The organism is Duganella kummerowiae (assembly GCF_053572355.1).
In genome coordinates this window covers 225,581-283,251 of the sequence record NZ_JBKFEH010000009.1, presented here as the reverse complement: position 1 = coordinate 283,251, position 57,671 = coordinate 225,581, and the positions used below count along the sequence as shown (strand labels likewise).

General features: G+C 67.0%; 44 protein-coding genes (2 of these 44 running past the window's edge). 17 read left to right on the top strand and 27 right to left on the bottom strand.

From position 1 onward, the window contains the following. On the bottom strand, positions 1 to 1,322 hold the beginning of the coding sequence (locus ACLB1G_RS12385) for a beta strand repeat-containing protein (protein ID WP_491627511.1). Its footprint begins 4,522 nt before the window's first position; the window shows 1,322 of its 5,844 coding nt (coding positions 1-1,322); the start codon lies at positions 1,320 to 1,322; its stop codon lies off the left edge, out of view. Between the two features lie 461 nt (positions 1,323 to 1,783). Continuing rightward, a complete protein-coding gene (locus ACLB1G_RS12380; RefSeq protein ID WP_491627510.1) occupies positions 1,784 to 3,409 on the bottom strand; it encodes a FecR family protein in 1,626 nt (541 codons plus the stop codon). A gap of 199 nt (positions 3,410 to 3,608) precedes the next feature. Here ACLB1G_RS12380 and ACLB1G_RS12375 point away from each other — a divergent pair, with 199 nt between their 5' ends. From ACLB1G_RS12375 to ACLB1G_RS12325, 11 genes are all read left to right on the top strand, one after another. Next, the gene (locus tag ACLB1G_RS12375; protein ID WP_491627509.1) at positions 3,609 to 5,468 is read left to right on the top strand and encodes a CHASE2 domain-containing protein; all 1,860 of its coding nucleotides are present in this window, start codon (positions 3,609 to 3,611) and stop codon (positions 5,466 to 5,468) included. After that, positions 5,465 to 6,928 (top strand): tetratricopeptide repeat protein, encoded by a 1,464-nt coding sequence (locus ACLB1G_RS12370; protein ID WP_491627508.1) that lies wholly within the window; start codon positions 5,465 to 5,467, stop codon positions 6,926 to 6,928. Before ACLB1G_RS12375 ends, ACLB1G_RS12370 begins: the two co-directional genes overlap by 4 nt. Positions 6,929 to 6,971: 43 nt before the next feature. Further along, a complete protein-coding gene (locus ACLB1G_RS12365; protein ID WP_491627507.1) occupies positions 6,972 to 7,298 on the top strand; it encodes a VanZ family protein in 327 nt (108 codons plus the stop codon). 34 nt (positions 7,299 to 7,332) lie between these two features. Next, complete coding sequence (locus tag ACLB1G_RS12360) at positions 7,333 to 8,076, top strand: Crp/Fnr family transcriptional regulator (RefSeq protein ID WP_491627506.1); 744 nt, start codon at positions 7,333 to 7,335, stop codon at positions 8,074 to 8,076. A gap of 156 nt (positions 8,077 to 8,232) precedes the next feature. Further along, on the top strand, positions 8,233 to 9,033 hold the full coding sequence (locus ACLB1G_RS12355) for an ABC transporter permease (protein WP_491627505.1): 801 nt from the start codon (positions 8,233 to 8,235) through the stop codon (positions 9,031 to 9,033). Further along, positions 9,033 to 10,313, top strand: a complete 1,281-nt coding sequence (locus ACLB1G_RS12350) for an ABC transporter ATP-binding protein (protein ID WP_491627504.1) — start codon at positions 9,033 to 9,035, stop codon at positions 10,311 to 10,313. Before ACLB1G_RS12355 ends, ACLB1G_RS12350 begins: the two co-directional genes overlap by 1 nt. Before the next feature lie 24 nt (positions 10,314 to 10,337). Further along, positions 10,338 to 11,366, top strand: coding sequence for an FkbM family methyltransferase (locus ACLB1G_RS12345; RefSeq protein ID WP_491627503.1), 1,029 nt, complete (start codon positions 10,338 to 10,340; stop codon positions 11,364 to 11,366). Continuing rightward, the gene (locus ACLB1G_RS12340) at positions 11,363 to 13,051 is read left to right on the top strand and encodes an FkbM family methyltransferase (protein WP_491627502.1); all 1,689 of its coding nucleotides are present in this window, start codon (positions 11,363 to 11,365) and stop codon (positions 13,049 to 13,051) included. The genes ACLB1G_RS12345 and ACLB1G_RS12340 overlap by 4 nt, the downstream gene beginning before the upstream one ends. Positions 13,052 to 13,053: 2 nt before the next feature. Beyond that, entirely contained in the window at positions 13,054 to 17,316 is a 4,263-nt protein-coding gene (locus ACLB1G_RS12335) for a glycosyltransferase (RefSeq protein ID WP_491627501.1), read from the top strand. Then, the gene (locus ACLB1G_RS12330; RefSeq protein WP_491627500.1) at positions 17,313 to 17,651 is read left to right on the top strand and encodes a DMT family transporter; all 339 of its coding nucleotides are present in this window, start codon (positions 17,313 to 17,315) and stop codon (positions 17,649 to 17,651) included. Before ACLB1G_RS12335 ends, ACLB1G_RS12330 begins: the two co-directional genes overlap by 4 nt. 64 nt (positions 17,652 to 17,715) lie before the next feature. Continuing rightward, a complete protein-coding gene (locus ACLB1G_RS12325; RefSeq protein ID WP_491627499.1) occupies positions 17,716 to 19,647 on the top strand; it encodes a hypothetical protein in 1,932 nt (643 codons plus the stop codon). 62 nt (positions 19,648 to 19,709) lie between these two features. Here ACLB1G_RS12325 and ACLB1G_RS12320 read toward each other — a convergent pair whose 3' ends face one another. Beyond that, positions 19,710 to 21,143, bottom strand: coding sequence for a UbiA family prenyltransferase (locus tag ACLB1G_RS12320; protein WP_491627498.1), 1,434 nt, complete (start codon positions 21,141 to 21,143; stop codon positions 19,710 to 19,712). Between the two features lie 221 nt (positions 21,144 to 21,364). Further along, entirely contained in the window at positions 21,365 to 22,810 is a 1,446-nt protein-coding gene (locus ACLB1G_RS12315; protein ID WP_491627497.1) for a DEAD/DEAH box helicase, read from the bottom strand. Positions 22,811 to 22,978: 168 nt separating this feature from the next. Between ACLB1G_RS12315 and ACLB1G_RS12310 the strand changes: the two genes are divergently transcribed. Continuing rightward, entirely contained in the window at positions 22,979 to 26,110 is a 3,132-nt protein-coding gene (locus ACLB1G_RS12310) for a diguanylate cyclase (protein WP_491627496.1), read from the top strand. A gap of 110 nt (positions 26,111 to 26,220) precedes the next feature. On the opposite strand, the gene ACLB1G_RS12305 is transcribed toward ACLB1G_RS12310, so the two are convergent. Continuing rightward, on the bottom strand, positions 26,221 to 27,057 hold the full coding sequence (locus tag ACLB1G_RS12305; RefSeq protein WP_491627495.1) for a transposase: 837 nt from the start codon (positions 27,055 to 27,057) through the stop codon (positions 26,221 to 26,223). 210 nt (positions 27,058 to 27,267) lie between these two features. Next, positions 27,268 to 30,066 carry a preprotein translocase subunit SecA gene (secA, locus tag ACLB1G_RS12300; RefSeq protein WP_491627494.1) on the bottom strand — a complete coding sequence of 933 codons (2,799 nt, stop codon included), beginning with the start codon at positions 30,064 to 30,066 and terminating at the stop codon, positions 27,268 to 27,270. 236 nt (positions 30,067 to 30,302) lie between these two features. On the opposite strand from secA, the gene ACLB1G_RS12295 reads away from it, so the two are divergent. Continuing rightward, a complete protein-coding gene (locus tag ACLB1G_RS12295) occupies positions 30,303 to 30,788 on the top strand; it encodes a DciA family protein (RefSeq protein ID WP_491627493.1) in 486 nt (161 codons plus the stop codon). Between the two features lie 14 nt (positions 30,789 to 30,802). Here ACLB1G_RS12295 and lpxC read toward each other — a convergent pair whose 3' ends face one another. The 3 genes from lpxC to ACLB1G_RS12280 form a co-directional block, all read right to left on the bottom strand. Continuing rightward, on the bottom strand, positions 30,803 to 31,738 hold the full coding sequence (gene lpxC, locus ACLB1G_RS12290) for a UDP-3-O-acyl-N-acetylglucosamine deacetylase (protein WP_491627492.1): 936 nt from the start codon (positions 31,736 to 31,738) through the stop codon (positions 30,803 to 30,805). A gap of 248 nt (positions 31,739 to 31,986) precedes the next feature. After that, positions 31,987 to 32,829: a DMT family transporter gene (locus ACLB1G_RS12285; protein ID WP_491627761.1), complete on the bottom strand. Its 843-nt coding sequence runs from the start codon at positions 32,827 to 32,829 to the stop codon at positions 31,987 to 31,989. 145 nt (positions 32,830 to 32,974) lie between these two features. Beyond that, positions 32,975 to 33,739 (bottom strand): helix-turn-helix transcriptional regulator, encoded by a 765-nt coding sequence (locus ACLB1G_RS12280; RefSeq protein ID WP_491627491.1) that lies wholly within the window; start codon positions 33,737 to 33,739, stop codon positions 32,975 to 32,977. Between the two features lie 90 nt (positions 33,740 to 33,829). Between ACLB1G_RS12280 and ACLB1G_RS12275 the strand changes: the two genes are divergently transcribed. Together ACLB1G_RS12275 and hisC are read left to right on the top strand one after the other, a co-directional pair. Continuing rightward, positions 33,830 to 34,603, top strand: coding sequence for a class I SAM-dependent methyltransferase (locus ACLB1G_RS12275; RefSeq protein ID WP_491627490.1), 774 nt, complete (start codon positions 33,830 to 33,832; stop codon positions 34,601 to 34,603). A gap of 89 nt (positions 34,604 to 34,692) precedes the next feature. Then, positions 34,693 to 35,751, top strand: coding sequence for a histidinol-phosphate transaminase (gene hisC, locus ACLB1G_RS12270; RefSeq protein WP_491627489.1), 1,059 nt, complete (start codon positions 34,693 to 34,695; stop codon positions 35,749 to 35,751). Here hisC and ACLB1G_RS12265 read toward each other — a convergent pair whose 3' ends face one another. The 18 genes from ACLB1G_RS12265 to mraZ form a co-directional block, all read right to left on the bottom strand. Beyond that, on the bottom strand, positions 35,752 to 36,027 hold the full coding sequence (locus ACLB1G_RS12265) for a type II toxin-antitoxin system RelE/ParE family toxin (RefSeq protein ID WP_491627488.1): 276 nt from the start codon (positions 36,025 to 36,027) through the stop codon (positions 35,752 to 35,754). It abuts the gene before it with no gap. Then, positions 36,024 to 36,380 (bottom strand): hypothetical protein, encoded by a 357-nt coding sequence (locus ACLB1G_RS12260; protein WP_491627487.1) that lies wholly within the window; start codon positions 36,378 to 36,380, stop codon positions 36,024 to 36,026. The genes ACLB1G_RS12265 and ACLB1G_RS12260 overlap by 4 nt, the downstream gene beginning before the upstream one ends. A 51-nt stretch (positions 36,381 to 36,431) precedes the next feature. After that, on the bottom strand, positions 36,432 to 36,935 hold the full coding sequence (locus tag ACLB1G_RS12255; protein WP_491627760.1) for a peroxiredoxin: 504 nt from the start codon (positions 36,933 to 36,935) through the stop codon (positions 36,432 to 36,434). 215 nt (positions 36,936 to 37,150) lie between these two features. Continuing rightward, positions 37,151 to 38,371 carry a cell division protein FtsZ gene (ftsZ, locus tag ACLB1G_RS12250; protein ID WP_491627486.1) on the bottom strand — a complete coding sequence of 407 codons (1,221 nt, stop codon included), beginning with the start codon at positions 38,369 to 38,371 and terminating at the stop codon, positions 37,151 to 37,153. Between the two features lie 117 nt (positions 38,372 to 38,488). Beyond that, positions 38,489 to 39,721, bottom strand: a complete 1,233-nt coding sequence (gene ftsA / locus ACLB1G_RS12245; RefSeq protein WP_491627485.1) for a cell division protein FtsA — start codon at positions 39,719 to 39,721, stop codon at positions 38,489 to 38,491. Positions 39,722 to 39,735: 14 nt separating this feature from the next. Then, a complete protein-coding gene (locus ACLB1G_RS12240) occupies positions 39,736 to 40,551 on the bottom strand; it encodes a cell division protein FtsQ/DivIB (protein WP_491627484.1) in 816 nt (271 codons plus the stop codon). Between the two features lie 7 nt (positions 40,552 to 40,558). After that, positions 40,559 to 41,524 (bottom strand): D-alanine--D-alanine ligase, encoded by a 966-nt coding sequence (locus tag ACLB1G_RS12235; protein ID WP_491627483.1) that lies wholly within the window; start codon positions 41,522 to 41,524, stop codon positions 40,559 to 40,561. Between the two features lies 1 nt (position 41,525). After that, entirely contained in the window at positions 41,526 to 42,917 is a 1,392-nt protein-coding gene (murC, locus tag ACLB1G_RS12230; protein ID WP_491627482.1) for a UDP-N-acetylmuramate--L-alanine ligase, read from the bottom strand. Then, positions 42,914 to 43,981, bottom strand: coding sequence for an undecaprenyldiphospho-muramoylpentapeptide beta-N-acetylglucosaminyltransferase (gene murG / locus ACLB1G_RS12225; protein WP_491627481.1), 1,068 nt, complete (start codon positions 43,979 to 43,981; stop codon positions 42,914 to 42,916). Before murG ends, murC begins: the two co-directional genes overlap by 4 nt. After that, positions 43,978 to 45,198 (bottom strand): putative lipid II flippase FtsW, encoded by a 1,221-nt coding sequence (gene ftsW, locus ACLB1G_RS12220; RefSeq protein ID WP_491627480.1) that lies wholly within the window; start codon positions 45,196 to 45,198, stop codon positions 43,978 to 43,980. The genes murG and ftsW overlap by 4 nt, the downstream gene beginning before the upstream one ends. Further along, positions 45,198 to 46,715 carry a UDP-N-acetylmuramoyl-L-alanine--D-glutamate ligase gene (murD, locus tag ACLB1G_RS12215; protein ID WP_491627479.1) on the bottom strand — a complete coding sequence of 506 codons (1,518 nt, stop codon included), beginning with the start codon at positions 46,713 to 46,715 and terminating at the stop codon, positions 45,198 to 45,200. Before murD ends, ftsW begins: the two co-directional genes overlap by 1 nt. Continuing rightward, positions 46,715 to 47,884, bottom strand: coding sequence for a phospho-N-acetylmuramoyl-pentapeptide-transferase (gene mraY / locus ACLB1G_RS12210; protein ID WP_491627478.1), 1,170 nt, complete (start codon positions 47,882 to 47,884; stop codon positions 46,715 to 46,717). The genes murD and mraY overlap by 1 nt, the downstream gene beginning before the upstream one ends. A gap of 2 nt (positions 47,885 to 47,886) precedes the next feature. Then, positions 47,887 to 49,293 (bottom strand): UDP-N-acetylmuramoyl-tripeptide--D-alanyl-D-alanine ligase, encoded by a 1,407-nt coding sequence (locus ACLB1G_RS12205; RefSeq protein WP_491627477.1) that lies wholly within the window; start codon positions 49,291 to 49,293, stop codon positions 47,887 to 47,889. Then, positions 49,293 to 50,864: a UDP-N-acetylmuramoyl-L-alanyl-D-glutamate--2,6-diaminopimelate ligase gene (locus tag ACLB1G_RS12200; protein ID WP_491627476.1), complete on the bottom strand. Its 1,572-nt coding sequence runs from the start codon at positions 50,862 to 50,864 to the stop codon at positions 49,293 to 49,295. Before ACLB1G_RS12200 ends, ACLB1G_RS12205 begins: the two co-directional genes overlap by 1 nt. Beyond that, positions 50,861 to 52,633 carry a peptidoglycan D,D-transpeptidase FtsI family protein gene (locus tag ACLB1G_RS12195; RefSeq protein WP_491627475.1) on the bottom strand — a complete coding sequence of 591 codons (1,773 nt, stop codon included), beginning with the start codon at positions 52,631 to 52,633 and terminating at the stop codon, positions 50,861 to 50,863. The genes ACLB1G_RS12200 and ACLB1G_RS12195 overlap by 4 nt, the downstream gene beginning before the upstream one ends. Further along, on the bottom strand, positions 52,633 to 52,908 hold the full coding sequence (ftsL, locus tag ACLB1G_RS12190) for a cell division protein FtsL (protein ID WP_491627474.1): 276 nt from the start codon (positions 52,906 to 52,908) through the stop codon (positions 52,633 to 52,635). Before ftsL ends, ACLB1G_RS12195 begins: the two co-directional genes overlap by 1 nt. Then, positions 52,905 to 53,858 (bottom strand): 16S rRNA (cytosine(1402)-N(4))-methyltransferase RsmH, encoded by a 954-nt coding sequence (gene rsmH / locus ACLB1G_RS12185; RefSeq protein WP_491627473.1) that lies wholly within the window; start codon positions 53,856 to 53,858, stop codon positions 52,905 to 52,907. The genes ftsL and rsmH overlap by 4 nt, the downstream gene beginning before the upstream one ends. 27 nt (positions 53,859 to 53,885) lie before the next feature. Next, entirely contained in the window at positions 53,886 to 54,314 is a 429-nt protein-coding gene (mraZ, locus tag ACLB1G_RS12180) for a division/cell wall cluster transcriptional repressor MraZ (protein ID WP_491627759.1), read from the bottom strand. Positions 54,315 to 54,985: 671 nt separating this feature from the next. On the opposite strand from mraZ, the gene ACLB1G_RS12175 reads away from it, so the two are divergent. Further along, positions 54,986 to 57,073, top strand: coding sequence for a TonB-dependent siderophore receptor (locus ACLB1G_RS12175; RefSeq protein ID WP_491627472.1), 2,088 nt, complete (start codon positions 54,986 to 54,988; stop codon positions 57,071 to 57,073). A gap of 4 nt (positions 57,074 to 57,077) precedes the next feature. Further along, positions 57,078 to 57,671: the 5' portion of an acetyltransferase domain-containing protein gene (locus ACLB1G_RS12170; protein WP_491627471.1), read on the top strand. 561 nt of this gene lie beyond the right edge of the window; only the first 594 of its 1,155 coding nucleotides appear in the window; its start codon is at positions 57,078 to 57,080; the stop codon falls past the right edge of the window.

Genomic DNA, 57,671 nt, shown 5'->3' with positions numbered 1-57,671 from the left:
GTGGTGGCGCTGCTCACGGCGGCCAGGGCGTTGGCGTAGTCGCTGGAAGCGCTGGTCACGGCGGAGGCGTCGATAGTCGCGGTGTTGAGGGCGGCGCTGGCGGTCACCGAGGTCTTGGCTACGGCCAGGGTGCCGGCGGCGTCAGCAGCGGCTTTGACGTTGGCGGCCGAGGTGCTGGCAGCGGCGGCAGCAGCGCTGTCGTCGGTGGCGGTGGCGGTTTTGGCAGCGGCGGCGGTGAAGGCGTCGGTGGCGTTCTTCGCGGTGTTGGCAGCCGAGATGGCGGCGGCGGCGGCGCTGTCGGCGTCGGCGGCGGCCTTGGTCAGGGTGGTGCCAGCAGTGGTTGCGGCGGTAACCAGGTCCTGGGCGGCTTTCAGGTCACCGGCGGCCTTGGTGACGGCAGCGGCGGTCGAGGTGACCACGGCGGCAGCGGCGCTTTGCTTGGCCAGGGCAACTTCGATCTGGGCGTTGGCCAGGGACACGCCGTTGACATCGCCAGCGGCCAGGGCGGCAGCCTTGGCTTGCTGGGCGGCCAGCAGGTCGCCATCGGCGGCGGTCTTGGCGGTAACAGCGTCGGCAGCGGTCGCGGTGGCGGTGTTCAGGGCGGCTTGCTTGCCAGCCACGTCGGCGGTGGCGGCGGCGGCGTCAGCCTTGGTTTTGGCGGTTTGCGCATCGGCCAGTGCCGTGTTGGCGTTGGTGGCGGCGATAACTTTGGCGGTCGCGTCGGTGTTAGCGGCGATGGCGGCCAGTTTGGCCTGGTTCGAAGCGTAGGCCAGCGGATCGCTCTGGGCGGACAGGCTGTCGATGGTGTTGGACAGGTTGGCCGGGTCGATCGCGGCTTTCAGGGTGGTGTCGTCGATCACGCTGCTGATGTAGGCCTTGGCAACGGCCAGGGCGGCGGCGCCCGAGTAAGCGGCCACGCCGCCTTCGGTGCTGTTCAGCTTGGTGGTGAAGGCGTCGGCGGCCAGCACTTTATCGGCGTACGCGGTCTTGTCGGTGCCTTGCGCGCCGCCGGCGATGGCGGTCACGGCAGCGCTCAGGGACAGTTTGCCGGTGTTGATCAGGTTGGCCCAGTACAGCGCGCCGGTGTTGTCGGCAGCGTGGCCGAACAGGTTTTGGTAGATCTTGTTGATGACACCGATGGTGTCCAGGCCGGTGAAGATCGAGGTGTACTCTGCCGAGGTAGCGAACTGGGCGCCGACTTGCGCCAGGGTCAGTTGATTGCTGTTCACAACCTGCAGGTAGTAGGCCAGACCTGCCGGGTCAGCAGGGCGGTTGAAGTAGGCGACATACAAATTCTGCAAGTCAATGGAGGTAATGGCCATTGTAAAGCTCCTAAGAGGATGTGAAAGTTAAAGTTATTTGAGTGGCTCACGCCAGCTTCAACCTAACGTACCGAATAATGTCAGAAGGTATTGACCGCTTAATGTGATGGGCATCACAAAAATGAACAATATCCTCCGAATATTAATAGTTTATTCACCAACATTAATACGGAGGCTCATTATTATTGAGAATCGTTGCCAGTGCAAGTTTCGCCCATCCGTGCAACTTACCCCTCTGCCACAGCGGAGAAGCACCGTTTTGGCGCTGCGGCTGCTGCTCCAGGCCGGTTTACAATTAATAAAATATTAAGTGAAACCTTATCGCAAACATGCGGGAAAATTTAGTAAAGAAATGTAAGGACTGCGGCGTGGCCGCAACAGGTGCGGCGGCGGCGCCGCCATAAAACAACAGCCCCGGGGACGCGGCGGCGGCCCGGGGCTGCAGGAGGGGTGCGCTGCGGCTACTTGGTGGGGGTGGTGCTGACCGGCTTGCCCCACAGGGTGGCGCCGTACACCGTGCGGTCCTTGCTCAGGCGCGCATCGAACAGGTAAGCGGCAGTGCCGCCGTTATCCGAGCTCAGCACACCGCCCACCACCATGGTGTTGCCCGGAATGCCTATGCTGCCGCCCTCGAAACGGCCGTTGGCCGCCACCACCCCGGTGGAAGCCAGGCCGATGCGCTCGGTGCTGCTGACCACCAGGTCCAGGCTGGTCGCGAAGGTGCTCTTGTCAAAATTGAAGCTCAGCAGCCCGTTTTCCACTTTGGCGGCCGTGGTGGCGATAGCCGTATTATCATAATGAACATAGGCCTCGCTCTGTTGCAGGGTGAACGCCACCGAACCGCGCTCCGGCGCCACATAATCCTTGCCGGCGGTGCGGAACAGGGCGAAGTCGGCATTCGTGCGGATCAGCTCGGAACCACTGCGCAACTGGGTGATCAGGTCCACATTGACCGGCAGGTCCGCCACTTTTTGCCAGCGGCCCCAGACGATCTGGCGCTCCGGCTCGGCGGGCGTGGTCACCACCGGATCAACCGGGGTCACCGGCGTGGTGGGCGTGGTCGGCGTGGTCGGCGTTTCCGGGGTCGTCGGCGTGGTCGGCGTGCTTGGCTTGGTCGACGTGTCCGGGGTCGTCGGCGTGGTCGGCGTCGTTGGCGTTTCCGGGGTCGTCGGCGTGGTCGGCGTGGTCGGTGTGCTTGGCTTGGTCGACGTGTCCGGGGTCGTCGGCGTGGTCGGCGTGCTTGGCGTCGTCGGCGTGGTCGGGGTCTCCGTAACCGGCGGCACGGTCACGATGGGCGCGGGCGGCTCAGTGGTCGTGGTCTTGCCGCCATTGGTCAGCCCGGCGGAAGCCACCTGCTGCTGCAAGGTAACAGTCTTCTGCGCATCCAGGATGGGTTGCACGGCGGTGGTCGTGGTCGTGGTGGTGGCGGTCTTGATAGGTTCATCGGAGCGCGGCGGCGCCACCACGTCCGGGGCCAGGGTGATAGTGCTTGGCAACAACTGGGGCGTGGCCTGGCCGCGCTGCACCTGCAGCAGCTGGCCTTTCTGGGCGGCGCTCAGGTCGCGTGCGGCGGTGCCGTCGCAGGGACCTATGCCCTGCGGCTGGCAGGCGCCGCCGAAGCCGCTGATGGTAATGCCACCCGACAGCACGGTGACGCGCGAGGTGTCCTGATCGGTAAACACGGTGAAGTCCGTGCCGCGCACGCCGATGGCGGCCACCGGGGTATTGAAACGGAAATTCTGGCGCGCCAGCTTGACGGCGTCGCCCGACTGGCTGCGCGCCACGCCGCTCAGCAATTCCAGCTTGATGCGGGTGTTGGCGGGATTCTTGGCATCAATGTGGTAGGTGGCGATGCGCGCCCTGGTGTTGGGGCGCAGGATGAACAGGCCCTTGTCGACCGTGCGTATATATATATAGCCATCAGCGCCGGTGGTGAGCAGTTCGCCTTCCTGAACCGCGTCGTCCAGCGCGGCGGCGCGCTCGGCCACCTGGGCCTTGCCGGTGGCGAAGATGATTTTGCCCGCCTCGGCGGCGTGCACCAGCGGCATGGCCAGGACGGCCACGGCGGCGAATAGTTGACGCAACATGGTATTTCCCCTTTTTTGGCCATTATCCCGGGTCCAGGATAAGTTTCCGTGATAGCTATCACATGCATTCTACGCAGCGCTGTCTATCCTGCAGTCAACTTTACACTTTGTAGCAAAAGACCGGCCCCGGTGTCGCGCCCGCCCTACAACCGCTATACTGTCAGATTCTTGCCAACAACAACATCACTAGAGCGACGCGATGAGATTACCCGTCTGGCGCCCACCGGCCCTGCCCGCCGGACTGGTGCGCGCAACCATCGCGCTGGTGGGGCTGGCCCTGGCCCTATGGATGCAGTGGTGGGCGCCTCCCGGCGAGTCGCATTTCGCCAACGAATGGCTGCGCGACCGGTTTATCCGCCTGCAGCGCAGCAGCGCCGAGGAACCACGCGTGCTGGTGGTGGATGTGGACGAGGCCAGTATGAGCGAGCTGGGCGGCTGGCCCTGGCCGCGCGCGCGCCTGGCTGACCTGGTGGAAATCCTGCTGACCACCTACGCTGCGCGCGGGGTGGCGCTGGATATCGTCCTGCCGGCCGCAGCCGATCCCGAGGGCGACATGCGCCTGGGCTTGCTTGCCCGCAATGGGCCGCTGGTGCTGGCCCAGGCGCTCGATTACAACGTCGGCCGCGAGCGGCCGCTACGCGAAGGCGTGCTGGTGGGCGGCCGTCCCGGCCAGCTGGCCGGGGCCCCCGAGGCGGCAGGCTACATCGGCAGCCAGCCGGCCTGGGCCGACGTTCCGCACGCAGGCAACATCGGCTTCATCCCCGACAGCGACGGCACCCTGCGCCGCCTGCCCTTGTACAGCGCTTACCAGGGCCGGCTGTATCCCGCCCTCAGCCTGGCCCTGCTGCAATGCTGCGGCGGCGGCTTGGCCGATCCCGGGCCGCCTGTGCAGCGGGTGTGGCAGCGGCGCGACTGGGAAGCCTATACCGTGGTGTCGGCCGCCGACATCCTGGCCCAGCGCATCGCGCCGGCCAGCGCCGCCGGGCGGCTGGTGGTGGTTGGATCCTCATCGATGACCCTGGCAGACCGCGTCAACACCCCGCTGGGCACCAGCCGGCCCGGCCTGGGCGTGCAGGCGGCCATGCTGTCGACCCTGCTTGACCGCCAGCAGGGCAAGGAAGCCAGCCGCTGGCCGGGCGGCCTGATCGTGAGCGGCTACGCCCTGGCCTGCGTGCTGCTGGCCAGCTACGCCATGCCGCGCCTGTCGGCTGTGCTCAGCACCTCGCTGCTGGGCGGGTTGGCGCTGGTCTGGCTGGGTCTGGCTTACCTGACCAGCCTGCACGACCCCGGCTTTTCCACCACCGGGCCGCTGGCCACCCTGGCTTTCCTGCTGGCCGTGGCCGTGCCCTACCACTGGCAGCTAAGCCAGCGCAACTCACGCCAGCTGCTCGACACCCTGCGCCAGTATGTGGCTCCGGCCGTGGTCGACGAATTGCTGAACAGCGGCCTGGACGACCCGCTGGCGCCGCGCCAGCTGGAGGTCACCACCCTGATCGCCGACATGGAGGGCTACACCACCCAGGTCGAGGCGCTGCCGGTGGCCGAGGCGGCGGAACTCACACGCGGCTTCCTGGAATGCCTGACCGGACCGGTGATCGCGGCCGGCGGCACACTCGACAAATACACGGGCGACGGTCTGGTGGCGTTCTGGGGCGCGCCCCTGCCCAACCCCGACCATGCCGACCTGGCGCTGGAGGCAGCCGCCGCCATCGTCGAGCGGGTGCGCCTATACAGCGCGGCGCGCGAGGAGTCCGGCAAGGCGCGCTTGCGGGTGCGCATAGGCATAGACAGCGGGCCGGCATTCGCGGGCGATTTTGGCACCGCCTTCCGCAGCATTTATACTGCGGTCGGCGACAGCGTCAACACCGCCTCCCGGCTGGAGCAGGCGGCGCGCGACCTGCCGCATGACATCATCATAGGCGCAGGCACGGTGGCGCGCGCCCGCCGCCACCACTTCCTGCTGCTGGGCGAGCGCCAACTGCGCGGAAAGGAAAAACGCACCACCTTGTATACCCTGCAACCCAGCCCCGCCCCATCGCTGCGCGAGGCGGCCGCGTGAGGCCGCCTCGTAGCGCCATTGCCCTCGCGGCCCTGCTGGCCGCCGGGATATTGCACGCCCAGAACCTGCCGACCGGCGAACCGGCGGCCGGCGAACCGGCGGTAGGCGCTCCCACGGCCGGCGCTTCGGTGGCAGGCGCTGCTGGCGCTCCTGCTGCCTGCGGCCCGGCGGCTGGCGCCGCTGCAAAAGCCCCAACGGCCGGCGAACCGGCGGCCGGCGCTCCGGCGGCCGGCGCTCCGGCGGCCAAGGCTGCGGCCGCCCCCGCACCGGAATGCGGCCCCGAGGCAGGCGCCCCGGCGGAGCCGCCGCGCTCGGTGGCCCAGGACATGTACCAGGATGCCCTGCAATCGATCGCCGAAGGCCGCAAGAACGACGCCAGCGAAACCCTGCAGCGGGTGATCGAACGTGAGCCGCTGCATGCGGGCGCCTGGCTGGACCTGGGCCTGATGCAGTGCGCCCTGGGCCACCAGGCCGAGGCCGAGCGCTTGTTCGTGGTGATCGAGCAGCGTTTCAAGCCCTCGCCGGGCATCCTGCAGCTGATTGCGGAAGCGCGCCGCGACGGCTGTGACAATTGGACCCCGCTCAGCCAGTACAGCCTAGGCATAGGGCGCGGCATAGACCAGAACGTCAATCAGGGCAGCCGCGGCAACTACACGGTCGACGCCTTGGGCGTGCAGACCGAGTACGAGCTGTCGCCCGACTTCCGCCCGCGCCATGACCAGTACACCATGGTCTCCGGCGAATACCTGCGCGACCTCAGCCCCAACGGCACGCTGGGCTTCGCCCAGTACCAGGGCCGGCGCAACGACCATTACAGCCAGTACGACAGCCAGTCGCTGTTTGCCGGGGTCGAAACACCGTGGCGCTTCGGCAAATGGGCCGTGCGCGGCACCGGCATGGCCGGCTTCATCACCCTGGGCGGCCGCTACTACCAGCGCCAGCTGCAGGGCCAGTTGCGGATCGGCCCGCCGCTGCAGCTGCCCTCCGCGATACAGCTCAATGTGCTCGCCAGCCTGACCAAGGTGCAATACGTCACGCTGGAGAACTTCGACTCCACCACCGGCGAGCTGCGCGCCCAGTTCAGCCGCCGCAGCGGCGAGGCCGTGGTGAACGCCAACCTGGGCGCGCTGGATGACCGCGCCGTAGGCAGCCGCCCGGGCGGCAACCGGCATGGGCTGCAGGCCAGCCTGCAGTGGCGGCGCCGCTACGACAGCGGTTTCACGGCCGACCTAGGCTACAGCTGGCAAACCTGGCACAGCGCCCTGCCCTATTCGCCAGGCGTGATCGAGCAGGTGCGCGAGCAGGCCACCCATGTGCTGCGGGCCACCGTCAGCTATGCGCTGGACCGCAACCAGAGCCTGACGCTGGAGGCGCGCCAGGTCAGAAATCAGGAAAACATTCCCATCTTTCAGTACAATAACCGCCAATTGCAATTGAGCTGGCAGTGGCAGGGTCTGTAAACGGTGAGGCCGTCGGCAGCGCGCGGCGGCGGCGAACAACACCATGTGGAACCTGATCCTCCTTATCCTGGCCGGCCTGTGCCTGCTGCTGGGCTGCCTGCTGCCCAACCGCTGGCTGCCGCCCTCCATGCCGAACGACAAACTGCTGCACTTCCTGGCGTTTGCCGTGCTGACCCTGCTGGCCCTGCCACTGACCCACGGCTGGCGCCAGGCGGTGCTGGCGCTGGCCGGCCTGCTGCTGGCCGGCTGGCTGATCGAATGCCTGCAGCAATTGGTGCCGGACCGGCGCTTCTCCTGGCGCGACCAGGCCGCCAACGCCGCCGGGGTCGCCGCGGCAGCCTTGTGCTGGGCGGTTTTTGCTACCATCTAGGGTAGAATGAATGCTGCTCCCTCAGACGCCACGCATGAAGTCCATAAACAAAATCATCACCGATGCCCCGGCGGCGCCCGGTACGCCAGGCGCACCGGAAGAGCGCAACCTGCAAATCCACCTGCGCAAGATTCCCTTGTTGTCTGAACTCAGCGACGAGGAAGTGCTGAGCATCAAGGGAGAGTTCCGCCTGCGCCAGTACGCCAAGCGCGACGTGGTGCTGCACAAGGGCGGCAGCGGCGACGGCCTGCTGTTCCTGCTGGGCGGCCAGCTGCAGGTGATCGACGTGACCGAGGACGGGCGCGCCATCGGCCTGCGCATGCTGGTGCCGGGCGACTTCTTCGGCGAGATCGCCCTGATCAACAATTCCACCCGCTCGGCCTCGGTGGTGGCCATGACCGACGCCCTGGTGGCCTTCCTGCCGGCCGCCACCGCCATGCACCTGTTTTCGCACTCGCCCTCGGTCGCCAAGCAGATGCTGCAGCACCTGGCGCAGAAGATACAGCGCGATTCCGAATTCCGGGCCCTGCTGTCCATTAATAACACGGTCAAGCGCATCTATTCTTTCCTGATGCTGCACCAGAAGAAGAACCCGGACGGTACCGTGGTGGAAAACCTGCCCACCCACCAGGATATCGCCAACATGATCAACACCAGCCGCGAGACCGTGACCCGCGCGCTGCTCAGCCTGGCCCAGCAAGGCATCGTGCAGAAGGATGCGCACCGCCTGATCATCCTGCGTCCTGACGAATTGCAGAAACTTGTGCAATCGTCGTGATGTGCCTGGAAGCGGTTCCTGGTGACAACCTGTTACATCCTTGATCATGCCGTTTTGCTATAATCGCCGCCTTATATTGCCGGCTGTCGCAGCCCCGTTTCCTTCCATGATAACCAACTGTCCGTACCGGGCCGCCGCCGCAGCGCGGAGGCGCCCATGATTTCTCCCCTTATGCTGCGCGGCCTGTGGAACTACCGCGGTTTCGTCGCCGGCAGCGTCAAGCGCGAATTCCAGGCCAAGTACCGCAATACCATGCTGGGCGCGGCGTGGACGGTGCTCAGTCCGCTGGCCATGATACTGGTCTACACCCTGATCTTTTCCCAGGTGATGCGCAGCAAGCTGCCGGGCGACGTCAGCGAGTACGGCTACAGCATCTACCTGTGCGCCGGCATCCTCAGCTGGGGCTTGTTCTCGGAAATCGTCACCCGCGCCCAGGGCATGTTCCTGGAGCAGGCCAACCTGCTCAAGAAAATCAGCTTCCCGCGCATCTGCCTGCCGGTAATCGTGGTGCTCAACGCCCTGGTCAACTTCGGCATCATCTTCGGCCTGTTTACCGTGTTCCTGCTGGCCTCGGGCCAGTTCCCGGGCGCCGTGTTCCTGCTGCTAGTCCCGGTGCTGGCGCTGCTGGTGCTGTTCGCCATCGGCCTGGGCCTGGTGCTGGGCGTGCTGAACGTCTTTTTCCGCGACGTCGGCCAGCTGTCCGGCATTTTGATCCAGTTCTGGTTCTGGCTCACCCCCATCGTCTATCCGGCCAGCATCCTGCCGCCGGAGGCCCGCCCGCTGCTGGACTGGAACCCGATGGCGGCCGTGATCCAGGCCTGCCAGGCCATCCTGCTGCACGGCGCCGAACCCGACTGGAACAGCCTGCTGCCGGCCGCCGTGCTGGCGCTGCTGCTGTGCACCCTGGGCTTGCGGCTGTTCCGCAAGCGCTCCGGCGAAATGGTGGATGAACTCTGATGGGCACGATTGCAGTCAACAACCTGGGCAAGGCCTACAAACAATATCCCACCCGCTGGTCGCGCCTGCGCGAATGGATGCTGCCCTTCCTGGGGCCGCGCCACCAGCTCAAGTGGATTTTGCGTGACATTAATTTCCACATCCGCCCGGGCGAGGCCGTGGCCCTGATCGGCGTCAACGGCGCCGGCAAGAGCACCCTGCTCAAGCTCATTACCGGCACCACCCAGGCCAGCACCGGCAACGTCCACATCGAGGGCAGCGTGGCCGCCCTGCTGGAGCTGGGCATGGGCTTCCACCCCGACTTCAGCGGGCGCCAGAACGTCTACATGGCGGGCCAGCTGATGGGGCTGGACGCAGAGCGCATCAGCGCCCTGATGCCGGAGATCGAAGCCTTCGCCGACATCGGCGAGTACATCGACCAGCCGGTGCGCGTGTATTCCAGCGGGATGCAGATGCGTCTGGCCTTCAGCGTGGCCACCTGCGTGCGGCCCGACATCCTGATCGTGGACGAGGCGCTGGCGGTGGGCGACGTGTTCTTCCAACAGAAGTGCTTCGACCGCATCCGCTCGTTCACCGACAGCGGCACCACCCTGCTGTTCGTCTCGCACAGCATGGGCACGGTGATGAACATCTGCGACCGGGCCCTGTACATCCGCCAGGGCGTGCTGGCCTTCGACGGCGCCCCGCGCACCGCCGCCGACCGCTTCCAGGCCGAGCTGCTGGGCCATGAACCGGCCGCGCACGGCGCCGCGGCGGCCGCCGTGCCCGAGGCCGAGCGCCTGCGCCATGCTCCGGCCCTGGCCGGCAGCGAGGGCAGCATCACCACGGACGCCGCCGACTGCATCGGCGTGGCCTTCGTGCAGGCCGACGGCGCGCCGCAGGCCACCATCATCGCCGACCAGGCGGTGCGGCTGCGCATCGACTACCGCGTCCTGCGCGACCTCGATGATCCGCACATCGGCTTCAAGATACGCAACCGCCACGGCGTGGTGCTGTTCGAGACCAACAGCTACTGCATGCACGAGCGGCCCGGCGCGGCGCGCGCCGGCAGCCTGCTGTCGGCCACCTTCCATTTCACCATGGCGCTGGCGCCCGAGGAATACACGGTCACCGTGGGCCTGGGCAACGGCGGCTACGACAAGGACAGCTTCCGCGAAGTGCTGAACTACCTGCACGAGGTCAGCGGCTTCGTGGTGCTGCCCAACAGCGGGGCCATCACCTGGTCCGGCATGGCCAACCTGGCGCCGCGCCTGGTGGTCGACCGGCTGCCGGCCGCCTGACGCATGGACTAACAGAGGACACCCATGGCTATCCACACCGCCACCGAGGCCGCCGAACTGGTGCACGGCCTGTACCGCGCCCTGCTGGGCCGCGAGGCCGACCCGGCCGCACTGCGCCACTGGTGCGCCGTGCTGGGCGACGGCAGCGCCACGCTCGACCAGCTGGCCGCCGCCCTGGCCGCCAGCGAGGAATACCGCGTGCGCAGCGGCGCCGCCCGGACCCGCGACGGCGCCCGCGCGCGCTTCCTGGAGCGGGTGCGGCCGCTGTTTGCCGCCGCCCCGCTGCGCATCGTCGATGTCGGCGCCCAGATCCTGGATGACGAGCAGCACGTCTACACGCCGCTGGCCGAACACGGGCTGGCCTGCGACGTGGTCGGCTTCGAACCGCTGGAGGACAAGCTGGTGCAGCGCCAGCGCCAGGACGGCGCCGGCAGCGTGCGCATGTACCCCAACTTCATCGGCGACGGCGGCCGCCACACCTTCCACATCAACGCGCCGGACGCCACCTCCTCGCTGCTGCCTTTCAACCGCGAGCTGACCGCGCAGCTGGTGGACCTGAGCCAGCTACAGACCGTGCGCCGCGAGGAAGTGGCCACCAGCACCCTGGACGGCGTGCTGGACGACGGCGCCGCCATCGATTTCCTCAAGCTCGACATCCAGGGCTTCGAGCTGCCGGCCCTGCGCCACGCCACCCAGGTGCTGGCGCGCACCAGCGTGGTCCACTGCGAGGTGTCGTTTGCCGAGATCTACGCCGGCCAGGGCCTGTTCTCCGACATCGAGCCGCTGCTGCGTGCGCACGGCTTCGACTTCATCGACCTGTCCAGCAGCTGTCGCTACGCCTGCCACGGCCCCGATACCGGCGCGCGCGACCGGCTCGGCTGGGGCGACGCCATTTTCTACAAGCGCCCCGCGCAGCTGGACGCGCGCGCCCTGCTGGCGCAGGCCGCCATCGCCTGGCTGGTGTACGGCAAGCCTTCGCTGGCGGCCGCCCTGGCCGCGCGCGCCGGCGCCGAGTACGCCGCCCTGTACATTCCCGAGGCCAGCCTGCCATGACCTTCCTGACCTATGCCCAGAACTTCGAGGACGTGCTGCTGTGGCGCGCCCTCAAGGACGTGCCGACCGGCTTTTATATCGATGTCGGCGCCAACGACCCCGAGCTGCACTCGGTGACCAAGGCCTTCTACGACCATGGCTGGTCCGGCATCAATATCGAGCCGATGCCGTCCTACGGCGCCGCCTTCGCCGAGCAGCGTCCGCGCGACATCAACCTGAACGTGGCGGCCGGCGCCGCCAACGGCAGCATCACCCTGTTCGACGTGCCCGAGGTGAACGGCTGGGCCTCCACCGACACCAGCGTAGCGGAAGGCCACCGCGCCCACGGCCATGCCGTGGTCGAGCACACGGTGCCGCTGATGACGCTGGCCGAGATCTGCCGCCAGCATGTGCGCGGCCCGGTGCACTTCCTCAAGATCGACGTCGAAGGCCATGAAGCCGAGGTGCTGCGCGGCATGGACTTCAGCCTGTGCCGGCCCTGGATCGTGGTGGTGGAAGCCATCCTGCCCAACAGCCGCGACAGCAACCACGGGGACTGGGAAGCGCTGGTCACGGCGCACGGCTACCAGTACGCCTGGTTCGACGGCCTGAACCGCTACTACGTGGCGGACGAGCAGTCGCACCTGGCGGCCGCGCTGCAGCTGCAGCCCAACGTGTTCGACGAATTCATCCCGCACCACCTGGACAAGGCCTGGCGCCGCAGCGCGCAACTGGCCAAACAGGTCGAGGCCGATGGCCGCCTGGCCAGCGAGCAGGACGCGCGCCTGCGCCAGCTGGGCCAGCGCCAGGCCGAACTGGAACAGGAACTGGGCCAACGCAACCAGCTGCTGGCCGAACTGGACCGCACCCTGGCCCAGCGCGACCAGACCCTGGCCGAGCGCGAACAGCTGCTGACCAGCCTGAACCAGACCTTGGCCGAACACGACCAGCTGCTCATGGAACGCGAAAAGCTGCTGGCCAGCCTGAACCAGACCCTGGCCGAACACGACCAGCAACTCATCGAACGCAACCAGCTGCTGGCCGAGCAGGACAAGCAACTGGTGGAGCGCGACCGGCTGCTGGCCGAGCGCGACCAGGCCATCGCCGAGCGCGACCTTACCCTGGCGCGGCTCGACCGTGCGCTGGCAGATCGCGAGCAGTTGCTGGCCGAGCGGGAACAGCAGCTATCCCGCCAACAACAGACCCTGCTGCAACGCGACCAGGACCTGCGCCAGCGCCATGCCCAGGTGCAGCAACTGGAAGCCGAACTGCGCCAGGCAGAAGCCGAAGCGCGGCAGTTCGAGGACCGCATGCACCAGGCCGCGGCCTGGGGCAGCGAGCTGGAACAGCGCCTGCTGGCGGTGTACGCCAGCACCTCGTGGCGCATCACCGAACCGATGCGCGCCATCATGCGGCGCGGCGAGGACAGCCTGGCCAACCGCGCCCGGCGCGGCACGCATGCGGCGCTGCGCGACGGCGCCCGCTGGCTCACTTCGCGCCAGTGGATGCGGCGCGCCCTGCTGCCGCTGATCGCCCGCTCGCCGCTGCTGCAGGGCCTGGTGCACCGTTCGCTGCACGCGGTGCGGGCTGGCACCGCGCCGGCCGCCGGCGCCGCCGAGGTGCCCTACCAGCTGCGTGAACTGCCGCAATCCGCGCGCAAGGTGCTGGACGACCTGCAGCGCGCCCGCCACTCCCACCACGAATAACCATGCGTCTTGTCATCGACCTACTATCCTGCCAGAACGGCGCGGCCCAGGCGCCGCAGGCGGTGCTGGCCCTGTCACGCGCGCTGGTGCGCGGCGCGGCGCTGCGCACGCCCGCGCACACCGTATTGATCGTCCTGTCCAGCAACCACCAGGCGCGCATGGACGCCCTGCGCCACGCCTTCGACGGCCTGCTGCCGCCATCGCAGATGCTCGCCTACGCCACCCCGGCCACGGCCGGCTGGCCGCGCCAGGCCGCCGCCCTGGTGCGCGACGGCTTCCTGGCCAGCCTCAATCCGGACGCCGTGTTCGCGCCCGGCCTGCTGGACATGGATATTGCCGATACCGTGTGCGGCCCCGGCCCGCAAGGCGCGCTGATGGTCTACAGCGAAGCCGCGCAGGCTGCGCGCGAGCCGCGCCATCCGCACCTGGAAGCAGCGGCCTTGGTGCTGGCCTTGCCCGAGGCGCTGGAAGAGACGGCCGCCGACGCCCTGGCCGCCCAGCTGTGGCGCCAGCTGGAGGAACTGCATGCGGCCCGCACGCCAGCGGCCGGGGACGGCGCCGGCGCGCGCCCGCGCCTGGCTTACATCTCGCCGCTGCCGCCACAGAAGTCCGGCATCGCCGACTACAGCGCCGAGGTGATCGCCGAGCTGGAAGCATATTACGAGATCGAGCTGGTGGTGGCGGCCGACAGCATGGACGAGATCGCCGCCACCGGACTGGGACGGCGCCTGCCGCTGCTGGACCCGGCCCAGTTCGAGGCGCGCGCCGGCAGCTACCGCCACCTGCTGTACCACTTCGGCAATTCCAACGCCCACCAGTACATGTTCCCGCTGCTGGAGCGCCATCCCGGCGTGGTGGTGCTGCACGACTTCTTCCTCAGCGGCGTGCTGGACAACATGGAGCGCGACGGCGTGCAGGAGCAAGCCTTCCTGCAGGCGCTGTATGCCTCGCACGGCCACGCCGGCCTGCATGCGCACCAGCAGCAGGGCCGCAATCCCTCCATCTGGGCCTACCCCTGCAACAAGCCGGTGCTGGACCAGGCGGCGGGCGTGATCGTGCATGCGGAATTCTCGCGCACCCTGGCCGAACAGTGGTACGGGCCCGGCAGCGCCGACGGCTGGCGCGTGCTGCCGCTGCTGCGCGGCCAGGCCGACAGCGAGGCGCCCGAACAGGCGCGCGCGGCCGCGCGCCGGGCGCTGGGCCTGAAGGACGAGGATTTCCTGGTCAGCAGCTTCGGCATGCTGGGTCCGACCAAGCTCAATCACCGCCTGCTGGACGCCTTCCTGGCCTCGCCGCTGGCGCAGCTGCCCAACTGCCTGCTGGTGTTCGTCGGTGAAAACGAAGGCGGACAATATGGCGCCGAACTTCTGGCCCGCATCTCCGCCAGCCCGGCCGCCGGCCGCATCCGCATCACCGGCTTCGCCAGCGCCGAGGACTACCGCCACTACCTGGCCGCCAGCGACGCCGCCGTGCAGCTGCGCACCCAGACCCGTGGCGAAACCTCGGCCTCGGTGCTGGACTGCCTGCTGCATGGCATCCCCACCATCATCAACGCCCACGGCGCCGCCGCCTCCCTGCCGGAAGACGTGCTGGTGATGCTGCCCGACCTGTTCGAGGACGCCCAGCTGGCCGGCGCCCTGGCGGCGCTGTACCACGACCCGGCGCGCCGCGCCGAACTGTCGCAGCGGGCCCGCGCCCATGTGCGCGAACACCATGCGCCGGCCGCCGTCGGCCGCCAGTACCGCGACGCGCTGGAACACTTTGCCCGCACCAGCCCGCAGGCCCACTACGGCCGCATGGTGGCCGCGCTGGGCGCGCTGCCTGGCGATCCGGACCAGGCCGCGCTGGCCACGGTGGCGTCCGCCATCGCCCTCAACCAGCCGGCCAGCGCGCCGCGCCAGCTGCTGGTCGACATCTCGGCCCTGGTACAGCACGATCCCAAGACCGGCATCCAGCGCGTGGTGCGCAGCATCCTGCTGCTGTACCTGAAGAATCCGCCGCCCGGCTACCGGGTCGAGCCGGTGTACAGCGATGGCGGCAACCGTCCTTACCGCTACGCGCGGCGCTACACCTGCGGCCTGCTGGGGGTGGCCCCGCCGGCGCTGGAGGATGCGCCCATCGAGGCCCGTCCCGGCGACCTGTTCCTGGGCCTGGACCTGGCCACCAACATCACCACCCAGAACCAGCCGCAATTGCTGGCCATGCGCCGCCGCGGCGTGTCGATCTGGTTCGTGGTGTACGACCTGCTGCCGCTGCTGCGGCCGGACTGCTTCCCGTTCGGCGCCGAAAAGTACTTCGGCGATTTCATCGACACCATCGCCCTGGTCTCGGACGGCATCGCCGCCATTTCGCGCGCCGTGTCCGACGAGCTGGCGGCCTGGCTGGCGCAGCGCCCCAACCGGCGCCTGGCGCCGCTGCAGCTGAGCCACTTCCACCTGGGCGCCGACATCGACGCCAGCGCCCCCACCCGCGGCCTGCCGGCCAATGCCGAGCGCGTGCTGCAGGCCCTGCGCGAGGCGCCCACGCTGCTGATGGTCGGCACCCTGGAACCGCGCAAGGGCCAGGCCCAGGCGCTGGCCGCCTGCGAACTGCTGTGGGAAAAAGGCGTCGCCGTCAACCTGGTCATCGTCGGCAAGAACGGCTGGCTGGTGGACGGCCTGGCGCAGCGCCTGGAACAGCATCCGCTGCGCGAGCAGCGCCTGTTCTGGCTGTCCGGATTGTCCGATGAAATGCTGCTCAAGCTGTATGAACACAGCGCCGCGCTGCTGGCGGCCTCCGAAGGCGAGGGCTTCGGCCTGCCGCTGATCGAGGCGGCCCAGCACGGCCTGCCCATCATCGCGCGCGGCATCCCGGTGTTCCGCGAGGTGGCCGGCGAGCACGCCTATTACTTCGACGGCCATACGCCGCAGGAGCTGGCGGCAGCCATCGAATCCTGGCTGACGCTGCACGCGCAGGGCAAGGCGCCGCCTTCGTCCGGCATGCCGTGGCTGACCTGGGAGCAAAGCGCGCACCAGCTGCTGGACGCCACCGTGTACGGCCGCAGCCACGGCAGCTATGCGGCCGACGGCGTCACCCCGCAGCTGCTGGTGGACGTGTCGGCCGTGGTGCGCGAGGACCTGCGCACCGGTATCCAGCGCGTGGTGCGCGCCCAGCTGATGGAGCTGCTGCGCCTGCAAGGGCGCCAGTTCCAGGTGCTGCCGGTGTACCTGACCGACGAGGGCGGCTATTGGCACTACCGCTATGCGCGCCAGTACCTGCACGCCCTGGCCGGCACCAATGGCGACGGGGTGCAGGAAGAAATCGTGCACGTCCACGCCGGCGACCTGTTCTACGCGCCGGACTTCTTCCCCGGCCCCACGGTGGAAGCGGCCAAGGCCGGCGTGTACGCGCGCTGGCGCGAGGCCGGGGTGCGGGTGCACTTCCTGGTGCACGACATCCTGCCCGTGCTGCGGCCCGAATTCTTCCCGCCCGGGACCGACGCCGGCTTCGGCGATTGGCTGCGCGCCATTGCCGCCAACGGCGACAGCCTGGTGTGCATCAGCCAGGCGGTGGCCGACGACACGGCGGCCTGGCTGGCCGGCCGCCAGCTGCAGGCGCCGCCGCTGCGAGTGCTGCACCACGGCGCCGACATCAGCGCCTCCAGCCCCAGCACCGGGCTGCCGGACGGCGCCCAGGCGGTGCTGGACGACATCGCCAGCGCGCCGGCCTTCCTGATGGTGGGCACGGTGGAGCCGCGCAAGGGCGTGGCCGATGCCCTGGACGCGTTCGACCGGCTGTGGTCAGCCGGCGCCGACGTGCGCCTGGTGATCGTGGGCGGCGAAGGCTGGAAGGGCCTGCCGGAAGAGCAGCGCCGCACCATCCCGGCCATCATGCGGCGCCTGCGTGGCCATCCCGAACTGGGACGCCGCCTGCACTGGCTGCACGGCATCAGCGACGAATACCTGGACCGCGTGTACCAGGCCAGCGTGTGCCTGCTGGCGCCCAGCGAAGGGGAAGGCTTCGGCCTGCCGCTGATCGAGGCGGCGCGCCACGGCATCCCGCTGCTGGCGCGCGACATCCCGGTGTTCCGCGAGGTGGCGGGCGCGCACGCCCACTACTACAGCGGCGACGGCGCCGCGCTGGCGGCGGCAATCGAAGCCTGGCTGCGCCTGCACGCGACCGGCCAGGCGCCGCAATCGCAGGGCATGCCGTGGCGCACCTGGGCCGACAATGCGCGTGAGCTCGGCCTGTTCCTGACCACAACCCACACTCAAAAACAACCATGAATCCTGCCTACTCCGGTTATGCCTGGTGCCTGCTGTCTTCCGTGTTCAGCGCGGCGGCCACCTATCTGATCAAGCGCGCCATGGGCGGCGCGGAATGGAATTTGGTGCGGCTGGCCTGGCTGGCCGGCGCCGGCGGCAGCTATGCGCTCGGCTTCGCCTGTTATGCGCTGGCCCTGCAGCGGATGCAGATCAGCGTGGCCTATCCGGTGATGACCGGATTTACCATGCTGCTGGTGGCATGCACCGGCTGGCTGCTGCTGGGCGAGAGCCTGACACCGGTCAAGCTCGGCGGCATGGCGCTGCTGGCCATGGGAGCCTGGCTGCTCACCCGCTGATGTTCTCAGCAGGAACGAATGGCCCTATAATGCGTGTTTATATTGTGCCAACCTGGAGCATGCATTGGTAGTTCCTTCCTTCTCGCTGACCAGCCGCGCGGCACGGTCATTTTTCCTGTCGCTGTTGGCAGCCATGCTGGTCCTGATGGCCTGCTTCAAACCTGTCAACTACGCCGGCGATTTTCCAGAATATACGCTGCAAGTCGGGGCCATCGCCAACCACCGCACGGCCGATATCCGCCTCGACGACATCGCCACCATCAAGCAGCTCCTGCCGCAACAGGCCGGGGCCTATGATCCGCTGGAAAACGCCATGCGGGCCAACCAGCCCTACGTGCCCAACGCCTTCGTGACGAACGCCTTCGTGCGCGGGCGCGAAGGCAAGGTCTATGCGATTCATTTCTTCGGCTACGCGATGCTGGCGGCCCTGCCCTACAAGCTGCTGCAAAAGGCCGGCCTCGATCCCTACCTCTGCTTCCAGGTGGTGAACCTGTCCATGGTGCTGGTGCTGGGACTGGCCCTGTTCCGGCTGTTCGGCTCGGCCTCCCGGGCCAGTGTCGGCCTGCTCGCCTTCATGGCCTGTGGCGGCGCGCTGTACTGGACCTGGTGCAGCCCGGAAACCCTGAGCGCCGCCGGGCTGCTGGCCGGCATGCTGTTCTATGTCACCGGCGCGCCGCTGCGCGGCGGCCTGCTGGGCGGCGTGGCGGCCCTGCAAAACCCCACCATCCTGTTCTTCTTCGGCTTCGCGCCGCTGCTCAAGCTGGTGATGGAGTATCAGCCCGAACAGGGACTGGTGGCCAACCTGCGCCGCCAGCTGGACCGCCGCGCCCTGCTCGGCCTGGCGCTGGGCCTGGTGCTGATCGCCCTGCCGCCGGCCTTCAACATGTACCAGTACGGCGCCCCCAACGTCATCCTCCAGAACTTCTCGGACCATCGTCTGATCACCATGGACCGGTTCCTGTCCTTCTTCTTTGACTTGAACCAGGGCATGGTGATCGCCGTGCCGGGCCTGGTCCTGGCCCTGCTGGCGCTGCCCGCGCCGCAGCGCGGGCGTGCCCGGCTGGTGCTGGCGGTGGCCCTGCTGTTCCTCTTGGCGCTGGCCGTACCGGCGCTGGCGGTGACCAACTGGAATTCCGCGGCGGCCGGCATCATGCGCTATGTGGCCTGGTCCGCGATGCCGCTGCTATTGGTGCTGTACTGGCGCCTGAGCCTGCTGCCGCGCTGGCCGGCCATGCCGCTGGCCGCCGCCGGCCTGCTGCAGCTGGCCTGCATGGTGCACGCATCCAAATATGGGCACACCCAACTGAGCCCGCTGGCCTTGCAGGCGCTGAAGGTCGCGCCGGCCTGGTATCACCCGGAGCCGGAAATCTTTTCCGAGCGCAGCAGCGGGAACGAAGACAACCTGGACCACAGCAAGGTGTATGTGTACCCGCTGCAGGGCAAGCCGATCAAATGGCTGTTCTACCCGCAGCCGGGTATGGACGCGCGCCTGTGTGGCCCCGGCATGCGGCCTGGACCGCAGGCCGCCGTGACGGAGAGCTCGCGCGGCTGGCGCTATATCGACACCGACCTGCACTGCGAGGTCGACCACCGCCAACCGATCCAGCTGGGGCGGGCCGACATGCAGCCCGGCGGCAAGCTGCAGCTGGCGTCAGGCTGGAGTGCACCGGAGAGCGGCGGCGGCATCTGGGACGGCGCCTGGAGCGTGGGCGAGCGCTCGCAGATCGTGGTGGCCGTGCCGCCGCAATCGGCACCACAGCAACTATTGCTGCAAGGGCACTACTTCGATGGCAACCAGCGCACCCGGGTGCTGGTCAACGGGGTCGATCTGGGCTGGGCAGTGCTCGACATGCCCCATGAGCTGAGCCTGCCCAAGCAGGCGCTGCGGGCAGACGGCGTGTTGCACATCGAACTGCGCCATGAGTCGCCGCGCATTGCCGGCAATGGCGACACGCGCACGCTGGCTTACTTCCTGCAAGGTGTGACGCTGCAGTAAGAGGCTGTTTCAACGGGGGGCTGTTGCGCCCCCCCCGGCGGCGCCCCGTGTATGCGCCTTCCCTACCAGGGCCAGCCCACGGCGCCCACCGTGAGCGCCACGGCGAAGGCCAGGCCGGCAGCCAGGCTGGCCTTGTCCTTGACGGCGAACACCAGCGGGTCGTCGTGCATGTGGCCGCGATGGGCCTGCATCCAGATCCAGCTGACCCATAACAGCAGTACCGGCACCGCGCCCCATACGGCTTCCGGGCTGGCGTACAGCATGACCACCGCGTCGCTGTTCAGGTACAGCGACAGCACCACGGCAGCCGCATAGCCGGCCGTCACGCCCAGCATTTGCACCAGCGAGGCATCGCTGGTGTAGTAGCCGCGCCCGTGGGCCTTGTTCTTGCCGGCCAGGGCCTGGGTCTGCAGTTCGGCGTAGCGCTTGACGAAGGCCAGCGACAGGAACAGGAACACCGAGAACGCCAGCAGCCAGAACGACAGCGGGATGGCCAGCGCGGCCGCGCCGGCGATGATGCGCAGCGTGTACAGCATGGCCAGCGCCACGCAGTCCACCAGGATCAGGCGCTTCAGGCCCCAGGAATACACGCAGGTAAGCAGGAAATAGAAGGCCAGCCAGGGCAGGAAGGCGCCGCCCACGTACCAGGCCAGCACGACGCTGGCGCCCAGCAGCACAGGTGCCAGCAGCACGCCCATCCAGGCCGGCACGGCGCCCGAGGCAAACGGGCGCAGGCGCTTGCGCGGGTGGGCGCGGTCGCTTTCCAGGTCCAGCAGGTCGTTGGCGATGTAGACCGTGGAGGCGCACAGGCTGAACGAGACGAAGGCCAGCAGCAGGGTCAGCCAGTTGGCCGGTTCCATGATCTGGTGCGCCGCCAGCATGGGCACGAACAGCAGCAGGTTTTTCAGCCACTGGTGCACGCGCAGCACCTTGCGCCAAGCCTTCAGGCCGCGCGCCGGGGCCGGGAATTCGCGCTCCACCTTGCACAGGGCGGCGGCGCGCCCGGCCAGTCCGGCGCCGCCATTGACCACGATGGCGTGGCGCGCGCGGCGCCACACCTTGAGGTCGGCGGAGGAATTGCCGGCGTAGTCGAAGCCGCCATGGCCATAGCGGCGCTCGAGCGCCTCGGCCTTGTGGTGGCCGGCCAGGTTGACGGCGCCGTCGCTGGCCATGACTTCGTCGAACACGCCCAGGTGGGCGGCCACGGCGTCGGCGATGGAACGGTCGGAAGCGGTGCACAGCACCAGGCGGCGGCCGGCCGCGCGCTGTTCGCGCAGCCAGTCCAGCAGGCTTTCGTTATAGGGCAGCGAACTGGGGTCGAAGGAACTGCGGCCGGCCAGCTTCTGCTTGAGCACGGCCTTGCCCCGGGCCAGCCAGAACGGAATGCGCAGCACGTCCAGCGGGCTGTCGCGCGACACCCGCAACGCCGATTCGTGCAGCATGTCGGTGTGGATCAAGGTGCCATCGAGGTCGACGATCAGCGGCGGCGTGCTCACGCGCCCCACCCTGCGCGCGTGCGCGCTACGTTATTCTGCAACATGAACCCCATAGAAAAATGCGAAAAAAGTAAGACCAAAACCTTCGCATTATAACCGAGGGCCCTGACCCTACAGACAATATCGGCCAGCCAGCAAATTACACAGTTTGTAAGATATTGTAAGACCCCGGTAAGGCAAGGGTAAGGCCCGGGCGCGCCGCTGCCGCCCGGATGCACACCTTACTTGGGCAGGCCGCCCAGCAGGGCCGCCAGGCGCGGCTTGGCCTTGGCGGCAGCGGCCGGGCCGCTGGCGGCCGGAGCCGGAACGGCTGCCTTGGCCGGCTCGTAGGGCTTGAGGAACCAGGGATCGACTTTCTCGCGGCGCGGCGCGGAGCCGCCGTAGGCGGCCGCGGGGCGCGGGGCGCGGTCGGGGCCGCGTTCACCGCGTTCGGCGCCCCGCGCTGGCGGCGCATCGCGGCGCGGACGGCGCTCATCGCGTCCGGCGCTGGGCACGAAGCCGCCCAGGTCGCCGCGCGTGATGGTTTGCTTGATCAGCTTTTCGATGTCGGCCAGCAGGCGCTCATCCTTGTCCGAATACAGCGAAATGGCGTCGCCCGAGGCGCCGGCGCGGCCGGTGCGGCCGATGCGGTGCACATAGTCCTCGGCGTTGTAGGGCAGGTCGTAGTTGATCACGCACGGCAGGTCGGAAATGTCCAGGCCGCGCGCCGCCACGTCGGTGGCCACCAGCACGTCGGTCTCGCCCTTCTTGAAGGCCTCCAGCGCCGCCATGCGCTCCTGCTGGGACTTGTCGCCGTGGATGGCGGTGGCGCGCATGCCTTCCTGCTCCAGCGCCCGCGCCAGGCGGGAGGCGCCGATCTTGGTGTTGGAGAACACGATCACCTGCTTCAGGTCGCGCTGGCGCAGCAAATGCGCGATCAGGCTGTGCTTCTGGCCTTCCTCGACCTTGTACACCACCTGGGTCACCTTGTCGGCGGTCTGGTTGCTGCGTGCGACTTCGATGGTGAGCGGGTTGTTCAGGAAAGTATTGGCCAGCTTCTTGATCTCGGGCGAGAAGGTGGCCGAGAACATCAGGTTCTGGCGCTGCTTGGGCAGCAGGTTGATGATGCGCTGCAGGTCGGGCAGGAAGCCCATGTCCAGCATGCGGTCGGCCTCGTCCATCACCAGCATCTGCACCTGGCCCAGCGAGATGTTCTTCTGCTCGATGTGGTCCAGCAGCCGGCCCGGGGTGGCGATCACGATTTCCACGCCGGCCTTGAGCACCACGGTCTGGCCCTTCATGTCCATGCCGCCGAACACCACGGTGGAACGCAGCGGAGTGTGCTGGGCGTAGGCCTTGACGTTGTCGGCCACCTGCACCGCCAGTTCGCGTGTCGGGGTCAGGATCAGGGCCCGCACCGGGTGGCGCGCCGGCGAGGTGCTGGCGCTGGCGTGCGGCAGCAGCATCTGGATGATGGGCAGCGAGAAACTGGCGGTCTTGCCGGTGCCGGTCTGGGCCGCGCCCATCACGTCGCGCCCCTGCAGCAGCACGGGGATGGCCTGGGCCTGGATAGGGGTCGGATGCTGGTAGCCCTGGTCGTCAAGCGCCTTGAGTATCAATGGCGACAGGCCGAAGTCGGCAAAACGTACGGGCGCGGCTTCTGGGGAGGTGTTCGGGTGTTCGGACATAATGGATTCGGTGATGCCCGCGCAAAGGTGGACACAATTTCAGAACCGTAAACTATACCCTACTTTCCGTCCAGCGCGCGCAACAACACCACTTTTAAGATGAAACTATTGCATCAATGGCATATATAATGATTTTTCTGTACAGAATATAAACCAAGACGCCTCCCCATGCCCTCGCACCTAACGGCTGCCCGCCAGCGCAGCCTGCATTTCCTGTTGCCGCTGTGTTTGCTCCTGGCCGTGCTGGCCCTGCTGGCCGGCCAGGCCGGCGCGGCGCCGGCCCTGTCGCTGCGCTTCAAGAAGCTGGGGCCGCTGGGCGGCGACGAGCCGTCCATGCTGGCCTTGATGCAGGACCGCAAGGGCTTCATCTGGGTCGGCACGCATACCAACGGGCTGTACCGCTACAACGGCTACCAGGCCGTCAAGTACATCAACAATCCTGCCGATCCGCGCAGCCTGCCGCACGACCGCGTGTCCGCCATCTATGAGGACCGCCAGGGCCGCATCTGGGCCGGCACCCAGAACGGCCTGGCGCGCTACAACCCCGAAACCAACGACTTCACCGTGTTCGCCCCGCCCAGGGCGCCCAAGAACCACCGCATCATCAAGAACATCATTTCGGACGGCAGCAACGGCATGTGGGTGGGCAGCTGGGGCGGCCTGCAGCACTTCGATCCGGACAGCGGCAAGTTCACCGTCTACGCCCACGACGACGCCCGTCCCGACAGCCTGGCCAGCAACGACCTGAACGGCCTGGCGCTGGACGCCAAAGGCGGGCTGTGGGCCGCCACCTGGCCCGGCGGCCTGGACTACCTGGCGCCGGGCTCAACGAGTTTCCGCCACCACCAGGTCGACCCCGCCGCCGTGCCGGACGCCCGCATCAACATCGTGCGCGCGCTGCAGTTCGACCGCAGCGGGGCGCTGTGGATAGGCACCGAATCGAACGTCATCCGTTGGGACAGCAAGAGCGCCTGGGACACCCGCAAGGTGGTGCCCTCGCCCTACAGCCGCATCACCAGCTTCAACCTGGACAGCAAGGGCACCCTGTGGTGCACCACCCTGTCGGCGGGCCTGCTGCGCTGGGACGAGGCGGCCGGCAAGTTCGACCAGTACGTGCACGCGGCCGACGATCCTTACAGCCTGCCGGGCGACAATCTGCGCGCCGTGATGCAGGACCGCGGCGGCATGCTGTGGATCGCCTCCTTCACGGACGGCATCAGCCTCGCCAACCTGAGCAGCGAAGGCTTCCAGCGCCACGTGCCATTCCGCATCGACAGCCGCTCGGCCCCGGCCAGCAATGCGCTCCTGAGCCTGGCGCGGGCGCCGGGCGGCAAGCTCTGGCTGGGCGGCAATGTCGGCTTCAGCCTGTACGACCCGGCCAACGGCGCCGTGCTGAAAAGCTGGCGCGCCGACGACAGGAAGCCCGGCTCGCTGAGCCACAACATCGTCTACACCATGTATCAGGACCCCGAGGGCAAGGGGCCGCTGTGGCTGGGCACCTCGAACGGCCTGAACCGCATGGACCATCCGGACGGCCCCATCCAGGCCATCCACTTCGGTAACACCGCCAGCGACTACATCAACATCATCGCCCCCGGCGCCAACGGCGTGCTGTGGCTGGGCACCGGCAACAGCCTGATACGCTACGACAGCAAGACCGATGCGCGGCGCATCTACTACAACGATCCGCAGGACGACAGCAGCCGCGGCGTGAACGGCAGCTCGGCCGTGCTGGAAGACCACGCCGGCCGGGTCTGGGTGGGCTCGGAGTGGAATGGCGGCGGCCTCGACCTGCTGGACCCGGCGACTGGCAAGTTCCGCCACTACCGCCACCGCGCCAATGACACCACCAGCCTGTCGGACGACAACGTGGCCAGCCTGCACGAGGACGCCCAGGGCCGGATCTGGGTCGGCACCAGCAAGGGCCTGAACCTGGTGCAGTTCGGCCCCAACGGTACGCTCAGCTTCCGCTCCTACGCGGCCGCCATGCGCGCGCCCAAGATCCTGGCCATCACCAGCGACCAGGACGGCAAGATCTGGTGCAGCACCATCGCCGGCCTGTACCGGCTCGATCCGGACAGTGGCAAGGTCACCCATTTCACCGCCTCGGACGGCCTGACCGAGGGTTTCACGATCAATTCCAATGCCACGGCCGAGAACGGCCAACTGTACTTCGGCGGCGTGCACGGCATGACCGCCGTCACCCCTTCGGCCGTGCGCAGCAGCTCGGTGCCGCCGCAGGTGGCCATCACCGACATCAGCGTGTTCAACCACTCCCTGCAGGAGGGCAAGCATGGCGACGAAGTCCAGGCCAGCGGGCCGGTAACGGCGCCCACCGCGCTCACCCTGTCCTCGCAAGCCTCGGTATTCTCGCTGGAATTCGCCGCCCTGCACTACACCGAACCGGGCGAGAACCGCTACGCCTACCAGCTGCTGGGCTTCGATCGCGACTGGGTCGAGACCGACGCCAGCCACCGCAGCGCCAGCTACACCAACCTCAATCCCGGCAAGTACGTGTTCAAGGTCAAGGCCGCCAACCACTTGGGCGTGTGGAATCCGGAGGCGGCCACCCTGCACATCACCATCACGCCGCCGTTCTGGCAAACCTGGTGGTTCCGGGTCGGCATGTTCCTGCTGGTGGCAGGCGCCCTGCTGGGCACCCACCGCTGGCGCGTGGCCAGCCTCTCCCGGCGCCAGGCCGAACTGGAAGCGCTGGTGGCGGCCCGTACGGCCGAGCTGGAGGAATCCAACCGCAAGCTGGCCGCGCTCAGCACCACCGACGGCCTGACCGGGGTCGGCAACCGGCGCGGCTTCGACCTGGCGCTGGAAGCGGAATGGCGGCGCGCCGCGCGCACCGGCCAGGCGCTGGCGCTGTGCATGCTGGACGTCGACTACTTCAAGAAATACAACGACCACTACGGCCACCTGGCCGGCGACGCCACCCTGCGCACCGTGGCCGGGCTGATCAATGAACACGGGCGCCGCACCAGCGACCTGGTGGCGCGCTACGGCGGCGAGGAATTCGCCCTGCTGGCGGCCGCCACCGACGCCACCGACGCCTACGCCGTGGCGCAGGACATCTGCGCCGCGCTGGCGCAGCTGCGCCTGCCGCACGCCGCCTCGCCATTCGGCATCGTCACGCTGTCGGTCGGGGTGGCGGTGCTGGTGCCCAGCGAGGACGCCACGCCGGACATGCTGGTGCGCGCGGCCGACCACGCCCTGTACCAGGCCAAGGCCCAGGGCCGCAACCGGGCCCGCCTGGCCATGCCGGAGCTGGAAGCGGCCGAGAGCGCGCCTTGACGGCGTCCACCCCTCGGTGTCCACCCTTCGGTGCCCCCTTCGGCAACACCCCTCGGTGTCAGGTCTGCCATTGGTACATGAGTCCGCCTAACGGCGTGCGCTACTGCTGCTCAAGCATCATGCTTGGCAACAATGCGGCTCACCGTCCGGTACGACACGCCAAAGTGCGAGGCAATCTCGCGCATGGAGTACGCCGTGGAGCGATAGGCTTGCGCAATGGCCTCCTGCCGGGTAGCAAACCGCGCCTGGTATTCCTCCAGCGACAAAGCCAGCGCCCGGCGCTGCTCGCGTACGATCTCGCGACACTGTTGCGCCCTGTCAGGCTTCCTGTACGACGCTACAAAACCTTCGTCGCCCAGCAACACCTGGTGGCGCGTATCGTACAGCGGACTGGGAAGCCCGACGCCGCCACGCACAAACTCGGCATAACGCTGCAGCGCTGCGCTGCCTATGCCGTCAAACTGGGACAGCAGCCAGCCTGAGTCCAACCATGGCGGACACGGCAGTCGGCGCAGCAGCAGCGCATGACTGCTCCAGGGCCACTGCTCGGCAGCCTCGACCATCCCCGCGCGTAATGGGTTGAGTGCGATATAACGGCACAATGCCAGCAGATACCTTTGTTTTTGCACCAGCACCGCGTGATAGCGGCCCTGGAACAGATGGCCAGCGAGACCGTGCCGCCGGTTGAAATGCCGCGTGTACGCCCCATTCAAGTGCTGCATGCCGCGGGCCAGATTGGCCTCCGGGGTTTCCACCAAGAGGTGGAAGTGGTTACTCATCTGGCAGTAGCTGTACACAATGAAATGATGCCGGTGACAGACATGTCCCAAGATATCAAGCCAGCGCACGCGATCGAGCTCATCGCCATAGATGGCTAGTCGGCGATCGCCACGCGCAGTCACATGATAGAGCGCGCCGGGAAATTGCAAGCGTAATGGTCTGGTCATCGCGCCAGCGTAAGCCGGTCACGGCCGAACGGTTTGAGCCTGCTCAGGCGCCAAGCAAATAGCGGCCTCATGTACCAATGGCAGACCTGACACCGGGGGGGGACAGTATGGCTTGAGCCCGCTCAGCCGCCCCGCAAATAGCAGCCTCATGTACCAATGGCAGATCTGACCCCGAACGAAAAACCGGAGCGCTGGGCTCCGGTTTTTTTGTTATGCCAGCTTGCCGTGGCAAGCCTTGTACTTCTTGCCGCTGCCGCAGGGGCAGGGGTCGTTGCGGCCGACTTTGAGGCCCATGTTGAGCAGCTCCTCGCCGCTCAGGCCCTGCAGCTCGGGCGGCAGGCCGGCCAGGTTGGGCAGGCCGCCGGCCGCCGGGGCCAGCAGTTCTTCCGGCGCCGCGTTCGGGTTGAAGGCGGCGTGCTGGTAGCTGACGTTTTCCACGTGCGACTGCTGCATGGCCGCCTCGGCCGCGTCGATTTCCTCGCGCGACTGGATGCGCACCGTCATGATCAGCTTGACCACTTCGTTCTTGATCATGTCCAGCATCTGGCCGAACAGCTCGAAGGCTTCGCGCTTGTATTCCTGCTTGGGATTCTTCTGCGCATAGCCGCGCAGGTGGATGCCCTGGCGCAGGTGATCCAGCGCGGCCAGGTGCTCGCGCCAGTGGCTGTCCACGCTTTGCAGCATGACGTTGCGCTCGAAGCCGCCAAACGATTCCTTGCCGACGATATCGATCTTCGACTGGTACAGCTTGTCGGCCGCGGCCAGCACGCGCTCCAGGATGTCCTCGTCGGTCAGGTTGGGCTCGGATTCCAGCATGGCGCGCAGCGGCACGTCGATCTGCCATTCGGCCGCCAGCGCCGCCTCCAGGCCCTTGATGTTCCATTGCTCTTCCACCGATTCCTCGGGCACGTACTCGCGCACCAGGTCGGTAAAGGCGCCGTGGCGCAGCGATTCGATCAGTTCCGAGATGTCGGTGGTTTCCAGCAGCTCGTTGCGCTGCTGGTAGATCACCTTGCGCTGGTCGTTGGCGACGTCGTCGTATTCCAGCAGCTGCTTGCGGATGTCGAAGTTGCGCGCCTCGACCTTGCGCTGGGCCGATTCGATGGAGCGCGACACGATGCCGGCCTCGATCGGTTCGCCTTCCGGCATCTTCAGGCGGTCCATGATGGCGCGCACGCGGTCGCCGGCGAAGATGCGCAGCAGCGGATCATCCAGCGACAGGAAGAAGCGCGAGGAACCCGGGTCGCCCTGGCGCGCGGCGCGGCCGCGCAGCTGGTTGTCGACCCGGCGCGACTCATGGCGCTCGGTGCCGATGATGTGCAGGCCGCCGGCCGCCACCACCTGCTCGTGCAGGGCTTGCCAACCGTCGCGCAGGGCCTGGGCCTGGGCCGCCTTGTCGGCCTCGCTCAGGCTGTCGTTGGCCTCGATGAACTGGATCTGTTTCTCGACATTGCCGCCGAGGACAATGTCGGTGCCGCGGCCGGCCATGTTGGTGGCGATGGTGATGGCTTTCGGGCTGCCGGCCTGGGCGATGATTTCCGCCTCGCGGGCGTGCTGCTTGGCGTTCAGCACATTGTGCGGCAGGCCGCCCTTGGTCAGGATGCCGGACAGCAGCTCGGAATTCTCGATCGAGGTGGTGCCGACCAGCACCGGCTGGCCGCGCTCGTAGCAATCCTTGATCTCCAACATCATGGCCTTGTACTTCTCGGCGGCCGACTTGTAGACCTGGTCGTGGCGGTCCTTGCGCTGCGATGGACGGTTGGGCGGGATCACCACGGTTTCCAGGCCGTAGATTTCCTGGAATTCGTAGGCTTCGGTATCGGCCGTGCCGGTCATGCCGGCCAGCTTGCTGTACATGCGGAAGTAGTTCTGGAAGGTGATCGAGGCCAGGGTCTGGTTCTCGTTCTGGATCTTCACGCCCTCTTTCGCTTCGACGGCCTGGTGCAGGCCGTCCGACCAGCGCCGGCCCGTCATCAGGCGGCCGGTGAATTCGTCGACGATGGTCACTTCGCCATTCTGCACCACGTAATGCTGGTCCTTGAAGTACAGCGCGTGCGCGCGCAGCGCCGCGTACAGGTGGTGCACCAGGGTGATGTTGGCGGAATCGTACAGCGAGGCGCCTTCCGGCAGCAGGCCCATCTTGGTCAGGATGGCTTCGGCCTTCTCGTGGCCGGCCTCGGTCAGCAGCACCTGGTGCGCTTTCTCGTCCTTGGTGTAGTCGCCCGGGACTTCGACCTTGCCCTTGCCGTCCGGGGTTTCCTCGCCGACCTGCAAGGTCAGCATCTTGGGCACTTCATTGATCTTGTAGTACAGGTCGGTGTGGTTCTCGGCCTGGCCCGAGATGATCAGCGGGGTGCGGGCTTCGTCGATCAGGATGGAGTCCACCTCGTCCACGATGCCGAAGTTGAGCGCGCGCTGCACGCGGTCGCGCTTGTCGAACACCATGTTGTCGCGCAGGTAGTCGAAGCCGAATTCGTTGTTGGTGCCGTAGGTGATGTCCGAGGCGTAGGCGGCCTGCTTGGCCGAGTGCTCCATTTGCGACAGGTTGATGCCGGTGGTCAGGCCCAGCCAGCCGTACAGCTTGGCCATGGTTTCGGCGTCGCGCTGGGCCAGGTAATCGTTGACCGTCACGATGTGCACGCCCTTGCCTGACAGCGCATTCAGGTAGGCCGGCAGGGTCGCGGTCAGGGTCTTGCCCTCGCCCGTGCCCATTTCGGCGATTTTGCCATAGTGCAGGACCATGCCGCCGAGCAGCTGCACGTCGAAGTGGCGCATCTTGAACACGCGCTTGCTGGCTTCGCGGCAGACGGCGAATGCTTCCGGCAGGATGGCGTCCAGCGTCTCGCCATTGGCGATGCGTTCCTTGAAAGCAGGCGTCTTGGCTTGCAGCTCGGCATCCGACAGTTTTTCCATGGCCGGTTCGAGCGCATTGATCTCGCGTACCGTTTTTTGGTATTGCTTAAGCAGGCGCTGGTTGCGGCTGCCGAAAATCTTGGTCAGAAAGGACATGCTTGAATTCTTGAAAAAACGCCGTTTAAAAAAAGCCCTGTAGGTGTCAACGCCTTACCGCACGGAGTTCAACTATGGCAAAAGTCGCTGATTTTAGCATGCGACGCGGCCAAGGTTGGGACATAGCCATATATAACAATGGCACCGGGTTTAACAATGACACAAAATCAATATATTTTATCGCAAGGATGGTCGGCGGTGCGTGCGGCAGCGCGCCATGGGATAATACCGGGGCCATGCGATTCAATTCTTCCAACATCTCACTGAAGCGTCCCACCGCTGTCGGCGCCACCGACTTCCTGCGCCGCGACGACAAGATGGCGGCCCTGCTGCCGGCCATCGAGCGCATGGCGCGCCTGCAGCGCGATTGCGCCGAGGCCCTGCCCGCCATGTTCCGGCTGTGCGAGATCCTGTCCTTCGATAAGGGCGTGCTGCTGCTGTCCACGCCCAATGCGGCGGTCGCGGCCAAGCTCAAGCAGCAAGTCCCTCAGCTGAGTGCGGCCCTGGCCCAGCGCGGCTGGCAGGTCGAGAGCGTGAAATTGCGGGTGCAGATGGTGAAGGCGGCCGAGATCAAGCCGCAGATGCGCGCCCTGTCGCTGCCGGACAAGGCGGTCGAAGCATTCGACGAACTCGGCAATACGCTGGAAGAAACGCCGCAGAACTCGGCGCTGATTGCCGCCGTCAAGGCCATGGTGGCCAAGCGGCGTCAGGGGTTGGGCTGACTCTGGGGGCTAGCTCAAGTAAGTGCCCACTCTCGGGCCATCTGCCGTACATACGACGGTGGCGCCACCTCCAGGCTGTCGAAGGACACGATCTCATATGCATCCGGATGCTTGAGCAGCTCCAGCAGCAGCTGGTTGTTCAAGCCGTGGCCGGACTTGTGCGCCTCGTAGCTGGCCAGCAGCGGGTGCCCGACCAGGTACAGGTCGCCGATGGCGTCCAGGATCTTGTGGCGCACGAACTCGTCCTCGTAGCGCAGGCCGTCCGAATTGAGGATGCGGTATTCATCCATGACGATGGCGTTTTCCATCGAGCCGCCGCGCGCCAGGCCTATGCCGCGCAGCATTTCCACGTCCTGCATGAAGCCGAAGGTGCGGGCGCGGGCCACGTCGTGCACATAGGAGACGTCGCCGAAATCGACCTTGGCGCGCTGGGTGGTGCCATCCACGGCCGGGTGGTTGAATTCGATGAAGAAGTCCAGCCTGAAGCCATTGTAGGGGCTCAGCCGGGCCCATTTTTCCCTGTCGCCCGTGCCTTCGCGGATTTCCACCGGTTTCAGCACGCGGATGAACTTCTTGGCGGCCGGCTGTTCTTCCACGCCGGCCTGCTGCAGCAGGAACACGAAGGACGAGGCCGAGCCATCCATGATGGGGATTTCCTCGGCGCTGACGTCGATGTACAGATTATCCAGCCCGAGGCCGGCGCAGGCCGACATCAGGTGCTCCACGGTGGACACGCGGGCGCCCTCGCGCACCAGCACCGAGGCCATGCGGGTGTCGCCCACGGCCATGGCGCTGGCCGGGAATTCCACGATGGGGCTGAGGTCGACGCGGCGGAACACGATGCCGGTGTCGGGCGCGGCCGGACGCAGGGTCAGCTCGACCTTGGTGCCGGAGTGCAGTCCCACGCCGGTAGTGCGGACCAGTTCTTTGATGGTGCGTTGTTTTAGCATGATGGCCGATTATAGCGAAGTTGCGACAGCCGCGCCCGGCGCGGCCTTGCCTCCAAGAGGACGTTTCAACATGAACGTGGCTAGGCGCGGCTCCGAAGACAGTGCGGCTGCACGGCGAGGAGCTGCAACGACGCCATGCTCATTTTAAGAACCCGTTTCAAAATGAGCAGGGCTAGGCACGGCGACGAAGACAGTGCGACTGCACGGCTAGGAGCCGTAACGACGCCATGCTCATTTTGAAACGGGTTCTAAGGGTGCTCGGCCTCGCTGTGGACCGATTCGCGCCGCACCAGGTAAACACCGCTGGCAATGATGATGGCGGCGCCCAGCAGGGTGTAGCCATCCGGCAGGGTCTGCCACAGCAGCCAGTCCAGCCCCACGCCCCAGGCCAGGGCGGTGTACTCGAAGGGCGCCACGATGGAGGCCTTGCCCATGCTGAAGGCGCGCGTGATGGCGATCTGACCCAGGAAGCCGCTGACGGCCAGCACCGCCAGCGGCAGCAGGTCTGCGGCGCGCACCGGCGTCCACACCCTGGCCGACATCACGGAACCGAACACCGCCATGATCACCAGGTACCAGAACATCATGGATTCGTGGCTGTCGGTGCGGGCCAGGATGCGGCTGGCGATGGCCGAGACGGCGTAGCAGGCCGCCGCGCCCAGGATGGCCAGGCCGCCCATGGTCAGCATGCCGGCGCCTTCCGGCCGCAGCACCACCAGCACGCCCATCAGCCCGACCACGATGGCGCACCACTGCGCCTTGTCCACCCTCTCCTTCAGGATGAACACGGACAGCGCGGTGATCAGGGCCGGCGCGATGAAGAAGATGGAATAGGCTTCGGCCAGCGACAGCTGGCTCAAGCCATAGGCGAAGGTGGTCAGCATGCCGGTGCCCAGCACGGCGCGGAACAAATGCATGCCCCAGCGGATGCGGTGGATGCTGCGGAAGGCGCCGCGACTGGCCATGTAAGCGCACAGCAGCGGCAGCGCGCACAGCGCGCGCAGGGCCGTGACCTGGGTAGCCGGGTAGTGGGCGGACAGCACTTTCATGGACGTGTCCATGACGGAGAACAGGGCGACGGCGGCCAGCATCGCGTAGATGGCGCGCAGGTTTTCTTTACGGGAGGACAGGGCAAGCTCCTTGCGGGCGGCCAAGGCGGCCGGGGGAACGTCCATGTTGGCGACGTCCAGAGCCAGGACCAAAGATTATAGCAACCTTCCACAGCGGCTGGAACCGCTAGCCCGCCGGCAGCAGCATCACCAGCTTGAGGTCGGGGCGGTGGGCCAGGCGCAGAGTGGCCTGCTGGTAGGCCAGCGTGCCACGCCGTGGATGGTGGAAGCGGCGCAGGCCGCCTTCTCGGGCGGCCACTTCCTGGCGCGTCCACAGGGCGGCGAAGTCGGCGCTGCTGCGCTCCAGCTCACCCACCAGATCGGACAAGGGCGGCTGCGCGGCATGCTTGCCGGCGTCGGCCCGGAACTCGGCCACCAGCCGGTGCGCACGTTCCGGCCAGTCGGCGATCAGCTGGCGTGCGCCCGCTGCGCCGAACATGTAGCACAGCAGGTTGGGGCGTCCTCCCTGCCCGTCCAGCCACCCCGTGAACAGTTCGGCAGCCTGGCCGTTCCAGGCCAGCGCATCCCACTGGCGGTCCAGGATGTAGGCCGGCGCATGAATGGCCGCCACGATGGCCTCCAGGCCTTCGGCCCCGCCATCGCCCTTGTCCTCGCGCGGGTCCAGCCGTTCGGCCAGGGTGAACAGGTAGGCGCGTTCGGCCGCCGTCAGCTGCAGCACCTCGGCCAGCCGTGCCAGCAGGGCCGCCGAAGGAGACACCTCCCGTCCCTGCTCCAGCCAGGTCAGCCACGTCGGACTCACGCCGCACAGCTGCGCCAGCTCCTCGCGCCGCAGCCCCGGCGTGCGCCGCCTGCCGCCAGCAGGCAAGCCGGCGGCAGCCGGGCTGACACGCTCGCGGTGGGTGCGGATGAATGCTCCTATCTTGTCGTGCATGGTAGTCCTTATACCAGTATCAGTACTGGTCTTGTTACAGGATGGATAGCTGCCTATTCTGAGGCATCCCAGCCCAACAAGGAGAACACCATGCAGCAGCAAGCCGTCGTCGCACAACAATTCGGCAACACCGCCAGCGCCTACCTGAGCAGCGCCGTGCATGCGCAAGGGGCCGACCTGGCGCGCTTGAAAGAGGCCGCCGCCGCGCTGGGCCGGCCGCGCGTGCTGGACCTGGGCTGCGGCGCCGGCCACGCCAGTTTCGCCGTGGCGCCGGCCGCCGCCAGCGTGGTGGCCTACGACCTGGTCCAGCCCATGCTGGACGTGGTGGCCGCAGCCGCGCGCGAGCGCGGCCTGGCCAACATTGAGACCCGCCAGGGCAACGCCGCCGCCCTGCCCTTTGCCGGCGCCAGCTTCGACATGGTGGTGACGCGCTTTTCCGCCCACCACTGGCTGGACGTGCCGGCCGCCCTGAACGAGGTGCGGCGCGTGCTGGCGCCAGGCGGCCGCTGCTACATCATCGACATCACCGCGCCGGAACAGCCGCTGTACGACACCACGCTGCAAGCGGTGGAGCTGCTGCGCGACGGCTCGCATGTACGCGACTACCGCCCGTCCGAATGGTGCGCCATGCTGGCCCAGGCCGGCTTGTACCACGTCCAGCGCGGCAGCTGGAAGCTGGAGATGGTGTTCGGCGACTGGGTGGCGCGCATGCGCACCCCGCCCGGGCGGGTGGCGGCCATACTCAGCCTGTGGGACAGCGCGCCGGAGGAAGCACAGCGCTACTTCCGCGTGCAGCCGGACGGCTCCTTCACCATCGACTCCACCCTGTTCGAGGCGGCTGCCGAGGATATCCTGCAACCGTAAGCCCGCCGCGCGGCGGCCCGTCCCTGGGGCGACGGGCCGATTCGCGGTATCATGGCAGGCCGTACGCCAACCACCGCAAGAGCCTAGCAATGAGCCGTTACTGGAGTCCCGTCGTCCACAGCCTGACCCCCTACACCCCGGGCGAACAGGTGCAGATCCCCAACCTGATCAAACTGAACACCAACGAAAATCCGTACGGCCCCTCGCCCATGGCAGTGGCAGCCATGCGCCAGGCCGCCGGCGACACCCTGCGCAAGTATCCCGACCCGAACGGGACCGCGCTCAAGGACGCCCTGGCGCAACTGCACGGCCTGCGCCGCGAACAAGTCTTCGTCGGCAACAGCTCGGACGAGGTGCTGGCCCATACCTTCCAGGCCCTGCTCAAGCATGAACTGCCGCTGCTGTCGCCGGACATCAGCTACAGCTTTTACCCGACCTACTGCAGCCTGTACGGCATTGATCACCGCACGGTGCCGCTCAACGACGCCTTCGAGATCGATGTGGAGGATTACGACCAGCCCTGCGGCGCCATCATCCTGGCCAATCCGAACGCGCCGACCGGCCACGCCCTGCCACTGGAGCGCATCGAAGCGCTGCTGCGCGCGCATCCGGAACAGGTGGTGGTGGTGGACGAAGCCTATGTGGATTTTGGCGCCGAGAGCGCGGCCACGCTGGTCGACCGCTACGATAACCTGCTGGTGATACAGACCTTTTCCAAATCGCGCTCGCTGGCGGGGCTGCGGGTCGGCTTCGCGCTCGGCCATGCCGACCTGATCGCCGGCCTGGAGCGGGTCAAGAACAGCTTCAACTGCTACCCGCTGGGTCAGGTGGCGCTGGCCGGCGCGGTGGCGGCCATCGAAGACCGCGCCTACTTCGAGCGCACCCGCGACGCCATCGTCGCCACGCGCGAGCGCCTGGCGCTGGAACTGAAAAGCCTGGGGTTTGACGTGCTGCCGTCGAAAGCCAACTTCGTGTTCGCCCGCCACCCGCGCCACGACGGCGCCCGGCTGGCGGCCGCGCTGCGCGAGCGCGCCATCCTGGTACGCCACTTCAAGGCGCCGCGCATCGACCAGTTCCTGCGCATCTCGATCGGCACCGACGCCGAATGCGGCCACTTGGTGGCGGCGCTGGCCGAGCTGACGGCCTGATCAGGGATACTTACGCCGGGCGTGAAGCACGGGCAAGGCAGTCACCGTTACCTGATCCTCGCGCAGGACGACGATATAGTTGCGGTGCGCAGCCAGCTCTATCGTGCCGGGCACCCTGCCCGTCCTGCGAGGAAAATTCGGATCGGCCAGTTTGCCCACCTGGCTGTCTATGTGCAGCCAAAGCTCAGCGGCCGCGCGGGGGCTGAAGCGCGCGACATGGGCGGCTATCGCCTGCAGTTCGGCCAGATAAGTGGCCGTTCTCAGCACGCGCTTCATGACGCATCGCGTTCAGCCTTCTTTGCTGCGACCAGGCGTGCCCACTCGTCTTCCGGGATAACTGGATTGCTGCCGTCGGCCAGGCCATCGAGCGCGCTGTGGACCTTGCGCGCGAACCAGGCATCATACGATTCCTGAACGTCTTGCACTCCGTATTGCCTGAGTAGCATATCAGCCTCCGTGGGATGGGAAAATCGCAGCGTCTCGCCCTGCCCGGAGATCAAGGACATGGCATCGCCCCTGCCCTGTAACAGCACCGCATAGGCGGCGCCGTCAAAATGTATCGTGGCGGCAGGCGGCGTATCGTTGACCAGCAGCGCGCGCAGCTCATCCAGCGTAACGGTATTTTTCATGACAGGCCTCGACATAAAACAAAACGGCGCCGCGGCGCCGTTTGTTTTTGCTTACAGCTGGCCCAGCAGCGTTTCGGCGTTCGAGACTTCGAACTTGCCGCCCTGCTCGACGTTGAGCTGCTTGACCACGCCGTCTTCCACCAGCATGGAATAGCGCTGCGAGCGGGTGCCCATGCCGAATTTGCTGAAGTCGGCATCCAGGCCCAGCGCCTTGCTGTAGTCGGCATTGCCGTCGGCGAACATGCGCACCACGCCGGTGGCTTTCTGGTCGCGGCCCCAGGCGCCCATCACGAAGGCGTCGTTGACCGAGATGCACCAGATCTCATCCACACCCTTGGCCTTGAACTCGGCCGCGTGTTCCACATAGCCCGGCACGTGCTTGGCCGAGCAGGTCGGGGTGTAGGCGCCCGGCAGGCCGAAGATGGCGATCTTCTTGCCCTTGACCAGGTCCTGCACCTTGAAGGTGTTCGGGCCCAGGCTGCAGCCTTCGGTTTCGACTTCGATGAACTCGGACAGGCTGCCTTCCGGCAGGGTGTCGCCAATTTTAATGGTCATCATGACTCCTTGTGTATGGATAAAGAACGGATGAAAAAAAACCGCGCCGGAGCGCGGTCGCGCCCCAGGCATCTTACACAGTATGCCTGAAGCGGCGGGTTTGTGCCGACTGGCCAGAGCGCGCTTCAAAATGAGCGTGGCTAGGCGCGGCGCCGAAGGCAGTGCGACTGCACGGCGAGGCGCCGCAACGACGCCACGGTCTTTTTGAGCGGGCTCTAGTCGGCCTGCTTGCGCAGGAAGGCGGGAATGTCGTAAGTCTCCATGCCGTTCTTTTCCATGGCGCGCACCTGCTCGGAAGCGGTCTCGCGACGCCACACGGCCGGCGCCTTCATGCCGTCGAAGGCTTGCGCCGCGCCGCCGCCCAGGCCGCCGGTAGCGCCCATGGACACGGAAGCGGCCGCGCCGCCCATCGATGCCGAGGGCATCAGCGGACCATTGTGGGTACCAGTACGCAGCATTTGCTGCGGCACCAGCTGCACGTGCTTCTTGGCCTTGCCCAGGCCGGTGGCGACCACGGTCACGCGGATGGAATCGCCCATCTCGTCGTCGTAGGCGATGCCCTGGGCGATGGACGCGTCCGGTGCGGCAAAGGCGCGCACGGCGGCCATGACTTCCTTGATTTCCTTGCCCTTCAGGCTGCGCGAGGCGGTCACGTTGACCAGCACGCCGCGCGCACCGGACAGGTCGACGCCGTCCAGCAGCGGCGAGGCCACGGCCTGCTCGGCCGCGATGCGGGCGCGGTCGATGCCGGACGCGGTGGCGGTGCCCATCATGGCCTTGCCCTGCTCGCCCATGATGGTCTTGACGTCGTTGAAGTCGACGTTGATGTGGCCCGGCACGTTGATGATCTCGGCAATGCCCGCCACAGCATTATTCAGCACATCGTCGGCGTGCTGCAGCCACTCGATCAGCGACTCGTCCTCGTAGATCTCTTCCAGCTTCTCGTTCAGGATCACGATCAGCGAATCGACGTTGGCCGACAGCTGCTCCAGGCCCTCGTCGGCGATGTCCATGCACTTCTGGCCTTCGTGCGAGAACGGCTTGGACACCACGGCCACGGTCAGCGCGCCCAGGTTCTTGGCCACTTCGGCCACGATGGGAGCGGCGCCGGTGCCGGTGCCGCCGCCCATGCCGGCCGCGATGAACACCATGTGGGCGCCGCGCAGCGCATCCTCGATGCGGGCGCGCGATTCCTCGGCCAGCTTGCGGCCCACGTCCGGCTTCATGCCGGCGCCCAGCCCGGTTTCGCCGATCTGGATGATGTTGTGGGCCTTGGACGCGGACAGGGCCTGGGCATCGGTGTTGGCGGCGATGAACTCCACGCCGGACATGCCCTTGTTGATCATGTGCTGCACCGCGTTGCCACCAGCACCGCCTACCCCGACGACCTTGATCACGGTACCCAAAGCTGCGTTATCGACCATATCGAACTCCATGATTTGCTCCCTATCAGTATGCCGTTTTCAAGCGCCAGTCCTCATATCGGTAGGAGAACTGGGGATTGAAAACCGCGGTTGATTACATTGATGTATAAAATTCTTCCCCTGCCCGGCCTAGAAGTTACCCAGGAACCATTCCTTCATGCGCTGCCACACTGCCTTGACCGACCCATCCTGGCGCGTCACGATATGCCCACGCAGGTACTGCTTTTTCGCTTCCAACAACAGGCCCAGCACGGTGGCGTAGCGCGGGCTGCGCACCACGTCGGCCAGCTGGCCACGGTAGTCCGGCGTGCCCAGGCGCGCCGGCTTCAAAAAGATATCCTCGGCCATCTCCACCATGCCGGGCATGATGGAGGTGCCGCCGGTGAGCACGATGCCGGACGACAGCACGCCTTCGTAACCCGATTCGCGCACCACCTGGTGCACCATGGCGAACAGCTCCTCGACACGCGGCTCGACCACGGCGGCCAGCGCCTGGCGCGACAGGTTGCGCGGGCCGCGGTCGCCCAGGCCCGGCACTTCCAGCGACTCGCCCGGATCGGCCAGCACCTGCTTGGCCACGCCGTAGCGGATCTTGATTTCCTCGGCCTCGGTGGTCGGGGTGCGCAGCGCCATGGCGATGTCGTTGGTGATCTGGTCGCCCGCGATCGGGATCACGGCCGTGTGGCGGATGGCGCCGTCCGAGAACACCGCCACGTCCGTCGTGCCGCCGCCGATATCGATCAGCACCACGCCCAGTTCCTTCTCATCCGGGGTCAGCACCGCGTCGGCCGAGGCCATGGGCTGCAGGATCAGGTCCGACACTTCCAGCCCGCAGCGGCGCACGCACTTGACGATGTTCTGCACCGCCGACACGGCGCCGGTCACGATGTGCACTTTCACTTCCAGGCGGATCCCGCTCATACCGATCGGTTCGCGCACATCTTCCTGGCTGTCGACGATGAATTCCTGCGGCACCGTGTGCAGCAATTGCTGGTCGGTCGGGATGTTAACCGCTTTCGCCGTTTCGATGACGCGCGCCACGTCGGTGGCCGTCACTTCCTTGTCCTTGATGGCCACCATGCCGCTGGAATTGAAGCTGCGGATATGGCTGCCCGCGATGCCGGCGTAGACATTGCGGATCTTGCAGTCGGCCATCAGCTCGGCTTCCTCCAGCGCGCGCTGGATGGACTCGACGGTGGCTTCGATGTTGACCACCACGCCTTTCTTCAGGCCCTTGGATTCATGCTGGCCCAGCCCGATCACCTCGTGGCGCCCGTCGGACATCACTTCGGCCACCACCGCCACCACCTTGGAGGTGCCGATGTCGAGGCCGACGATCAGGTTTTTCGCGTCTTTTGTCATGTCTTTCGCCTACCCTACTGTGTGTGCTTGATGGGGCTCGCGCCCGTTTGTTTTTTTACCAGCGACTTCGGTTTCGCGCCTTCGGCCGGGATCTTCAAGCCTGCCGCGCTCAGGGCCAGGCCGTTCTGGTAGCGCATGTCGATGGTCTCGATGTTCTGCAAATGCGTCACCAGCTGCGGATAAATGCTGAGCAGGCGGTCCACCCTTTCCTTCAGGGTGGTGGCGGTCTGCTCGCGGCCCAGCTCCACGCTCATACCGTTGTCCAGCTTGACGGTCCAGGCGTAGCGGCCCGACAGCGACAGCGCCTGCGGCACCAGCTTGAGCGGCGCGAACCAGGTGCGCAGCTCGTCGTAGCGCGACAGCACTTCCTTCTCGCTGCCGTCCGGCCCGTCGAATTCCGGCAGCGTGTGGTCTTCCTCGGCCTCGGCCAGGTTGGCGGTAAACACGTCGCCCTTGGTCGACAGCAGGCGGCCATCCTCGCCCCAGGTGCCCAGCGCCTCGTGCTCCTCCAGCGTGATGATCAGCTGGTCGGGCCACTCGCGCCGCACGGTGGCGCGCCGCACCCAGGGCACGGACTCGAAGGCTTGCCGCACGTTGTCCAGGTTGGCCGTGAAGAAGTTGCCCTTGATGCGGCCCAGCGCGTTGTTACGCAGGGTCAGTTCGCTCACATGGCGCAAGTCCTCGCGGTCCATGCTCTCCACGCGGATGGTGCGCAGGTTGAACATGGGACGCTGGGCCAGCCACCACACGCCGGCAGCCGCGCAAGCCAGCACCGACAGCGCGAACAGGCCGCTGGCGGTGGCGTTCAAGGCTTTGGCGTCATGCCACATACGGTCCTTATCCCTTCTTCGCCAGTTTCAGGCGCGCGCCGCGCAGGATTTCCACGCACAGGTCTTCATAGCTGATGCCCAGCGCGCGCGCCGCCATCGGCACCAGCGAATGGCCGGTCATGCCGGGCGAGGTGTTCACCTCCAGCAGGAACAGCTTCTGGTCGCGTTCGCGCAGCAGGAAGTCGACCCGGCCCCAGCCCTCGCAGCCGATGGCGCGGTAGGCCAGCACGGCCAGGCGCTGCATCTCGGCCGTCACTTCATCCGGCAGCGCGGCCGGGCAGTGGTACTGGGTGTCGTCGGTGAAGTACTTGTTCTGGTAGTCGTAATTGCCTTCCGGGGCCACGATCTCCACCACCGGCAGGGCGCGTGCAGCGGCGCCGCTGCCCAGGACGGCCACCGTGAATTCACGGCCGCTGACGAATTCCTCTGCCAGCACCGCATCGTCCAGGGCGGCGGCGGTGTCGTAGGCGGCCTGGAAGCCGTCCAAGGCCGTGACCTTGGTGATGCCTATGGTCGAGCCCTCGTGCGGCGGCTTGACGATCAGCGGCAAGCCCAGGTCGGCCGCCACGCCGGCCAGGTCGGATTGCGCGTCCAGCACGGCGTAGCGCGGGGTCGGCAGGCCGGCCGCCAGCCACACGATCTTGGTGGTGATCTTGTCCATGCCGACCGCGCTGGCGGCCACGCCGCTGCCGGTGTAGGGGATACCCAGCAGTTCCAGCGCGCCCTGCAGGCTGCCATCCTCGCCCAGGCGGCCGTGCAGCGCGATGAAAACGCGGTCGAATTTTTCGGCGGCCAGCTCGGCCAGCGAGCGCTGGGCCGGATCGAAGGCGTGCGCGGCTATGCCCTTGGCGCGCAGGGCTTGCAGCACGCCGGCGCCGGACATATTGGATACTTCGCGCTCGGCGGACGAGCCGCCGTACAGCACGCCGACCTTGCCGAATGCCTGTGCTTCAGCGGGAGTAAGGGGTTTCATCTCAGACCTTGGGATAGTTAGTCAGTTTGGCCGGGACGCCGCTGATCGAGCCTGCGCCCATGGTCATCACGACGTCGCCGTCGCGCACCACGCCCATGATGGTTTCCGGCATGTCGCCGATCGCCTCCACGAATATCGGTTCCGTCTTGCCGCGTGCGCGCAGCGCATGCGCCAGCGCGCGGCCATCGGCCGCCACCACCGGCGCCTCGCCGGCCGCGTACACCTCGCCCAGCACCAGCACGTCCGGCGTGCCCAGCACCTTGACGAAGTCCTCGAACAGGTCGCGCGTGCGGCTGTAGCGGTGCGGCTGGAAGGCCAGCACCAGGCGCCGGCCCGGATAGGCGGCGCGCGCGGCGGCCATGGTCACTTCCATTTCCAGCGGGTGATGGCCGAAGTCGTCCACCAGGGTAAATGTTCCACCGCTGGGGATGGCGACCTCGCCGTATTTGGTGAAGCGGCGGCCCACGCCGGCAAAGCCGGCCAGGCCGGCCTGGGTGGCGCTGTCCGGGATGTTGATCTCGCGCGCGATGGCAATCGCCGAGCAGGCGTTCTGCACATTGTGCAGGCCCGGCTGGTTGAGCACCACGTCCAGGTCGGGATAGCCTTCCTGCAGGACGGTGAAGAGCATTTGCGTGCCTTCGGCGCGCGCGTTCACGGCGCGCACTTCGGCATCCTCGGCAAAGCCGTAGGTGGTGACCGGCTTGGTCACCTGCGGCAGGATGGCGCGCACGTGCGGATCGTCTATGCACAGCATGGCGCGGCCGTAGAACGGCAGCCGGTGGGTGAAGTGCACGAAGGCCTGCTTGAGCTTTTCGAAGTCGTGCTCGTAGGTCTCCATGTGATCGGCGTCGATGTTGGTGATGACCTCGATCATGGGCGCCAGGTTCAGGAAGGAAGCGTCCGACTCGTCGGCCTCGGCCACCAGGTAGTCGCCGCCGCCCAGCTTGGCGTTGGCGCCGGCGCTGGTCAGGCGGCCGCCGATCACGAAGGTGGGATCCAGGCCGCCCTGCGCCAGCACCGAGGCCACCAGGCTGGTGGTGGTGGTCTTGCCGTGGGTGCCGGCAATGGCGATGCCGCGCTTGAGGCGCATCAGTTCGCCCAGCATCACGGCGCGCGGCACGATGGGGATCTTGCGCGCGCGGGCCGCCACCACTTCCGGATTGTCCTGCTGCACGGCGGTGGAGGTGACCACGGCGTCGGCCTGGCCGATGTTCTCGGCCGCGTGGCCCTGGTACACGGTGGCGCCCAGTTCGGCCAGGCGCTGGGTCACGGCGTTGCTGCCCAGGTCGGAGCCGGACACGGTATAGCCCAGGTTGACCAGCACCTCGGCGATGCCGCTCATGCCGCTGCCGCCTATGCCGACGAAATGGATGTTCTGTACTTTGTGTTTCATGAGAGTTGTTCCAATACTTGTGCGATGGCGGCGTTGGCGTCGCGCTTGCCGACCGCGCGCGCGGCCACGGCCATGGCCAGGCAGTCCTCGCGGCTCAGCTTTTGCAGCAGGGCGGCCACGGCTTGCGGGTTCAGCTCGGCCTGCGGCACGTGCAGGGAGGCCTTCTGGGCCGCCATCCATTGCGCGTTGTCGCGCTGGTGGCTGGTGGTGGAGGCCACGAAAGGCACCAGCACGCTGGCCACCCCGGCCGCCGTCAGCTCGGACACGGTAATGGCGCCGGCGCGGCAGATCACCAGGTCGGCCTCGCTGTAGGCGCGCGCCATGTCGTCGATGAAGTCCACCACATTGGCTTGCACCCCGGCCTGCTGGTAAGCCGCATGCAGGGCGGCGATATTCTTCTTGCCCGACTGGTGGGTCACCAGCGGACGCTCGGCCTCGGGGATCAGCGCCAGCGCGGCCGGCAGGCTGTCGTTCAAGGCCTTGGCGCCCAGGCTGCCGCCCACCACCAGGATGCGCAGCGCGCCCTGGCGGCCGGCAAAGCGCTCGGCCGGCGCAGCCATGTCCAGGATCTCCTGGCGCACCGGATTGCCGGTCACCACCGCCTTGCCGGCGGCCGCGCCAAAGTCGGCCGGGAAGCCGAAGCATACCTTGTCCGCGAACGGCGCCAGGGTCTTGTTGGACAGCAGCAGGGCCGCGTCGGCGTTGACCAGCACCAGCGGCGTCTTGCGCAGGCGCGCCATCAGGCCGCCCGGCACGCACACATAGCCGCCCATGCCCAGCACCACGTCCGGCTTGCGGCGGCCGATGAAGCCGAAGCAGGCCGCGAAGGCGCCCACCATCTTGATGGCGCCGGCCAGGCTGTGCTTCAAGCCCTTGCCGCGCATGCCGGTGAAGTCGATGCTGTCCATGGCGATGCCGTGCCTGGGCACCAGTTCCTGTTCCATGCCGGCCGAGGTACCGACCCAGCTCACTTCCCAGCCGCGCGCGCGCATGGTGTGCGCAATCGCCAGGCCGGGGAAGATGTGGCCGCCGGTGCCGGCGGCCATGATCATCAATCGTTTCATAGTCTGCCACCACGCATCAGGACCCGGTTCTCGTAGTCGATCCGGAGCAGGATCGCGAGTCCGACGCAGTTAATCACAACGCCCGTGCCGCCATAGCTCATCAGCGGCAGGGTCAGGCCCTTGGTCGGCAGCAGCCCCAGGTTCACGCCCATGTTGATAAAGGTTTGCACCCCGATCCAGATGCCTATGCCCTTGGCGGTCAGGCCGGCGAAGGTCTGGTCGATGGCAATGGCCTGGCGGCCGATGTCGAAGGCGCGCTTGACGATCCAGTAGAACATGCCGATCACCACCAGCACGCCCGCCAGGCCCAGTTCCTCGCCGATCACGGCCAGCAGGAAGTCGGTGTGCGCCTCCGGCAGGTAGTGCAGCTTTTCCACGCTGCCGCCCAGGCCCACGCCAAACAGCTCGCCGCGGCCGAAGGCGATCAGCGAGTGGGTCAGCTGGTAGGCCTTGTTGAGCGCATTGTCTTCCTCCCACGGATTGAGGTAGGCGAAGTAGCGCTCGCGGCGGAACTTGGACAGGGCGATGATGGACACGAAGATGGTCACCAGCACGGCGCCTATGCCGCCGAACCAGATCGCGTTGATACCGCCCAGGAACAGGATGCCCATGGCGATGCAGACGATCACGCCAAAGGCGCCCAGGTCGGGCTCCAGCAGCAGCAGCAGGCCGACAAAGCCGACCGCCGCCGCCATCGGCATGAAGCCCTTGGTCAGCTTGTGCATGTACTGCTGCTTGCGCACCGTGTAGTCGGCCGCGTACAGCACCGCCACCACCTTCATCAGCTCGGACGGCTGTATCTTGATCACCACCAGCGACAGCCAGCGGCGCCCGCCGTTGACCACGGAACCGAGGCCGGGAACCAGCACCAGCACCAGCATCACCAGGGTGGCGATGAACAGGTAGGGCGCCGCCTTCTGCAGGTCGGCCACGCGGATGCGGAACACGAACAGCCCCACCAGCAGCGAGACCGCGATGAACATGGCCTGGCGCTGCAGGAAGTAGGTATTCTGCCAGCGCACATAGTTCAGGTACTTGGGCGAATCCGGCAGCGAGATCGAGGCCGAATACACCATCACCATTCCGAACAGCATCAGCAGCAGCGTGACCCAGACCAGGGGCTGGTCGTATTCCATCATCTTGGACTGGCGCGCGCGGCTGTCCACCGTGGGCGACGCCGCTTTGCCGGAGAACAGGAAGGGCAGCTGCAAGGCCATTACAGCTCCTGTCCATGGTCGAGCGCGATCTCGCGCACGGTATCGATGAATACCTGGGCGCGCTGCGCATAGTTCTTGAACATGTCCAGGCTGGCGCAGGCCGGCGACAGCAGCACGGCGTCGCCGGCCTGGGCCAGGGCGGCGGCGCGGCGGACGGCCAGCGGCAGGTCGGTCCCGCAGTCCTCCAGCAGCACGCCAGTGGCCGACAAGGCGGCGCGGATGGCCGGGGCGTCTCGGCCGATCAGCAGCACGGCGCGCACGTGGCGCGCCACCGGCGCGGCCAGCGGCGCGAAGTCCTGGCCCTTGCCGTCGCCGCCCAGTATCACCACCAGGCGCTGGCTGGCGCCCGTGAAGGCCTGGCCCAGGCCGGTCAGCGCGGCCACGGTGGCGCCCACGTTGGTGCCCTTGCTGTCGTCGTAGTATTCGACATCGTTGATGGCGCCCACCAGCTCGACCCGGTGCGGCTGGCCGCGATACTCGCGCAGGCCGTGCAGCAGCGGCGCCAGCGGCAGGTCTATGGCGCGGCACAGGGCCAGCGCGGCCAGCGCGTTGGCGGCGTTGTGCACGCCGCGGATCTGCAGCGCGTCGGCCGGCATCAGGTTCTTGACGATGGCCTGCTGTTCCGGCGCCGGCTCGTTCTTGCGGCGCTTCTTCGGTTCCTCATCCTCGTCGGCAATGGCGGTGGCCAGCCACAGCACGCCGCGTTCGCTGTTCAGGCCGAAGTCACCCACACGCGCCGGCGCATCGACGCCGAAGCTGACGTTGCGGCCGGTGGCGCTGGCCATGCGCATCACGGTGCCGTCGTCGCGGTTGAGGACACGCACGGTGTCGGCCGCGAAGATGCGGTGCTTGGCGGCCGCGTAGGATGGCATGTCGCCGTGCCAGTCCAGGTGGTCCTGGGTCACGTTCAGCACCGTGGCCGCGTGGGGCTCCAGGGTGTAGGTGGTGTGCAGCTGGAAGCTGGACAGCTCCAGCACCCAAACGTCAGGCAAACCGGCCACACTATCCTGCGGCGCATCCAGCACCTCGCGCAGCACGTCCAGCGCGGCCGGGCTGATATTGCCGGCCACCCGCACCGTCTTGCCGGCGCGTTCGCACAGCTGGCCGGTCAGGGTGGTGACGGTGGTCTTGCCGTTGGTGCCGGTGATGGCGATGACCCTGGGCGCGTAGCCGCGTTCGGCCTTGAGTCCATCCAGGGCCTGGGCAAACAGCTCGATCTCGCCCCATACGGGGATGTTGCGCTGGGCGGCGGCCGGGGTGATCTCCGCCAGTTCGCGGTTGGGCGCCAGGCCGGGGCTGACGGCCACGAAGTCCACGCCGTCCAGCAGCGCAGCGTTGAAGGCGCCCGCCACGAAGCCGGCATCGGGCACGGCGGCCTGCAGCGCCGGCAGGCGCTCCGGCGTGGCGCGGGTATCGGCCACGCGCACGCGCGCGCCGCCGCGGGCCAGCCAGAGCGCCATCGCCAGGCCGGATTCCCCCAGCCCCAGCACCAGTGCGTTTTTGCCTTCGTAGTTCATCAGCGCAGTTTCAGGGTAGACAAACCAACCAGCACCAGCATCATCGTGATGATCCAGAAGCGCACGACGACCTGGGTCTCTTTCCAGCCTTTTTGTTCAAAGTGGTGGTGCAGCGGCGCCATCAGGAACACGCGGCGGCCGACGCCGTAGCGCTTCTTGGTGTACTTGAACCAGCCCACCTGGATGATCACCGACACGGTCTCCGCCACGAAGATGCCGCCCATGATGAACAGCACGATTTCCTGGCGCACGATGACGGCAATGGTGCCCAGCGCGCCGCCCAGCGCCAGCGCGCCGACATCACCCATGAAGACCTGGGCCGGGTGGGTGTTAAACCACAGGAAGGCCAGGCCGGCGCCGGCCAGCGCGCCGGTGAAGATGATCAGTTCGCCCGCGCCGGGGATGTGCGGGATGAACAGGTAGCGCGAATAGGTGGCGCTGCCGGTCAGGTAGGCGAACAGGCCCAGGGCCGCGCCGACCAGGATGGTGGGCATGATGGCCAGGCCGTCCAGGCCGTCGGTGAAATTGACGGCGTTGCTGGTGCCGACGATGACGCAGTAGGTCAGCGCGATGAAGCCCCACACGCCCAGCGGATAGCTGACGGTCTTGAAGAAGGGGACGATCAGGTCGGCCTTGGGCGGCAGGTCCATGGAGAAGCCGGACTGCACCCAGGCGAAGAACAGCTCGAACACCTTGGTGGCGTTGGGCGCCGACACCGAGAACGCCAGGTACAGCGCGGCGGCGATGCCGACCAGCGACTGCCAGAAGTATTTTTCGCGCGAGCGCATGCCTTCCGGGTCCTGGTACACCACCTTGCGGTAGTCGTCCACCCAGCCCACCAGCCCGAAGCCGATGGTGACGATCAGCACCGGCCAGATCAAACGGTTGGACAGGTCGCACCACAGCAGGGTGGACACGCCGATGGAAATCAGGAGCAGCACGCCGCCCATGGTCGGGGTGCCGTGTTTTTTCAAGTGGGTTTGCGGACCGTCGGTACGCACGGCCTGGCCGTACTTCATGGCGGTCAGCTTGCGTATCACGGCCGGACCGGCCAACAGGCCTATGGCCAGCGCCGTAATGGTGGCGAACACGGCGCGGAAAGTAATGAAGTTGAAGACCCGCAGCGGGCCTACGTCTTGTTGGAAAAATTGTGCAAGCCAAAGCAGCATGATTAGTGGTGTTCCTTGTTAGCTTGTTGCGAACCAATCAAATGCTGCACGACCCGTTCCATCTTCATGAAACGGGAGCCCTTGATTAAGACGGTTGCTACTGGCGTTACCGCCGCATCGACTGCGGACAGCAAATCGCCGAATTGTTCAAAATGGCGGATGGCCGCGCCCTGCCCCTGCATGTGGGCGGCCAGCTCGCCGGTGACCAGCACCTGTTCGATGCCCTTGCTGTGCGCGTACGCGCCTATCTCCTGGTGGAACTCGCGCCCCTGGCTCCCCACTTCGCCCATGTCGCCCAGCACCAGGACGCGCGGCGATGGCGCCTTGGCCAGCACGTCGATGGCGGCGCGCACCGAGTCCGGGTTGGCGTTGTAGCTGTCATCGATCAGCAGCGCGCCGTTGGCGGCCTGCTTGCGCTGCAGGCGGCCGCTGACCGGCACGAAGCTGTCCAGTCCCAGCTTGATGGCGTGCAGCGGCACGCCGGCGGCCCAGGTGCAGGCCGCCGCCGCCAGCGCGTTGCGCACATTGTGTTCGCCGGCCGCCTGCAGACGGATGAAGAACTGCTGCGGCTCGGCGTCCGGCGCCGCCGCCGGGTCACGCAGGGTGACGAAGATCTCGCTTTCGAAATCGCCGGCGCGGAAAGTGCAGCTCACTTCCGCCTCCTTGCTCAAGCCAAAGCGCAGCCGGCGGCGCGCGCCGGCCAGTTCTTCCCACACCGGCGTGTATTCGTCGCCATGCGGGAACACGGCCACGCCATCGGCCGGCAGCGCGGCCAGCACGGCGCCATTTTCGCGCGCCACCGCTTCCACCGTATGCATGAATTCCTGGTGCTCGCGCTGGGCGTTGTTGACCATGGCCACGGTGGGTTCGGCAATGGCGGCCAGGCGCGCGATCTCGCCCGGGTGGTTCATGCCCATCTCCACCACGGCGGCGCTGTGGTGCGGCAACAGGCGGAACAGGGTGAGCGGCACGCCGATCTCGTTATTCAGGTTGCCGCGCGTGGCCAGACGGTCTTCCTCGCCATAGGCGGCAGCCAGGATGGCGGCGATCATTTCCTTGACCGTGGTCTTGCCGTTGCTGCCGGTGACGCCGATCACGGGGATGTCGAACTGGCTGCGCCAGTAGTGGCCGATGCGGCCCAGGGCCGCCAGCGTGTCCGGCACCACGATGGCGGGCAGGGTCCAGCCGTCCGGCAGGCGCTGCGCCACCACGGCCGCCACGCCCTGCTGCGCCACTTGCGGCAGGAAGTCGTGGGCGTCGAAGGTCTCGCCCACCAGAGCCACGAACAGGGCGTCGCGGCCCACGGTGCGGCTGTCGGTGGACACGCCCGTAAACAGCTCGGCGCCGCCGGCGTTCACCAGCGTGGCGCCCGGAATGGCGGCCACGATTTGTGACAGGCTGGCGCGCATCAATTCGGCCTCATCATGGTCAAACGGGCCGACAGCGCCAGCTGGGCGTGGTCGGCGTCCGAGAACGGCATCTTGCGGCCCTTGATTTCCTGGTAGGCTTCATGGCCCTTGCCGGCCAGCAGGATCACATCGGCCTTGGCGGCGTGCTTGATGGCGGACAGGATGGCGGCCGCGCGGTCGTCCAGGGTCTGCACCACCGAGCCGGGATGCTGGAGATCCATGCCGGCCACGATCTGCTCGATGATGGCATGCGGTTCCTCGCTGCGCGGATTGTCGCTGGTGACCAGCACGTGGTCGGCCGCCTGCGCGGCCTTGCCCATCAGCGGGCGCTTGCCCGGATCGCGGTCGCCGCCGCAGCCGAACACGCACCACAGCTGGCCGCCGCGGTCCTGCGCCACCGGGCGCAGCGCGGCCAGGGTTTTTTCCAGCGCGTCCGGGGTGTGGGCGTAGTCGATCACCACCATGGGCGCTTCCTGGCCGCCGATCTGCTGCATGCGGCCCGGCGCCGGCTCCAGGTCCTCGATGGCGTCCACGGCCGGGCGCAGGGCCAGGCCCTTGGCCAGCAGCGCGCCCAGCACGCCCAAGGCATTGCTGATGTTGAAGTGGCCCACCAGCCGGGTCTTGACGTTGAGCGAGCCCAGCGCCGACTCCAGGTGGAATTCGGTGCCGCCGTTGCGGCCGCTGCGCAGCTGGCTGGCGCGCAGCACCAGCACGCCGGGAATCTCCGGCTGGGCCGCGCTGTCGCGCAGGGTGTAGCCGATCAGCGGAATATCACCCGACAGCGCGCCGGCCCCCGTCTGCGCGCGCCGCTGGGTGTGCGCCAGGATGCGCAGGCCTGCCGGGTCGTCCAGGTTGATCACGGCCGTCTTCAGGCCGGGCCAGTCGAACAATTTGGTCTTGGCGGCCTCGTAGGCGGCCATGTCGCCGTGGTAGTCGAGGTGGTCGCGGGTCAGGTTGGTAAACAGGGCCACGTCGAAATGCATGCCGGCCACGCGGCCCTGCTCCAGGCCGATGGACGACACTTCGATCGCCAGCGAGGAGGCGCCATCGTCGCGCAGCCCGGCCAGGTTACGCGACAGCAGCACCGCGTCCGGCGTGGTGTAGCCGGTGACGGCGTATTCCGGCTCGCCGCGCGAGCGGAACAGGCTCACGCCCAGGGTGCCGATCACGCCGGCCGTTTCGCTGTCGTGCGACAGGGCCTGGCCCAGCCACACGGCGCTGGAGGTCTTGCCGTTGGTGCCGGTCACGCCCACGGTAAACATGGCGGCGTCCGGCTGGTGGTAGAAGGCGGCCGAGATCGGGCCGGCCACGGCGCGCAGCTGTTCGACCTCGATGTGCGGCACGTTCCAGGCCGGGTTCCAGCTATAGCCGGCCGGGTCCAGCACCACGGCCGCCGCGCCCTGGGCAATGGCGGATTCGATGTGGTTGCGGCCGTCGCCGGCGTCGCCCGGATAGGCGAAAAACACGTCGCCCGGCTGGATGCGGCGCGAGTCGGACGCCAGCTGGGCGTCCGGGGCCAACTGGCGGATATGCTGCGCCACGGCTTGCGGGGATGGGTAGTTATTGCTCACATGGTCCCCTGTTCGGATTTCTCAGGAATGATGATATGGGTCACGTCGGCGTCCGGCGTGATGTTCTTGGCGCGCAGCGCATTGGCGGCCAGCGCGGAGAACACCGGACCGGCGACGTCGCCGCCCACGTGCACCGGGCCGCCCGGTTCGTCGATCATGACGGCGATGATGAAGCGCGGATTCGACATCGGCGCCATGCCGACGAAGTTGCCGATGTACTTGGTCTGCGAATAGCGGCCGTTCAGGAACTTCTGCGCGGTGCCGGTCTTCCCGCCCACGCGGTAGCCGGGCACCTGGGCCTTGACGGCCGAGCCGCCCGGCTGGGTCACCATTTCCAGCATGGTGCGCATGTCGGCCGCGGTCTTGGGGCTGATCACCTGGGTGCCGTGCGGGGCCTCGTCCAGCTTCTGGAACGACAGCGGAATGATGTCCCCATCGCGCGCGAAAATCATGTAGGAACGGGCCAGCTGTATCAGCGATACGGCGATGCCCTGGCCAAAGCTCATGTTGGCCTGCTCGATAGGGCGCCATGACTTGTAGGGGCGCACGCGGCCGGCCACGGCGCCGGGGAAGCCCCACTTGGGCTGCTGGCCGAAGCCGACCTTGGTGAACATTTCCCACATCTCCTGCGGCGGCATGCTGAGCGCGATCTTGGAGGTGCCGATGTTGGACGATTTCTGGATGATTTCCTGCACCGTGGCCAGGTAGTGCGGGTGGGTGTCGTGGATCACGTGGTCGGCAATCACCATGGCGCCGTTGCCGGTGTCGATGGTGGTCAGCGGCTTGACCCGGTTGGTGTCCAGCGCCAGGCCGACCGTGAAGGGCTTGAGCGAGGAGCCCGGCTCGAAGGTGTCGGTCATGACGCGGTTGCGCAGCTGCTCGCCGGTCAGCTTGGAGCGGTCGTTGGGGTTGTAGGTGGGCCAGTTGGCCAGCGCCAGCACTTCGCCGGTGTGCACGTCCAGCACCACGGCGGCGCCGGCCTTGGCGTGGAATTTCTCCACTGCGTCGCGCACCTGGGTGAAGGCGATGTACTGGATCTTGCTGTCGATGGACAGCACCAGGTCCTTGCCGTCGTGCGGCTCGCGCACCGATTCGATATCCTCGACGATGCGGCCCAGGCGGTCCTTGATCACGCGCCGGCTGCCGGGCACGCCCTGCAGGGTCTTCTGCTGCGCCAGCTCCATGCTTTCCTGGCCCACGTCCTCGACGTTGGTGAAGCCCACCACGTGGGTGGCCACCTCGCCTTGCGGGTAGAAGCGCTTGTATTCCTTGCGGGTCTGGACGCCGTCTATGCCCAGCTTCATGATCTTGTCCGCCACGTCCTGCTCGACCTGGCGTTTCAGGTAGACGAAGCCGCGGTCGGAATCGAGCTTTTTCTGCAGCTCGGCGTCGCTCATCTCCAGCAGCCTGGCCAGCTGCTTGAGCTTTTCCGGCGGCGCGTCCTGCACGTCGTCGGGGATGGCCCAGATGGCCTTGACCGGCACCGAGGAGGCCAGCACCTGGCCGTCGCGGTCGGTGATCTTGCCGCGCGTGGCCGGCAGGTCCAGGGTGCGGGCATAGCGGATCTCGCCCTGCTTCTGCAGGAACTGGGTGGTCAGGCCCTGCAGCCACACGGCCTTGGCCGCCAGCGCGGCAAAGGCGGTAAACAGCACGAACAGCACCACGCGCGAACGCCAGGTGGGCAGGCGCACCGCCAGCACAGGGCTTTTGGCGAACGGCACGCCACGGGCGGCGGCCACGCGCGAGCTTTGGGCGGCGCTGCGGCTCATTATTTGTCGCCTTCCGGGGACAGGTACTGGGTACGCGCCGCCGTCAGCGGCGTCATGTTCAGGTCATTGCGCGCGATCTGCTCGATGCGGGCGTGCTTGCCCAGGGTGGACTGGTCCAGCTGCAGCTGGGCCCACTCGATGTCGAGCTGGCGCGCCTGGGCCTGGGCCCGCTCCAGCTCGATGAACAGATGGCGCGCCTGGTACTGGGCGTTGACCAGCGACAGGCCGCAGCCCACCAGCAGCACGGTCAGCACCAGGTTGATCTTGCCGCTCATGCCGCCTCCGCAGCGGGGATGGGCAGGCGGCGCGCCACCCGCATCACGGCCGAGCGGGCGCGCGGATTGGCGTCCACCTCGGCGTCGGACGGCTTGACCTTGGCCAGCAGCTTGAGTTCCGGCTGCGGCAGGTCCACGGCGCGGATGGGCAGGCGGCGGTCGGGCTGCTCCACCTTGGCCTTGGATGCCAGGAAGCGCTTGACCATGCGGTCTTCCAGCGAGTGGAAGCTGATCACGGCCAGGATGCCGCCCGGCGCCAGCGCCGCGAAGGCGGCGTTCAGGCCGATCTCGAGGTCTTCAAGCTCTTTATTGATGAAAATCCGGATAGCCTGAAAGGTGCGTGTGGCCGGATCCTTGCCCTTTTCCCGAGTCTTGACCGCGCCTGCCACGATGCCGGCAAGCTGTCGTGTGCTTGAAATTGGCTCGACTGCCCGGCGAGCAACAATCGCCTTTGCAATCTGAAAAGCAAACCGTTCTTCCCCATATTCCTTGATGACCTTTTCCAGTGTCTGTTCGGTTTCAGTGGCGAGCCACTGCGCCGCCGAGATGCCGCGCGTGGTATCCATGCGCATGTCCAGCGGGCCGTCGTTGCGGAAACTGAAGCCGCGCGCCGCGTCGTCCACCTGGGGCGAGGAGATGCCCAGGTCGAGCAGGATGGCGTCGGCCGCGCCCACGCCGCGCGCCGCCAGGGCCTGGCCCATGGTGGCGAAGCTGTCGTGCACGATGGTAAAGCGCGGGTCGGCGATGGTTTCGGCGGTGGCGATGGCTTGCGGATCCTTGTCGAAGGCGATCAATCGCCCGCCCTGGCCCAGGCGCGACAGGATCAGCCGGCTGTGGCCGCCCCTGCCGAAGGTACCGTCCAGCACCACGCCGTCGGCGCGCGCGCCGCTCAATTGCAGCGCATCGACCGCTTCATCTAGCAGCACCGTGCGATGCTGAAATTCCGGCATCGTTGTTGTCGTCGTCACGGTAGCGCCTTAGAAAGAGAAATGTGCGAGTACATCGGGAGTGCCGGCCTCGATGGCGGCCGCCTCGTTGGCGGCCAGCTTGGCGGCATCCCAGATTTCAAAATGCGACCCCATGCCCATGAGCATGACTTCGCGCTCCAGTCCCACCGAGGCGCGCAGCTCGGGCGAGATCAGGATGCGGCCCGCGCTGTCGAGTTCGACGTCGGTGGCGTTGCCGAGGAAGATGCGCTGCCAGGCGCGGGCCTGCATGGGCCAGGCGGCGATCTGCTGGCGGTGGGATTCCCACACGGGACGGGGAAACAGCATCACGCAGCCATCGGGATGCTTGGTGAGGGTGAGGCGGCCCTCGCACTGGATCGCGAGCGCGTCACGATGCTTGGCCGGGATCGACATCCTGCCCTTCGCATCAAGAGTGATTGCGGACGCGCCTTGAAACACGGTGTACCTTTTAGACCTCAGTGGAGTTAGCGGAGCGTGAGCGGTTGCTTCCTGGACACTTCCTGCCGCCGCTAAGCCGGCAAAAAACCCCACAAAAAGCCACTTTTTCACACAGATCCCCACTTTAGAGTAAGCCCGATAGGCGGTCAAGCGGTTTGCGCCAATCAAAACAGGGATTTTATTAATGAAATTAAGGACTTAGCGAACTTCCTTGAAGCCCCGTAGAATAAAAATCTTTCGAGAAATTAGATACTTAGCCAACATAGTGAAAGTGCTACCTTACTTGTGCGCGGGATCTGCACTTGCCGCATCGGCAGGAAAAAAATAAAAAAGGCGCGACAAAGTTGCCGCTTTCCAACATCGAGATAGCAAATAAACAAGCTGGAGAGGATGGGCTGGCAGGACGCTACAGGCAGGGGTGGACGGCGCGATGTCGCACTGGCAGCGCACTTGCGGACCACCGGGGTGGGGCGCGGCGGCCATGTTGCCATGCAACAAAAAGCTTATCTAATTCTCAAGTTGTATATACAAATCTGCGCAGCAAAACGCGTTTGAGGCAGCCCGCATTATACAAAATTCCGGCGCAGGGCCGCCCTTGCCGGCCACCCATAATGCAATTCAATTGCATTTAGTCCTATAATGCAATTATCTTGCATTAACAAGGACATCCCATGCGCCCCATCCCCGCCCGGCTGGCCCTGTGCCTGGCCGCCCTGCCCTGCGTGGCGGCTGCCGACGACATCAATGACGTGGTCGAAATCGCCGCCAGCCGCCAACCCTACCGCAGCCTGTCGGCCACCGCCGCCACCAAGACCGAAACCGATTTGCGCGACCTGCCGCAAAGCGCGCGCGTGCTGACCGCCGGCATGCTGCGCGATGCAGGCGTCACCCGCCTGGCCGACGCGCTCGACCTGGGCAGCGGCATTTCAAGGCAAAGCAATTTTGGCGGCGTGTGGGACAGCTATGCCGTGCGCGGCTTTGCCGGCGATCCCAACTATGGCTCCGATTACCTGGTCAACGGCTTCAGCTCCAGCCGCGGCTACAACGGCCAGCGCGACAGCGCCAACGCGGCCAGCATCGAAATCCTCAAGGGTCCGGCCGCCGCCCTGTATGGCCGGGGCGAGCCGGGCGGCATCATCAACATCGCCACCCGCAAGCCGCTGTTCCAGCCGGCCTACAGTGTCAGCCAGTCCCTGTCCACCCACCAGGGCCGGCGCAGCGCGGCAGACCTCACTGGTCCTGCGGGCGAACAGCTGGCCTGGCGCCTGAACGGCGCCTATGAACAGGGCGGCAGCCAGCGCGGGCCGCTGTGGTCGCGCCATAGCCTGCTCTCGCCCTCGCTGCTGTGGCGGGTGTCGGACGCCACCACGGTATCGCTGGAGAGCGAGATCGCCGCCCAGCGCGCCTTTTTTGATCGTGGCGTGGTGGCCGTCAACGGCGTGCTGGGCGCGGTGCCGAATACGCGCTTCCTGGGCGAGCCGGGCGACGGTCCGATGACGGTGCGCTCCACCGGCCACCAACTATTCATCCAGCACGACCTGGCGCAGGACTGGAGCCTGCAGGGCGGGCTGTCCTACCGCGCCAGTTCCATGCGCGGCTATTCCACCGAAGCCTCGGCCCTGCAGGCCGACGGCCGCACCCTGTGGCGCCAGCGCCGCTACCGCGACTTCTCGGCCCAGGACTGGTCGGGACGGCTGGAGCTGGTGGGCAGCATCAACGCCGGCGCACTGCGCCACCACCTGCTGGCCGGCGTGGACGGCTACCGCTTCCTGGACGACCGCCTGCAGCTGCGCAAGAGCCCGAACGCGGCCGCGCCCTACGCCATCGACATCCTGGCGCCGCTGTACGGCGGCGCGGCGCCCACGGCGCTGGGCGCCTCCATTAACACCCGCGAGCAGCAGTGGTCGGCCGCCGTCTATGTCCAGGACCAGGTCGATCTCGGTGCGCACTGGAAGGCGCTGCTGGGCCTGCGGCGCGACAGCTACCGCCAGACCGTGGTGAACCGCAACCGCGCCAGCCTGGCCAACCATCAGCAGTTGGACGTGAGCAGCCCGCGCGCCGGACTGGTGTACCAGCCGGACCGGGTGTGGGCCTGGTACGTGTCGGCCGGACGCTCGTTCCGGCCCAACAGCGGCATCGGCATCAACAACGAATCCTTCCCGGCCGAGCGCAGCACGGCCTGGGAGGCTGGCGTCAAGACTGACAGCGCGGACGGCAAGTGGAGCAGCACCCTGGCCCTGTACCGCATCGGCAAACGCAACGTGCTGACCCTGAACCCGCTCGACACCAATTACTCGCTGGGGGCCGGCGAGGTGGCCAGCCGGGGCCTGGAGCTGGATGTGGCGGGCGAAGTCGCGCGCCGCCTGCGGCTGTCGCTGTCCTACGCGTACACGGACGCCCATGTGGTGCGCGACAACGTACTGAGGCCGGGCACGGCCCTGGCCAATGTGCCGCGCCACGGCGCCAGCCTGCTGCTGGTGCGCGAACTGCAGGTGGACGGCAAGCGCGCCAGCCTGGGCGGCGGCCTGCACTATGTGGGCACGCGCAATGGCGACGTGGCCGTCAGCAGCAGCTTCCGGCTGCCGGCCTACACCACGGCCAAACTGGTCTCGTCCTACCAGGCGACGCGGCGCCTGCGGCTGTCGCTGGACATGGACAACCTGTTCAACCGCACGTATTATCCGAGCGCCTACCAGCCGACCTGGGTGGCGGCCGGCGAGGACCGCCGCGCCACCGTGCAAGTCTCTTACAGTTTCTGACGCCATGACCAGCACGACTTTACCGGCCGCGCGCGGCCCGCGCCTGGCTTCCATCGACGCCATGCGCGGCCTGGTGATGGCCATCATGCTGCTCGACCACGTACGCGAAAGCTTCTACCTGCGCTGGCAGGTGGGCGACCCGATGGACGTGGACAGCATCGATCCGGCGCTGTTCTTCAGCCGCCTGGCGGCGCACTTCTGCGCCCCCATGTTCGTGTTCCTGACCGGCCTGTCGGCCTGGCTGTACGCCCATCCGCCGGCAGGACCACGCCCGGCCACCGGCTTCCTGCTCAAGCGCGGCCTGCTGCTGGTGCTGCTGGAACTGACCGTGATCAGCGCGGCCTGGGGCAACGCCTTCCCGCCCAAGGTGATCTACCTGCAGGTGATCTGGGCCATCGGCTTGGCCATGATGGCGCTGGCCGTGCTGCACCGGCTGCCGCGCCCTGCACTGGTGGCGCTGGGCCTGCTGATCGTGGCCGGCCACAATGTGCTGACGCCGGTCGCCTTCGCGCCGCGCGACACCGGCTACTCCCTGTGGTCCATCCTGCACCAGCGTGGCTGGCTGGTGGCCGAGGGGCCGCTGCGCATCAAGCTCAGT

Coding starts and splice junctions, on each gene's coding strand:
- ACLB1G_RS12355 (WP_491627505.1), top strand. CDS start 8,233: ATGATTTCTCCCCTTATGCTGCGCGGCCTGTGGAACTACCGCGGTTTC.
- ACLB1G_RS12345 (WP_491627503.1), top strand. CDS start 10,338: ATGGCTATCCACACCGCCACCGAGGCCGCCGAACTGGTGCACGGCCTG.
- ACLB1G_RS12315 (WP_491627497.1), bottom strand. CDS start 22,810: ATGTCCGAACACCCGAACACCTCCCCAGAAGCCGCGCCCGTACGTTTT.
- ACLB1G_RS12205 (WP_491627477.1), bottom strand. CDS start 49,293: ATGCGCGCCAGCCTGTCACAAATCGTGGCCGCCATTCCGGGCGCCACG.
- ACLB1G_RS12330 (WP_491627500.1), top strand. CDS start 17,313: ATGAATCCTGCCTACTCCGGTTATGCCTGGTGCCTGCTGTCTTCCGTG.
- ftsL (WP_491627474.1), bottom strand. CDS start 52,908: ATGAGCGGCAAGATCAACCTGGTGCTGACCGTGCTGCTGGTGGGCTGC.
- ACLB1G_RS12195 (WP_491627475.1), bottom strand. CDS start 52,633: ATGAGCCGCAGCGCCGCCCAAAGCTCGCGCGTGGCCGCCGCCCGTGGC.
- ACLB1G_RS12175 (WP_491627472.1), top strand. CDS start 54,986: ATGCGCCCCATCCCCGCCCGGCTGGCCCTGTGCCTGGCCGCCCTGCCC.
- ACLB1G_RS12260 (WP_491627487.1), bottom strand. CDS start 36,380: ATGAAAAATACCGTTACGCTGGATGAGCTGCGCGCGCTGCTGGTCAAC.
- ftsA (WP_491627485.1), bottom strand. CDS start 39,721: ATGACAAAAGACGCGAAAAACCTGATCGTCGGCCTCGACATCGGCACC.
- lpxC (WP_491627492.1), bottom strand. CDS start 31,738: ATGCTAAAACAACGCACCATCAAAGAACTGGTCCGCACTACCGGCGTG.
- ACLB1G_RS12235 (WP_491627483.1), bottom strand. CDS start 41,524: ATGAAACCCCTTACTCCCGCTGAAGCACAGGCATTCGGCAAGGTCGGC.
- ACLB1G_RS12285 (WP_491627761.1), bottom strand. CDS start 32,829: ATGCTGGCCGCCGTCGCCCTGTTCTCCGTCATGGACACGTCCATGAAA.
- mraY (WP_491627478.1), bottom strand. CDS start 47,884: ATGCTGCTTTGGCTTGCACAATTTTTCCAACAAGACGTAGGCCCGCTG.
- ftsZ (WP_491627486.1), bottom strand. CDS start 38,371: ATGGAGTTCGATATGGTCGATAACGCAGCTTTGGGTACCGTGATCAAG.
- ACLB1G_RS12365 (WP_491627507.1), top strand. CDS start 6,972: ATGTGGAACCTGATCCTCCTTATCCTGGCCGGCCTGTGCCTGCTGCTG.
- murC (WP_491627482.1), bottom strand. CDS start 42,917: ATGAAACACAAAGTACAGAACATCCATTTCGTCGGCATAGGCGGCAGC.
- ACLB1G_RS12375 (WP_491627509.1), top strand. CDS start 3,609: ATGAGATTACCCGTCTGGCGCCCACCGGCCCTGCCCGCCGGACTGGTG.
- ACLB1G_RS12265 (WP_491627488.1), bottom strand. CDS start 36,027: ATGAAGCGCGTGCTGAGAACGGCCACTTATCTGGCCGAACTGCAGGCG.
- ACLB1G_RS12360 (WP_491627506.1), top strand. CDS start 7,333: ATGAAGTCCATAAACAAAATCATCACCGATGCCCCGGCGGCGCCCGGT.
- ACLB1G_RS12240 (WP_491627484.1), bottom strand. CDS start 40,551: ATGTGGCATGACGCCAAAGCCTTGAACGCCACCGCCAGCGGCCTGTTC.
- ACLB1G_RS12310 (WP_491627496.1), top strand. CDS start 22,979: ATGCCCTCGCACCTAACGGCTGCCCGCCAGCGCAGCCTGCATTTCCTG.
- ACLB1G_RS12295 (WP_491627493.1), top strand. CDS start 30,303: ATGCGATTCAATTCTTCCAACATCTCACTGAAGCGTCCCACCGCTGTC.
- ftsW (WP_491627480.1), bottom strand. CDS start 45,198: ATGGCCTTGCAGCTGCCCTTCCTGTTCTCCGGCAAAGCGGCGTCGCCC.
- murD (WP_491627479.1), bottom strand. CDS start 46,715: ATGAACTACGAAGGCAAAAACGCACTGGTGCTGGGGCTGGGGGAATCC.
- ACLB1G_RS12340 (WP_491627502.1), top strand. CDS start 11,363: ATGACCTTCCTGACCTATGCCCAGAACTTCGAGGACGTGCTGCTGTGG.
- ACLB1G_RS12275 (WP_491627490.1), top strand. CDS start 33,830: ATGCAGCAGCAAGCCGTCGTCGCACAACAATTCGGCAACACCGCCAGC.
- ACLB1G_RS12350 (WP_491627504.1), top strand. CDS start 9,033: ATGGGCACGATTGCAGTCAACAACCTGGGCAAGGCCTACAAACAATAT.
- rsmH (WP_491627473.1), bottom strand. CDS start 53,858: ATGCCGGAATTTCAGCATCGCACGGTGCTGCTAGATGAAGCGGTCGAT.
- ACLB1G_RS12305 (WP_491627495.1), bottom strand. CDS start 27,057: ATGACCAGACCATTACGCTTGCAATTTCCCGGCGCGCTCTATCATGTG.
- ACLB1G_RS12280 (WP_491627491.1), bottom strand. CDS start 33,739: ATGCACGACAAGATAGGAGCATTCATCCGCACCCACCGCGAGCGTGTC.
- murG (WP_491627481.1), bottom strand. CDS start 43,981: ATGAAACGATTGATGATCATGGCCGCCGGCACCGGCGGCCACATCTTC.
- ACLB1G_RS12255 (WP_491627760.1), bottom strand. CDS start 36,935: ATGACCATTAAAATTGGCGACACCCTGCCGGAAGGCAGCCTGTCCGAG.
- secA (WP_491627494.1), bottom strand. CDS start 30,066: ATGTCCTTTCTGACCAAGATTTTCGGCAGCCGCAACCAGCGCCTGCTT.
- hisC (WP_491627489.1), top strand. CDS start 34,693: ATGAGCCGTTACTGGAGTCCCGTCGTCCACAGCCTGACCCCCTACACC.
- ACLB1G_RS12335 (WP_491627501.1), top strand. CDS start 13,054: ATGCGTCTTGTCATCGACCTACTATCCTGCCAGAACGGCGCGGCCCAG.
- ACLB1G_RS12380 (WP_491627510.1), bottom strand. CDS start 3,409: ATGTTGCGTCAACTATTCGCCGCCGTGGCCGTCCTGGCCATGCCGCTG.